The 56494-nt window shown below is 71.0% G+C and carries 54 protein-coding genes and 1 pseudogene (1 of these 55 running past the window's edge); 31 read left to right on the forward strand and 24 right to left on the reverse strand.

The features are described from left to right. The 4 genes and pseudogenes from ABEE00_RS23710 to ABEE00_RS23725 form a co-directional block, all read right to left on the reverse strand. Positions 1–411 (reverse strand): annotated as a pseudogene (locus ABEE00_RS23710) (CpaE/TadZ family protein); it reaches 1495 nt to the left of the window's first position. 132 nt (positions 412–543) lie between these two features. Then, complete coding sequence (cpaB, locus tag ABEE00_RS23715; RefSeq protein ID WP_345747648.1) at positions 544–1296, reverse strand: Flp pilus assembly protein CpaB; 753 nt, start codon at positions 1294–1296, stop codon at positions 544–546. 3 nt (positions 1297–1299) lie between these two features. Then, positions 1300–2346 (reverse strand): hypothetical protein, encoded by a 1047-nt coding sequence (locus tag ABEE00_RS23720; protein WP_345747649.1) that lies wholly within the window; start codon positions 2344–2346, stop codon positions 1300–1302. Positions 2347–2534: 188 nt separating this feature from the next. Further along, positions 2535–3839 carry an Nramp family divalent metal transporter gene (locus ABEE00_RS23725; RefSeq protein ID WP_345747650.1) on the reverse strand — a complete coding sequence of 435 codons (1305 nt, stop codon included), beginning with the start codon at positions 3837–3839 and terminating at the stop codon, positions 2535–2537. 275 nt (positions 3840–4114) lie between these two features. Between ABEE00_RS23725 and ABEE00_RS23730 the strand changes: the two genes are divergently transcribed. Together ABEE00_RS23730 and ABEE00_RS23735 are read left to right on the forward strand one after the other, a co-directional pair. Continuing rightward, positions 4115–5179, forward strand: coding sequence for a hypothetical protein (locus ABEE00_RS23730; protein ID WP_345747651.1), 1065 nt, complete (start codon positions 4115–4117; stop codon positions 5177–5179). A 157-nt stretch (positions 5180–5336) separates the two neighbouring features. Further along, positions 5337–6383, forward strand: a complete 1047-nt coding sequence (locus ABEE00_RS23735; RefSeq protein ID WP_345747652.1) for a chitinase — start codon at positions 5337–5339, stop codon at positions 6381–6383. A 93-nt stretch (positions 6384–6476) separates the two neighbouring features. Here ABEE00_RS23735 and ABEE00_RS23740 read toward each other — a convergent pair whose 3' ends face one another. The 5 genes from ABEE00_RS23740 to ABEE00_RS23760 form a co-directional block, all read right to left on the reverse strand. Further along, positions 6477–7343, reverse strand: a complete 867-nt coding sequence (locus ABEE00_RS23740; RefSeq protein ID WP_345747653.1) for a serine protease — start codon at positions 7341–7343, stop codon at positions 6477–6479. 140 nt (positions 7344–7483) lie between these two features. Beyond that, complete coding sequence (locus ABEE00_RS23745; protein WP_345747654.1) at positions 7484–8941, reverse strand: GntP family permease; 1458 nt, start codon at positions 8939–8941, stop codon at positions 7484–7486. A 219-nt stretch (positions 8942–9160) separates the two neighbouring features. Then, positions 9161–9574: a RidA family protein gene (locus ABEE00_RS23750; protein WP_345747655.1), complete on the reverse strand. Its 414-nt coding sequence runs from the start codon at positions 9572–9574 to the stop codon at positions 9161–9163. 17 nt (positions 9575–9591) lie between these two features. Next, positions 9592–10359 carry an IclR family transcriptional regulator gene (locus ABEE00_RS23755; RefSeq protein WP_345747656.1) on the reverse strand — a complete coding sequence of 256 codons (768 nt, stop codon included), beginning with the start codon at positions 10357–10359 and terminating at the stop codon, positions 9592–9594. Beyond that, positions 10356–11420 carry a sugar kinase gene (locus tag ABEE00_RS23760; RefSeq protein WP_451918658.1) on the reverse strand — a complete coding sequence of 355 codons (1065 nt, stop codon included), beginning with the start codon at positions 11418–11420 and terminating at the stop codon, positions 10356–10358. Before ABEE00_RS23760 ends, ABEE00_RS23755 begins: the two co-directional genes overlap by 4 nt. A gap of 217 nt (positions 11421–11637) precedes the next feature. Between ABEE00_RS23760 and ABEE00_RS23765 the strand changes: the two genes are divergently transcribed. Next, positions 11638–12924 (forward strand): amino acid deaminase, encoded by a 1287-nt coding sequence (locus tag ABEE00_RS23765; protein WP_345747658.1) that lies wholly within the window; start codon positions 11638–11640, stop codon positions 12922–12924. Positions 12925–13091: 167 nt separating this feature from the next. After that, the gene (locus ABEE00_RS23770) at positions 13092–14705 is read left to right on the forward strand and encodes an N-acyl-D-amino-acid deacylase family protein (protein WP_345747659.1); all 1614 of its coding nucleotides are present in this window, start codon (positions 13092–13094) and stop codon (positions 14703–14705) included. Between the two features lie 88 nt (positions 14706–14793). Here the strand turns inward: ABEE00_RS23770 and trhA are convergent, their stop codons facing one another. Then, a complete protein-coding gene (gene trhA, locus ABEE00_RS23775) occupies positions 14794–15471 on the reverse strand; it encodes a PAQR family membrane homeostasis protein TrhA (protein ID WP_345747727.1) in 678 nt (225 codons plus the stop codon). 449 nt (positions 15472–15920) lie between these two features. Here trhA and ABEE00_RS23780 point away from each other — a divergent pair, with 449 nt between their 5' ends. Then, on the forward strand, positions 15921–17753 hold the full coding sequence (locus ABEE00_RS23780; RefSeq protein ID WP_345747660.1) for a phosphoenolpyruvate carboxykinase (GTP): 1833 nt from the start codon (positions 15921–15923) through the stop codon (positions 17751–17753). A gap of 522 nt (positions 17754–18275) precedes the next feature. On the opposite strand, the gene ABEE00_RS23785 is transcribed toward ABEE00_RS23780, so the two are convergent. From ABEE00_RS23785 to ABEE00_RS23800, 4 genes are all read right to left on the reverse strand, one after another. Further along, positions 18276–18704 carry an SCO4983 family protein gene (locus ABEE00_RS23785; RefSeq protein WP_345747661.1) on the reverse strand — a complete coding sequence of 143 codons (429 nt, stop codon included), beginning with the start codon at positions 18702–18704 and terminating at the stop codon, positions 18276–18278. 102 nt (positions 18705–18806) lie between these two features. Next, positions 18807–20018 carry a pyridoxal phosphate-dependent aminotransferase gene (locus ABEE00_RS23790; protein ID WP_345747662.1) on the reverse strand — a complete coding sequence of 404 codons (1212 nt, stop codon included), beginning with the start codon at positions 20016–20018 and terminating at the stop codon, positions 18807–18809. A 144-nt stretch (positions 20019–20162) separates the two neighbouring features. After that, positions 20163–22202 carry a thioredoxin domain-containing protein gene (locus ABEE00_RS23795; RefSeq protein WP_345747663.1) on the reverse strand — a complete coding sequence of 680 codons (2040 nt, stop codon included), beginning with the start codon at positions 22200–22202 and terminating at the stop codon, positions 20163–20165. Between the two features lie 113 nt (positions 22203–22315). Beyond that, positions 22316–23509: a hypothetical protein gene (locus tag ABEE00_RS23800; protein WP_345747664.1), complete on the reverse strand. Its 1194-nt coding sequence runs from the start codon at positions 23507–23509 to the stop codon at positions 22316–22318. A 112-nt stretch (positions 23510–23621) separates the two neighbouring features. Between ABEE00_RS23800 and ABEE00_RS23805 the strand changes: the two genes are divergently transcribed. Beyond that, positions 23622–24803, forward strand: coding sequence for a cystathionine gamma-synthase (locus tag ABEE00_RS23805; protein ID WP_345747665.1), 1182 nt, complete (start codon positions 23622–23624; stop codon positions 24801–24803). A gap of 104 nt (positions 24804–24907) precedes the next feature. On the opposite strand, the gene ABEE00_RS23810 is transcribed toward ABEE00_RS23805, so the two are convergent. Genes ABEE00_RS23810 through ABEE00_RS23820 form a run of 3 tightly spaced genes read right to left on the reverse strand, consistent with a single transcriptional unit; the run spans position 24908 to position 26338 of the window. Beyond that, the gene (locus tag ABEE00_RS23810) at positions 24908–25159 is read right to left on the reverse strand and encodes a hypothetical protein (RefSeq protein WP_345747666.1); all 252 of its coding nucleotides are present in this window, start codon (positions 25157–25159) and stop codon (positions 24908–24910) included. After that, positions 25156–25647, reverse strand: a complete 492-nt coding sequence (locus ABEE00_RS23815; RefSeq protein WP_345747667.1) for a sigma factor-like helix-turn-helix DNA-binding protein — start codon at positions 25645–25647, stop codon at positions 25156–25158. Before ABEE00_RS23815 ends, ABEE00_RS23810 begins: the two co-directional genes overlap by 4 nt. Positions 25648–25693: 46 nt before the next feature. Beyond that, positions 25694–26338, reverse strand: a complete 645-nt coding sequence (locus ABEE00_RS23820) for a MarR family winged helix-turn-helix transcriptional regulator (RefSeq protein ID WP_451918655.1) — start codon at positions 26336–26338, stop codon at positions 25694–25696. Between the two features lie 194 nt (positions 26339–26532). Between ABEE00_RS23820 and ilvA the strand changes: the two genes are divergently transcribed. From ilvA to ABEE00_RS23835, 3 genes are all read left to right on the forward strand, one after another. Continuing rightward, a complete protein-coding gene (gene ilvA, locus ABEE00_RS23825; RefSeq protein WP_345747668.1) occupies positions 26533–27741 on the forward strand; it encodes a threonine ammonia-lyase in 1209 nt (402 codons plus the stop codon). Positions 27742–27961: 220 nt separating this feature from the next. Next, positions 27962–29089, forward strand: a complete 1128-nt coding sequence (locus ABEE00_RS23830) for an ATP-binding cassette domain-containing protein (RefSeq protein WP_345747669.1) — start codon at positions 27962–27964, stop codon at positions 29087–29089. Next, on the forward strand, positions 29086–29949 hold the full coding sequence (locus ABEE00_RS23835) for an ABC transporter permease (protein WP_345747670.1): 864 nt from the start codon (positions 29086–29088) through the stop codon (positions 29947–29949). The genes ABEE00_RS23830 and ABEE00_RS23835 overlap by 4 nt, the downstream gene beginning before the upstream one ends. A gap of 123 nt (positions 29950–30072) precedes the next feature. Here the strand turns inward: ABEE00_RS23835 and greA are convergent, their stop codons facing one another. Then, entirely contained in the window at positions 30073–30570 is a 498-nt protein-coding gene (greA, locus tag ABEE00_RS23840) for a transcription elongation factor GreA (RefSeq protein WP_345747671.1), read from the reverse strand. 296 nt (positions 30571–30866) lie between these two features. Next, positions 30867–31295, reverse strand: coding sequence for a DUF4307 domain-containing protein (locus ABEE00_RS23845; protein ID WP_345747672.1), 429 nt, complete (start codon positions 31293–31295; stop codon positions 30867–30869). A gap of 198 nt (positions 31296–31493) precedes the next feature. Between ABEE00_RS23845 and mca the strand changes: the two genes are divergently transcribed. The 13 genes from mca to ABEE00_RS23910 all read left to right on the forward strand — a co-directional run bounded on the left by mca (position 31494) and on the right by ABEE00_RS23910 (position 40653). Continuing rightward, a complete protein-coding gene (mca, locus tag ABEE00_RS23850; protein WP_345747673.1) occupies positions 31494–32372 on the forward strand; it encodes a mycothiol conjugate amidase Mca in 879 nt (292 codons plus the stop codon). A 4-nt stretch (positions 32373–32376) separates the two neighbouring features. Continuing rightward, complete coding sequence (locus ABEE00_RS23855; RefSeq protein WP_345747674.1) at positions 32377–32760, forward strand: hypothetical protein; 384 nt, start codon at positions 32377–32379, stop codon at positions 32758–32760. A gap of 40 nt (positions 32761–32800) precedes the next feature. Continuing rightward, a complete protein-coding gene (gene msrA, locus ABEE00_RS23860) occupies positions 32801–33466 on the forward strand; it encodes a peptide-methionine (S)-S-oxide reductase MsrA (RefSeq protein WP_345747675.1) in 666 nt (221 codons plus the stop codon). 397 nt (positions 33467–33863) lie between these two features. After that, positions 33864–34280 carry a WXG100 family type VII secretion target gene (locus ABEE00_RS23865; protein WP_345747676.1) on the forward strand — a complete coding sequence of 139 codons (417 nt, stop codon included), beginning with the start codon at positions 33864–33866 and terminating at the stop codon, positions 34278–34280. Between the two features lie 53 nt (positions 34281–34333). Continuing rightward, entirely contained in the window at positions 34334–34645 is a 312-nt protein-coding gene (locus ABEE00_RS23870) for a WXG100 family type VII secretion target (RefSeq protein WP_345747677.1), read from the forward strand. Between the two features lie 38 nt (positions 34646–34683). Beyond that, complete coding sequence (locus ABEE00_RS23875) at positions 34684–36324, forward strand: RNase A-like domain-containing protein (RefSeq protein WP_345747678.1); 1641 nt, start codon at positions 34684–34686, stop codon at positions 36322–36324. Between the two features lie 44 nt (positions 36325–36368). Further along, positions 36369–36923, forward strand: coding sequence for a hypothetical protein (locus ABEE00_RS23880; protein ID WP_345747679.1), 555 nt, complete (start codon positions 36369–36371; stop codon positions 36921–36923). A 13-nt stretch (positions 36924–36936) separates the two neighbouring features. Further along, positions 36937–37236 carry an RNase A-like domain-containing protein gene (locus tag ABEE00_RS23885; RefSeq protein WP_345747680.1) on the forward strand — a complete coding sequence of 100 codons (300 nt, stop codon included), beginning with the start codon at positions 36937–36939 and terminating at the stop codon, positions 37234–37236. A 21-nt stretch (positions 37237–37257) separates the two neighbouring features. Continuing rightward, positions 37258–37923 (forward strand): contact-dependent growth inhibition system immunity protein, encoded by a 666-nt coding sequence (locus ABEE00_RS23890; protein ID WP_345747681.1) that lies wholly within the window; start codon positions 37258–37260, stop codon positions 37921–37923. After that, positions 37920–38390, forward strand: coding sequence for a hypothetical protein (locus tag ABEE00_RS23895; protein WP_345747682.1), 471 nt, complete (start codon positions 37920–37922; stop codon positions 38388–38390). Before ABEE00_RS23890 ends, ABEE00_RS23895 begins: the two co-directional genes overlap by 4 nt. A gap of 136 nt (positions 38391–38526) precedes the next feature. Next, a complete protein-coding gene (locus tag ABEE00_RS23900; protein WP_345747683.1) occupies positions 38527–38880 on the forward strand; it encodes a hypothetical protein in 354 nt (117 codons plus the stop codon). A 648-nt stretch (positions 38881–39528) separates the two neighbouring features. Next, entirely contained in the window at positions 39529–39930 is a 402-nt protein-coding gene (locus tag ABEE00_RS23905; RefSeq protein WP_345747684.1) for a DUF4234 domain-containing protein, read from the forward strand. A gap of 189 nt (positions 39931–40119) precedes the next feature. Next, positions 40120–40653 carry a type 1 glutamine amidotransferase domain-containing protein gene (locus ABEE00_RS23910; RefSeq protein WP_345747685.1) on the forward strand — a complete coding sequence of 178 codons (534 nt, stop codon included), beginning with the start codon at positions 40120–40122 and terminating at the stop codon, positions 40651–40653. Positions 40654–40755: 102 nt separating this feature from the next. Here ABEE00_RS23910 and ABEE00_RS23915 read toward each other — a convergent pair whose 3' ends face one another. Continuing rightward, positions 40756–41979 (reverse strand): L,D-transpeptidase, encoded by a 1224-nt coding sequence (locus ABEE00_RS23915; protein ID WP_345747686.1) that lies wholly within the window; start codon positions 41977–41979, stop codon positions 40756–40758. Between the two features lie 494 nt (positions 41980–42473). Here ABEE00_RS23915 and ABEE00_RS23920 point away from each other — a divergent pair, with 494 nt between their 5' ends. The 3 genes from ABEE00_RS23920 to hutH all read left to right on the forward strand — a co-directional run bounded on the left by ABEE00_RS23920 (position 42474) and on the right by hutH (position 45951). Then, a complete protein-coding gene (locus tag ABEE00_RS23920) occupies positions 42474–42824 on the forward strand; it encodes a hypothetical protein (protein ID WP_345747687.1) in 351 nt (116 codons plus the stop codon). Positions 42825–42973: 149 nt separating this feature from the next. Then, positions 42974–44221, forward strand: coding sequence for a GGDEF domain-containing protein (locus ABEE00_RS23925; RefSeq protein WP_345747688.1), 1248 nt, complete (start codon positions 42974–42976; stop codon positions 44219–44221). Between the two features lie 179 nt (positions 44222–44400). Then, positions 44401–45951 carry a histidine ammonia-lyase gene (gene hutH / locus ABEE00_RS23930; protein ID WP_345747689.1) on the forward strand — a complete coding sequence of 517 codons (1551 nt, stop codon included), beginning with the start codon at positions 44401–44403 and terminating at the stop codon, positions 45949–45951. 370 nt (positions 45952–46321) lie between these two features. Here the strand turns inward: hutH and ABEE00_RS23935 are convergent, their stop codons facing one another. The 3 genes from ABEE00_RS23935 to ABEE00_RS23945 form a co-directional block, all read right to left on the reverse strand. Continuing rightward, positions 46322–47167 (reverse strand): enoyl-CoA hydratase/isomerase family protein, encoded by an 846-nt coding sequence (locus tag ABEE00_RS23935; RefSeq protein ID WP_345747690.1) that lies wholly within the window; start codon positions 47165–47167, stop codon positions 46322–46324. A gap of 60 nt (positions 47168–47227) precedes the next feature. Then, positions 47228–48385: an adenylate/guanylate cyclase domain-containing protein gene (locus tag ABEE00_RS23940; RefSeq protein WP_345747729.1), complete on the reverse strand. Its 1158-nt coding sequence runs from the start codon at positions 48383–48385 to the stop codon at positions 47228–47230. A 485-nt stretch (positions 48386–48870) separates the two neighbouring features. Further along, the gene (locus tag ABEE00_RS23945; RefSeq protein WP_345747691.1) at positions 48871–49791 is read right to left on the reverse strand and encodes a biotin--[acetyl-CoA-carboxylase] ligase; all 921 of its coding nucleotides are present in this window, start codon (positions 49789–49791) and stop codon (positions 48871–48873) included. 249 nt (positions 49792–50040) lie between these two features. Between ABEE00_RS23945 and ABEE00_RS23950 the strand changes: the two genes are divergently transcribed. The 6 genes from ABEE00_RS23950 (at position 50041) to ABEE00_RS23975 (ending at position 55556) form a co-directional block, all read left to right on the forward strand. Beyond that, positions 50041–51654 (forward strand): acyl-CoA carboxylase subunit beta, encoded by a 1614-nt coding sequence (locus ABEE00_RS23950; RefSeq protein WP_345747730.1) that lies wholly within the window; start codon positions 50041–50043, stop codon positions 51652–51654. A 14-nt stretch (positions 51655–51668) separates the two neighbouring features. Beyond that, positions 51669–51917, forward strand: coding sequence for an acyl-CoA carboxylase epsilon subunit (locus ABEE00_RS23955; protein WP_345747692.1), 249 nt, complete (start codon positions 51669–51671; stop codon positions 51915–51917). 275 nt (positions 51918–52192) lie between these two features. Next, positions 52193–52324, forward strand: coding sequence for a morphogenic membrane protein MmpB (mmpB, locus tag ABEE00_RS23960; protein WP_345747693.1), 132 nt, complete (start codon positions 52193–52195; stop codon positions 52322–52324). Positions 52325–52435: 111 nt separating this feature from the next. Then, a complete protein-coding gene (locus ABEE00_RS23965) occupies positions 52436–53068 on the forward strand; it encodes a nucleoside triphosphate pyrophosphatase (RefSeq protein WP_345747694.1) in 633 nt (210 codons plus the stop codon). Between the two features lie 155 nt (positions 53069–53223). Next, on the forward strand, positions 53224–55359 hold the full coding sequence (locus ABEE00_RS23970; RefSeq protein WP_345747695.1) for a carbon starvation CstA family protein: 2136 nt from the start codon (positions 53224–53226) through the stop codon (positions 55357–55359). Further along, a complete protein-coding gene (locus ABEE00_RS23975; protein WP_345747696.1) occupies positions 55356–55556 on the forward strand; it encodes a YbdD/YjiX family protein in 201 nt (66 codons plus the stop codon). The genes ABEE00_RS23970 and ABEE00_RS23975 overlap by 4 nt, the downstream gene beginning before the upstream one ends. 324 nt (positions 55557–55880) lie before the next feature. Here the strand turns inward: ABEE00_RS23975 and ABEE00_RS23980 are convergent, their stop codons facing one another. Beyond that, positions 55881–56324: a hypothetical protein gene (locus ABEE00_RS23980; RefSeq protein WP_345747697.1), complete on the reverse strand. Its 444-nt coding sequence runs from the start codon at positions 56322–56324 to the stop codon at positions 55881–55883. Positions 56325–56494 lie beyond the last annotated feature (170 nt).

A 56494-nucleotide genomic window follows, 5' to 3' on the forward strand; every position in this document is an offset into this window, starting at 1 on the left:
GAGGTGGCGGCGCACCCCGGTGGCCCAGGCCGCCGCGCCCTCCACCCGCGCCGCCAGCTCCTCCTGGGCGAGCGGGAGGCCGACGACGCCGCGGGCGCCGGAGTCCATGGCTGCCGAGTACAGCGAGGGGCTGGTGTCGTGGGTGACCAGCACGACGCCGACGGCCGGGAAGCGCAGCGCGATCTCGCGGATCAGCTCCAGCGCGGGCAGCGGGCCGATCAGCTCGTGGACCAGCACGACCTCGGGCAGCTCGGTCACCGAGGCGGCGGCGAGCCCGTCCAGGAGGTCGAGCAGCCGCGTGGAGTCGGCGGCGGGCGCCGCCGGTTCGCACTCGGGCAGCCGGCCGAGCAGCTGGACGACGGAACGCGCCGCGTCAGGGTCGCTGACGGCGGGCTGGATGCGAGTGACCATCGGAGGGCTCCTGCCTGTTCCTGCTGCATGAACCGGTGGTGCTGCATGAACCGGTGGTTCCGGATGAAGCGGCGGCGCCGGGCGAGCTGCTGCCGAGGGGTGCGTACGGGGCCGGCGCGCGCGTCACGGCGCTCACTTGTCCCCGGGCAGCGTGTAGCTGCGCTGGTTGTCCGGGATCTGCGTGTCGTCGCCCGGCGCGACGAGCGCGAGCCGCACGTGCTCGGCGAACGACTCGGCGTACGCGACCCGCTGCGCGTCCAGCGTGGAGAGCGCGAAGGTGATCGGCACGCCGTCCCGCTCGCGCTCCCTGCGCTGGGCCGCCCCCGCGTCCGTACCGCTCTTGTTGCCGCCGTCGTCCTTGAACGGGGTGAGCTTCCCGACGTCGATGACCTTGGCGCCGGTGACGATGACCTTAGACTGGGAGGGCGCGGCGTTCTTCGCGCCGGACTGCTGGTCGCCCTCGAAGGTGGCGTAGATGTTCACCCGGCTCCCCGGGGTGATCTTCCCGGCGACCCCGGTCTCCGCGTCGATCATGATGGCGATCTCCTGCTCGCCCGCCTCGAGTTCGGGCCGGTCGGCCATCATGTCGTCCTGCAGCAGCGAGCCGCTCTTCAGCCCGTTGGCGGCGATCTTGCCGCGTACGTCGGCGAGGTCTGTGACCGCGGTGTCCGGCAGCCACCGCTCCGGCATGCTCACCTTGCGGAACTGGCCCGCGTCCAGCCGCCGGTACGCGGGCACGTCCTGCTTCAGCTCGTACGCCGTCTTCTCCGGGCCGACCTTGGACTGCACGTCGCGCACCACCGCCAGCACCCCGGCGAAGGCGGCGAGCGCGCACAGCACGGAGACGGTGATGAGGATGACGCCGCGGCGCTGGCGTGAGTTCATGGACTAGAGCCCTCTGGGGTCGGCGACCACGGCGTTGCCGTAGTGGGTGGGCGGGGGTTCCTGGCGCGGGGGTTGCTCTCGCGGGAGTTCCTGGCGCGGGGGCACCTGGCGCGGGTCGCGGCGCGTGCTCCGGTGCGCGCCCCTTACGGGCTCGGCACCGCGGTGAGCTCCCGGCCCGGCACCGGCGCCGGCTCCCGCTCCCCCGTCCCGCTCGGGCAGCGCCGGCGCCGCGCAGAACACGCAGCGCTCCCCGATGAGTTCGAGCCCGCACCAGTGGCAGGTGTCGCGCCGCACCGAGGACACGAGCTGGTGCAGCACCCCGGGGTCGGGGATCGCCGCAGCGAACTCCACCAGCTTCCCCGTGCCCCACCAACGGGCGGCTTCGGCGCGCGCCGGCACCTCGTGCACCGCGCCGACCCGCCAGTGCGGGGCGAGGGTGCCGGTCACCCAGTCCGGCGCGAGCTGCCTGCCCGCGTACGTCATCGAGGTGGCGAACCGCGGCCCCACCAGCGCCTCTTCGCCCCCGGCCGACGCGCCGCGCCCGCCGAGCCTGAGGAGCTGCGGCGCGGGAGAGGCCAGCACCGCGAACTGCGCCCCGGGGAGCCAGGACTTGGCGTGCGCGCCGAGCGGCACCGGTACGTGGTCGAGGCGGGCGACGGAGTTCAGCACGGCGCCCGCGTAGATGTAGTGGGTGAGCAGCCGCGCTGCGGCGCCGAGGACGCCGGGGCCGAAGTCGTACGCCGCGAGCTGCCGGAGCTGCCGGACCAGCACCGCGGTGCCGAGCGGCGGGAGTGCGGTGGGGAGGAGGGCGATGCGGTCGCTCTCCAGGACCGAGCGGAGCGCGTGCAGCCGGTGCAGGTGCGGGAGGGGCAGCGTGTGCGGGTGGATCACGAGCAGATAGCCGTGCTGCTCCAGCAGTCTCCAGGTCTCCTCCAGCGCCGCGTCGAGCGGCTGCTCGTCGGGGGGCCTGAGCACGGGCGCCGGGGGTATGTGCGCGCCTTCGGCGGGCAGCACGTGGTCGCCGCCCGTCACCACCACCGCAGTGGACATCCCGCCCCCAGTAACGCCGCCCGTAACGCCGCCGCGCCCGCGCACGCGAAGTGCCCGAACTTGTCGATCTTGTCAGGGATCTGACGACATCACACCCTATAGCCGGGGCGTGCGCCAGAGAACAGATCTCAGCGCACAGCCCTACCCGCGAAGGGGCGGCGGCTATGCCGGACACCCGGAGGTCTCCGTCAGAGCGTCTCCCGTACCTGCTGCACGCACAGCACCAGGAACAGCAGGGCCGAGGCCGCGAGCAGGACGTTGCTGAGGACGCCGTTGCGCCACCGCGCCGGAGTGCGGCGGGAGTTGAGGAGCCAGATCAGGGTGACCGCGAGGAACGGCATGAAGAAGGCGCCGAGCACGCCGTAGCCCACGACCAGCGCGAACGGCTTGTCCAGGAAGAGCAGCGCGATGGGCGGGAAGGTGAGCCACAGCAGGTACGCGCGGAAGGCGGGCGACCGCTCGCGCCGCCCCTCGGGCGCCGCCTCCGCTCCCCCGCCCCTGGCCGCGCGCAGCCGCTCCACGAAGTCCGCGAACATCAGGCTCACCCCGTGCCACACGCCGATCAGCGAGGTGAAGGAGGTCGCGAAGAAGCCGACCAGGAAGAGCTTGGCGGTGAAGGCGCCGTACCGCTGCTCCAGGATCCCGCCCAGGTCGACAAGCCCCTTGCCGTTGTCGGCGTCGGAGAGCGCCGCATGCGAGGCGTGCAGCAGCTCGGCGCCGACGAAGAGCATGGCGACCACGAAGACGCCGGTGGTGACATAGGCGACCCGGTTGTCGAGCCGCATCATGCGCATCCACGAACTGTCGGTCCAGCCCTTGGAGTTCACCCAGTACCCGTACGCGGCCATGGTGATCGTCCCGCCGACGCCGCCGATCAGGCCGAGCGTGTAGAGCATCGAGCCCGCCGGGAGTACGGGGACGAGGCCCGCGACCGCGTCGCCGAGGTGCGGGGCGACCCGCACCGCGAGGTAGACGACGATCACGAACATGACGCCGATCAGCACCGTCATGACCTTCTCGAAGACGGCGTACCGGTTCGTCCACACGAAGGCGAGCCCTGCCAGCCCGGTGATCACCGCCCACGCCTTGAGGTCGAGCACGCCGGGGAAGAGCGCGTCCAGGGGCAGCGCTGAGGCGGACATCGCGGTGGCCCCGTACACGAAGCCCCAGACGACCACGTACACGGCGAAGTACACCGTCGTCCACGGGCCGAGCGAGCGCCAGCCGTCGAAGATCGTGCGGCCCGTGGCCAGGTGCCAGCGGCCCGTCGCCTCGGCCAGCGCGATCTTGACGACGCAGCCGAGCACCGCGGCCCACAGCAGCGTGTACCCGAACCTGCTCCCCGCGATCAGCGTCGCGACCAGGTCGCCGGCGCCCACGCCGGTGGCCGCGACCACGATGCCGGGCCCGATCATGCGCCAACTGGGCTTCCGCACGGGCGGGTCGCCGGTCCCCGCGGTGCCCGCCGCGGTGGTTCCCTCTTCCGTCGTCATGCCGCTGCCTCCGCCGTCGGTCCGCAGTCCTGCATTACCCGCCCTTTACTCAGGCGAATGAAACCGGCCCCCGGCCTGCCGCACAAGGGGTGTGCACACCGGTCACGCGCGGCTCACGGAGTGGTGCCGATCCGGTCGACGCCGTACGGGCCCGAGCACGCGGCAACTACCGTGCTCAGCACGCATATCGGGGTGTGGGGGCATACGTGAGCGGTGAAGGGGCGGACGGGCGGGGCGGACGGCTTCGGCGGATCCTCCGCACACGGCTGACGGCCGTGACCGCGGCAGCGGTCGCCGGAGTGCTGGTCGGCACCGGCGTGACCGCGTGGCAGACCGGCGCGGTGAGCCTGGGCGGACGTGAGGTGTGCTGGGGCGCGCTCAGCGAGGGAGAGGCCCGGCGGCTGCTGGACCGCCGGATCGACGCCGGTGAGGACCTGACGCACGCCGAGCTCCCGATCTCCGACACGGCGCCCGGCGACTACCGGATGGGCAGGGGCATGGACGGCACCTGCCAGTTCGGCCCGGCCTCGCAGGGCGCGGGCGACAGCGCCCAGGTGCGGCTGCATGAGCTGGACAGCCGGATCGGCTCCGACCCGACCTGGGCGAACGCGTTCCTGTCCGCGCGGCTGACCCCGCTGGGCAGCACGCTGCGCGGCATGGCCTCGGACGACCACGCGTGGCTGGCGCTCCCGGAGAGCTGCGTCCGGCCAGGGCTCGCGTCGGGGCCCACCGTGGTGGACATCGCGCTGGAGGGCGGCAACACGCCGGACGACCCGGACCCCGGGAAGCGGCAGGCGATGGCGCGCGCGGTGGTGCGGGTCGCCAACGCCGTACAGGCACGGCAGGGCTGCCGCCCCCTCCCCGAGCCGAAGCCCGCCGAGGCGCGGAAGCGGGTGGTGGCCGACAGGGACGACCCGGCGGCGGGCTGCGGGCTCGCGCCGGGCCGCGAGCCGCACAGGGCGAAGGGCGACGACAACGCGGCGTACTTCACCGTCCCGTCCGGCGGTCCGGTGCGCGGCTGCACGGCGATCCGCGACGGCCTCTGGAGCCCGCGGCTGACGACGGTCACGTACCCGCGGCTCGCGCTGCTCTTCGACCGCGCCTCGGGGAGCGAAGAAAAGCGTTTCACGCACAAGCGGGGCGAGGAGGAGGACAGGGGGTTCCTCCGGCGGGGCCGCGCCGTGTTCCACACCCAGTGCCACGGCCGCTCCGTGGCCTTCACGGCGGAGAACGGCGACGCCGGCCAATGGGACCTCCGGCGGATGTTCCACGACTACGTCGCCGCCGAGGCGCAGCGGCTGGGCTGCGGGGACATCGACCTGAGGCTCCCGCGCCCCTGAACGGCCGCCCGCCGCACGCACTTCGCGCGCGTCCGGACTCTTGACATCCGTATTGGTCTGGACCACGTTGTACGGCGAGAACAGCATCACGCGCAGGGGCCCCGCGCGCCGCACACGCACCACCCACCTCCCACGTACCCCCACACCGGAGGCAGTTGTGGCACGCAGTACATCTCAGCGGCACCGCCGCACCCGTACGAGCAGACGGCGCGGCCTCGTTGCCGGACTGGCAGCCGCGGCACTCGCGGCGGGCGGGCTCTTCGCCGCCGGGACCGCCAACGCGGGGCAGGAGAAGCCGGATCAGGGCGGCGTCGGCGCCTCGGCCGTACCGAAACACGCGGTGACCGGTTACTGGCAGAACTTCGACAACGGCGCAACCAAGCAGAAGCTCGCGGACGTCCCCAAGGACTATGACATCGTTGCCGTCGCCTTCGCGGACGCCACGGGCAAGCCGGGCGAGGTCGGCTTCAAGCTGGACCCGGCCACCGGCTACGGCTCGGCCGACGACTTCAAGGCGGACATCAAGAAGCTGCACGACCAGGGGCGTTCGGTGATCGTCTCGGTGGGCGGCGAGAAGGGCGCGGTCAGCGTCGGCGACGACGCCTCGGCGAAGACCTTCTCCGCGAGCATCGTGAAGCTGATGGACGAGTACGGCTTCGACGGCGTCGACATCGACCTGGAGAACGGGCTCAACTCCACGTACATGACGCAGGCGCTCAAGGACATCCACGCGAAGAAGAGCGACGTCGTGGTGACCATGGCGCCGCAGACCGTGGACATGCAGTCGCCGCAGAACGAGTACTTCAAGACCGCGCTGGCCGTGAAGGACTTCCTCACGGTGGTCAACATGCAGTACTACAACAGCGGTTCCATGAACGGCTGCGACGGCAAGACGTACGCGCAGGGCAGCGTCGACTTCCTGACCTCGCTGGCCTGCGTCCAGCTCAAGGGCGGCCTCGACCCCTCGCAGGTCGGCATCGGCACTCCCTCCTCGCCGAAGGCCGCAGGCTCCGGCTACGTCGAGCCGAAGGTGGTCACCGACGCGCTCGACTGCCTGGCGAAGGGCACGGGCTGCGGGAGCTTCAAGCCGGAGAAGAAGTACCCGGGCATCCGCGGCGCGATGGCCTGGTCGACCAACTGGGACGCGGCGAACGGCAACGCCTGGTCCAAGACCGTCGGGCCGCACGTGGACGGCCTCGGCTGAGCCGGCCCCGCAGGGGTTCCCTCAGACCCACGCACTGGTGCCCCGGACGCGTCGTCCGGGGGCACCAGTGCGTGGTCAACTCCTGGGTGGTGCTTACGACTTCGGGCGGGGCAGCACGCAGCCCGGCCGCTTCAGGTCGACCTTGTTCCCGTCGCCCACGCAGCGGGCCAGGATGTAGGTCTCCTGCCCGTAGCCGATCCCGTTGCGCACGGTCACCCGGCCCTGCTTGTCCACCTCGCAGGGGTTGTCGAGGGTGCAGCGCTCACCGCTCTCGTTGCGGGTGTTGTTCACCCCGACGACCGTCCCGGTGGCGTCGTCGATGACCGGGGAGCCGGAGGTGCCGCCCTTGGTCTTGCACGCGGACGTGTAGCGCAGCGAGTCCTTCCAGGTCCAGTGGTCCTCTTTCAGCCGGTACACGAAGTCGTCCAGGCCGCAGGAGTACTTCTCCTTCCAGTAGCCGGAGACCACGGTGATCGCCTTCTTCTTCACCGGGTGGGTGTCCGGCACGGACAGCGCGCGTATCCCGAACTTCTTCTCTATCTGCTGGTACGTGGAGTCGAGCTGGTACAGCGAGACGTCGGTGTCCGTCATCGTCGCGTAGCTGATCTTCGTCGCGGTGACCTTGCCCGCGTTGCTCCCGTCGTTCTTGAGCAGCGTGAACGAGCGGTTCGACGGCTTGTCCTGCACGACCTCGCCGGGGCCCGGCATGCCCTCCAGGAGGCAGTGCCCGTTGGACAGGATCAGCGCCGGGTCGCCCGGCTCCGACTCCGGCATCTTCACCAGCGAGCCGGAGCAGTTGCTGAGCGCCACGGTGCCCGCGAAGCCGGGGGTGGCCTGCTTGTGCGGGGCCTTCTGCTGCGCGGAGGCGGGCGCCGCCGAGGCGGGTGACACGGCAAGGCCCGCGAAGGCGACGGCCGCGGCGAACATCGCCGCGGCCGCGCCGGCGAGAGGTCTCTTCATGGGGGTTTTCCTCTCCGGTACCGAAGGATTCGGTGAGTGACCGGAGCATTCTTCGGTCGGTCACGCACGCCCCACAAGAGCCCTGCACAAAGCGGACGTTGCTGCTCCGTACCAGCACTCCGTACGGGGCAGCACACGCGCTACACGAAGAGGCTGACCACCGCCGCCACCACGAAGCCCGCCACCGACAGCACGGACTCCAGGACGGTCCAGGACTTGAGGGTGTCCCGTTCGGAGATGCCGAAGTACTTCGAGACCATCCAGAAGCCGCCGTCGTTGACGTGCGAGGCGAAGATGGAGCCCGCGGAGATCGCCATGATCACCAGCGCCACCGCGGGCTGCGAGAAGTCGCCCGCGTGCAGCAGCGGCGCGACGATCCCGGCGGTGGTCACGATCGCGACCGTCGCCGAGCCCTGCGCCACCCGCAGCACCACCGAGATCAGCCAGGCCAGCACGATGACCGGCAGGCCCAGGTCGCTGAAGGTCTTGGCCAGTGCCTCGGCGACGCCGCTGCCCTCCAGCACGGCGCCGAAGATCCCGCCGGCGCCGACGACCAGCAGGATGTTGCCGATCGGCTTCAGCGACGAGGTGGACACCGTCTCCAGGGACTTGCGCGACCAGCCGCGCCGGATGCCCAGCAGCCAGTACGCCAGCAGCAGCGCGATGGTCAGCGCCACGAAGGGGTGGCCGAAGAACTCGATGACCGAGCGCGGGGTGGAGGGGTCCAGCGCGATGGAGGAGAACGTGGCGAGCAGGATCAGCACCAGCGGGGTGCCGATGATGGTGAGCACGGTGCCGAGCTTCACCGGGTCCTCGGAGGGCGTGACGCCCGAGGCGCGCTGCTCGGCGGCGACGGCCTCCCGGGACTCCTCCATGGCCTCGACCATGTCCTGCGGCACGGGCACGAAGATCCGCTTGCCGATCCACGCCGCGTAGGCCCAGGCGGCGAGCACCGCGGGGATGCCGCAGACGATGCCCATCAGGATGATCCAGCCGAGGTCCACGTTCAGCAGTCCGGCCGCGGCGACAGGGCCCGGGTGCGGAGGCAGGAAGGCGTGCGTCATGGACAGGCCCGCGAGCAGGGGCATCGCGTACAGCAGCACGGACTTGCCGGAGCGCTTGGCGGCGGCGTACACGATCGGCGCCAGGACGAAGATGCCGACGTCGAAGAAGACCGGGATGCCGAAGATCAGGCCGGTGAGGCCCATGGCGAGCGGCGCGCGCTTCTCGCCGAAGAGGTTGAGCAGCCGCGAGGACAGTGCCTCGGCGCCGCCGCTGACCTCCAGGATCGCGCCGAGCATGGTGCCCAGGCCGATGATGATGGCGACATGCCCGAGGATGCCGCCCATGCCGTCCTCGATCATCGAGACGGCGTCCGACTTCTGCACGGTGCCGAAGAGTTCGGTCACCGAGAGTCCGGCGCCCAGGCCGACCGCGATGGACACGGTGAGCAGGGCGACGAAGGGCTGCAGCCGCGCCTTGATGATCAGGAAGAGCAGCAGCAGGATGCCCAGCGCGGCGACGGTCAGCAGACCGGCGGTGCCGGGTATGAGCGCGAGCAGACCACCCGTGTGTGGCGGTGATGCGGCAAGCAGCATGGGGAACCTCGTTGTTTCCGTGCGAACTTGGGCACCCCGGGGAAGGGTGCCGACTCATCCCCCCTTGTGCTGCCGCCGCATGGGCGGCGGCTTCCCCCTGGGGTGCCGCCGCTCAGGCGGCGACACCCCTTGTCCGCCGCAGCGGAAATGGAGCACAGCGGAAGTGGCCGGCGGTCGACGAGCGGAGATCGACCACATCCGCGATCAGGCGGGCTCGGCTCAGCCGAGCACCGCCAACGCGTCCACCTCGACGAGGAGACCGGCCGGCAGGCCCACGTACACCGTCGTACGCGCGGCCGGGGCCTCCTTCAGGTCCGCGAAGTACTCGTTGTAGATCTCGTTGAACTCCGCGAAGTGGTCGGTGTCCGTCAGGAACACGCGCACCATCATCACGTCGTCCCAGGAGGCGCCGCCCTCTTCGAGGATCGCCTTCACGTTGGCGAAGGTCTGGAGGGTCTGCTCGCGCAGGCCGGGGCCCACCGGGGTGGGGGCCTGGCCCTCGACGGCCGGGCCGAAGCCGACCTGGCCCGCGACCTGGAGGATGTTGCCCTTCTTCACGCCGTGCGAGAACTTCGCCGGGGGCGTGGTGTGCGTGGACGGCGTGAGGGCGGTCTTGGTCAGCTTGTCGCTCATGGGTGTACCTGTTTTCCCTAGTGTTCCTGCGGGGCGCGGGCAGGGGCCCGGCCCGCGTACTCGGCGCTGATCGCGTCAGCGGTGTGCCGCACCTGCGGTACGAGTTTGAGGAGGTCCTCCGCGCTGACCACGACGTTCGGCGCGGACACCGACATCGCGGCGACGGCGCGCCCGTCCGTGCCCCGGATGGGGGCCGCGACGCAGTTGATGGACTCCTCGTGGCCACCGAGGTCGGTGGCCCAGCCCTGTTCGCGCACCTTGGCCAGCTCCGTCAGGAAGGCGGCGGCGTTGGGGGTCGAACGGGCCGTGTAGAGGGGGTAGTCGAGCCGCTCGGCGACCGCGCGCCGCTCCGGCTCGGGGAGGTCGGCGAGCAGCAGCTTGGCCACGGCTGCGACGGTGATCGCGACGGGCTTGCCGATCCGCGAGTACATCCGCACCGGGTAGCGGCTCTCGACCTTGTCGATGTAGAGCACCTCGTTCTCCTCGTACACGGCGAGGTGCACGGTGTGCCCGGTCTTCTCGTTGAGCTCGGCGAGGTAGGGGTGGGCGATCTCCCGTACGTCGAGGTTCTCCACGGCCTCCTGGGCGAGCGCGAACAGCCGCGCGCCGAGCCGGTAGCGCTGGTCGGCCTGGCGGTAGACCATGCCGTGCTCGTGCAGCGTGCGCAGCAGCCGCAGCGCGGTGGACTTGTGCACGCCGAGCCGCTGGGCGACCTGTTCGAGGTTGGCCGGGCCCTCGGCGAGGAGGGGCAGGATACTCAGCGCCCTGTCGACGGTCTGGCTCATGGTGCGCTCGCCTTCTGTGCGTGGTCCGCGACGTGTTCCGCGCCGGCCGGGTCTTCCGCGCCGGCCTGCCCGGCGGTCCAGCCGGGGGCGAGTCGCAGTGTGCCCCACGCGTCCTCGTCCAGGTCCGCGAGCCGGTCGGCGAGCGCGCGCGGCGGCGGGTCGGCGAGGTCGCCGGGCACGGTGAGCGCGGCGGCAGCGGTGAGGTGCCCGTGCCGCAGCCGCTCGCGCAGCGGGAGCCCGCGCAGCGTGCCGGAGAGGAAGCCCGCGGCGAACGCGTCGCCCGCGCCGACCGGGGCGACGACCTCGACGCCCAGCGCGGGCGCGTACACCGCGTCGTCCACGCCGTCCGGCTGCCGCGCGAAGGCGGTGGCGCCGGTGCTGCCCTGCTTGACCACCAGCACCTCGGGCTCGGGCAGGGCCGCGCGCACGTCCTCGGGCCCGCCGGTGATGCCCCAGGCGGCCTCGGCCTCGTCCTCGCCGACGAAGACGAGGTCGGCGCCGCGCGCGAGGGCGAGCAGCACCTCGGGGCCCTCGGGCGCCGAACTCCACAGCCCCACGCGGTAGTTGACGTCGAACGACACGAGGGGCCGGCCCTCGCGGCGTACGGTCAGCTCGCGCAGCAGCGCCAGACAGCTCTCGGAGAGCGCGGCGGTGATCCCGGTCAGGTGCAGCACGCTTCCGCCCTCGACGGCGGCGCGGTCCAGGGTGCCGGGCGCCATGGCGGAGGCGGCGGATCCCGCGCGGTAGTAGGCGACCTCGGCGACGGGCTGGTCGCTGTCTCCGTCCTGCTCCCCGGTCGCCCGCTCGCCGTCCGTACGGAAGTAGATCCCGGTCGGGCGCGCGGCATCCCGTCCCACCGCCGAGACGTCCACGCCGCGCGCGGCGATCGCCTCGACCAGGTGGTCGCCGAAGCCGTCGGCGCCGACCCTGCTCACCCAGCGCGCGGCATGTCCGGCCCCGGCGAGGGTGCAGGCGACGTTGGACTCGGCGCCGCCGATGGCCCGCTGGAAGGAGGGCACGTCGGCGAGCCGCCCGGGCCGCGATGGCAGGAACGTGACCATGGACTCCCCGAGGCAGACGACGTCGGGTCCGGGCTGCTCGGGCCCGGCGTCGCGTTGCTGAGTGCGGGTGCTGGTCACGATCGGTACCGCTCCTTTTCCATTGACCGGCTGTTCGCCGGGATGCTAGACAGCAGTAAGCGTCATACGCAATGGGCGTTGCACATATTGCAATACAGCATTTGGCAGCGCATTGCACTGGATCTTCAACGGAGTCGCCATGACCGCCGCCCGTCTCGACCGTCTCGCCGACGAAACCGTCGACCACCGCTTCAAGGGCCTCCCGCCGGACGCGGACGGCACGACGCTGCGCGATCTCGCGGCCGAGGGGCGGAACCTGTTCTCCGGCGGCTTCACCACGCCGCTGCTGACGCTCTCCGCCGAGCGGCTTGAGCACAATCTCGCGCTCATGGAGACCTACACCGAGCGGCACGGCCTGGCCTTCGCGCCGCACGGCAAGACCTCGATGGCCCCGCAGCTCTTCGCGCGCCAGATGGAGCGCGGCGCCTGGGGCATCACCCTCGCCGTGCCCCACCAGGTGCGCGTGGCCCGCGCGTTCGGCGTTCCGCGGATCTTCCTGGCGAACGAGCTGGTCGACGAGGCCGCGCTGCGCTGGCTCGCCCGCGAGCTCGACGCCGACCCGGACTTCCGCTTCATCTGCTACGTGGACTCGGTACGCGGCGTCCAGCTCATGGACCGTGCGCTGCGGGACGCGGGCGCGGGCCGCCCGGTCGACGTGGTGGTCGAGCTCGGCGCGGGCGACGACGCGCGCACCGGCGTACGCAACGAGAAGGAGTGCCGCGCGCTGGCCGACGCGGTCGCCGGGACGGAAACGCTCCGACTGGTGGGCGTCGCCGGGTACGAGGGCGAGGTGCCGGATGCGGACCCCGAGCGTGTGCGCGCCTGGCTGCGCCGACTGACCGCGCTGGCGGTGGACTTCGACGGCGCCAAGCGCTTCTCCGCCCTCTCCGACGACGAGCCGATCGTGGTGACGGCCGGCGGCAGCGCGTGGTTCGACGCGGTGGCCGACGTGTTCGCCGAGCTCCCCGAACTCTCACGGCCCGCGCTGAAGTTGCTGCGTTCCGGCGCGTACGTCTCGCACGACGAGGGCCAGTACGAGAAGGTGACGCCCTTCAACCGGGTGCCGGACGAGGGCGCGCTCCGGTCCGCCTTCACCGTGTGGGCCCAGGTGGTCTCGCGGCCCAACGCCGGGCAGGCGTTCCTCAACGCCGGGAAGCGGGACGCCGCCTACGACCTGCACCTTCCGGTGGTCAACGCGGTCCGCTCGGCCCGCGACGGCTCCCTGCGCCCCGCCGACGGCATCCGGGTCACCGGCCTCTCCGACCAGCACGCCTGGGTACGCACGGACGAGAACGCCGACCTGGAGGTGGGCGACTGGGTGGCCCTGGGCATGTCCCACCCCTGCACGATCTTCGACAAGTGGCAGCTGATCCCGGTGGCAGAGAACGACGGCACGGTAACGGACTACATCCGCACGTTCTTCTAAAGGCCCGGCGATAGGCCGCATTCCTACGAGGTGTGGGCAGTCGTTCCGCAGGGGCGGAACGGGTGGGCACACCGGAACGCAAGCCCCCTCCCCCACGCAACCACGCACCCAAGGGGGCCCGGGGCGAAGCCCCGCAACGACGCGGCGGCAAGCGAAAGGCAAGACACATGGACCTGGTCATCAGGGGCGCCACCGTCGCAGACGGCACAGGCACCCCCACGTACCGAGCCGACGTAGCCGTGAACGGCGGCCGCATCACGGAGATCCACCGCGAGGGCGAGGGAAAGCGCCCGGTGAACGCCGCAAAGGTGATCGAGGCCGAAGGCCTCACCCTGGCCCCCGGCTTCATCGACATGCACGCCCACAGCGACCTGGCCCTCCTCCGCGACCCCGACCACTCCGCGAAGGCCGCCCAGGGCGTCACCCTCGAGGTCATCGGCCAGGACGGCCTCTCCTACGCCCCCACGGACGACCGCACCCTCGCCGAGATCCGCTCGGCCATCACCGGCTGGAACGGCAACGGCGACGACATCGACTTCGACTGGCGCTCGGTCGGCGGCTACCTCGACCGCCTCGACCAGGCACACGGCGGCCACGGCACCGCCGTGAACGCCGCGTACCTCATCCCCCAGGGCACCGTCCGCATGCTCGCCATGGGCTGGGACGACCGCGACGCCACCCCCGCCGAGATCGCGCGCATGAAGGAACTGGTCGCGCAGGGCCTGGAAGAGGGCGCCGTCGGCATGTCCTCGGGCCTGACGTACACCCCCGGCATGTACGCCTCCGACTCCGAACTCGCCGAGCTGTGCCGCACGGTCGCCGCGTACGACGGCTACTACTGCCCGCACCACCGCTCGTACGGCAAGAACGCGCTCCAGGCGTACGAGGAGATGATCGCGCTCACCCGCGAGGCCGGCTGCCCGCTCCATCTCGCGCACGCCACCATGAACTTCGGCGTGAACGAGGGCAAGGCGCCCGACCTGCTCGCGCTCATCGACAAGGCCCTCGCGGACGGCGCCGACATCACCCTCGACACCTATCCGTACACCCCGGGCTGCACGACGCTCGTCGCGATGCTGCCGAGCTGGGCGAGCGAGGGCGGGCCCGAGGCGATCCTCGGGCGCCTGGCCGACCCGGAGACCACGGCCCGCATCCGGCACGTGATGGAGGTCGAGGGCGCCGACGGCTGCCACGGCGTGCCCATCGAGTGGGACGCCATCGAGATCTCCGGCGTGAGCAGCCCGGAGCTCGCCTCGTACGTCGGCAAGACGGTCGCGCAGTCCGCCGCCGAACGCGGCGAGGAGCCCTTCGTCACCGCGCACCGCCTCCTCGTCGAGGACCGGCTCGGGCCGACGATCCTCCAGCACGTCGGGCACGAGGAGAACGTCCGGCAGATCATGCGCCACCCCGTGCACACCGGCGGCAGCGACGGCATCCTCCAGGGCGCCAAGCCGCACCCGAGAGCGTACGGCACCTTCCCCCACTACCTCGGCCACTACGTACGGGAGCTCGGCGTGCTCTCCCTGGAGGAGTGCGTCGCGCACCTCACCGGCCGCGCCGCGGCCCGTCTGCGGCTGCCCGACCGGGGCCTGGTCCGCGAGGGATACCGCGCCGACCTGGTGCTCTTCGACCCGGAGACGGTCGCCGCCGGCTCCACCTTCGAGGAGCCGCGCACTCTGCCGCGAGGCATCCCGCACGTGCTGATCGACGGCCGCCCGGTGATCCGGGAAGGCCGCCGCACCGACGTCCTCGCGGGCCGCTCCGTACGCCGCACGGCCTGATGCTTTCGCAGGGCGCCTGACGCTTACGCGGAGCACACAAAGAAGGGGCACCCCTGCCGGGGTGCCCCTTCCCGCATGCCCGTTCCGCTCAGTGGTGCTGGTACGCCACCAGCGAGATCGCCACGTAGTGCACCACGAAAGCGGCCAGCGTGAACGAGTGGAACACCTCGTGGAAGCCGAACCAGCGCGGCGACGGGTTCGGCCGCTTGATCCCGTAGATCACGCCGCCCGCGCTGTAGAGCAGCCCGCCGACGATCACGCAGACCAGCACGGCGATGCCGCCCTTCTGCATGAAGTCGGGCAGGAAGAAGACCGCGGCCCAGCCCATCGCGATGTAGCAGGGCGTGTAGAGCCAGCGCGGAGCGCCGACCCAGAACACCCTGAACGCGATGCCCAGCGCGGCCGCCGCCCAGATCCCCCACAGCAGCACATCGCCCTTGGCGCCGGGCAGCAGCAGGATCGTGAGCGGGGTGTACGTACCGGCGATGATCAAGAAGATGTTGGCGTGATCCAGCCGCCGGAAGACCGCGTTGACCTTCGGGCTCCAGTCGCCGCGGTGGTAGAGCGCGCTGATGCCGAACAGCAGGCACGCGCTGAGCGTGAAGACCGCGCAGGCCACCCGGCCGCGGGTGCTGCCGGCGAGGGCGGTCAGGAAGACCCCCGATATCAGCACGGCGGGGAACATCCCGGCGTGCAGCCAGCCGCGCAGCCGCGGCTTGATGAACTGCGGAAGCTGCTGCACCTGCGCGTGCACCTGCTGCGACATCTGCTTGGGCAGCGGCTGGTCCGATGCGTGCTGGCCCGGCGTCTGCGGGTCCGTTGCCTGCTGGCCCGGGACCTGCGGGACGGCCTGGCCGCCGCTCCCTTCCCGGGCCGGACCGGCAGCCCCGGCAGGGGAGTTGGAGACGTTCATGGACTGCTCCTGCTCAGCGGGGACGGCGGGCGTCATGGGCGCCATCGTACCTACGGTCCCGTAGGTTCCAAGACGCCCTTAACGCCCTGCACACATGGTCGCCGAGTGGCGATGACCACACCATTCCCATCTGGACACGAGTCGTCTAGGGTCGGATGATCAAATGAGCAAGGGCGGCACCGGATGAGCAAGCCACGAACGCATCCGGGTCGCGGCCCCCAAGGGGCGTGCTGAGTGACAGGAAAAGGAACCGGATACACGTGCATGTATCCGCCGAAAACCCTCAAACGTCTGGAGCGATCGTGGCGCGCAGTACTGCGGCTCGGACCACCACCACCCCTGCACCGACCAACCATCAGGAGCTGGTCTCCTGGGTCGACGAGATCGCCGCCCTCACTCAGCCGGACCGGGTGGTCTGGTGCGACGGCTCCGAGGCCGAGTACGAGCGGCTGTGCGAGGAGCTCGTCGCACAGGGCACGTTCAAGAAACTGGACCCGGTCAAGCGCCCGAACTCCTACTACGCGGCCTCCGACCCCTCGGACGTCGCGCGCGTCGAGGACCGCACCTTCATCTGTTCCGAGAAGGAGGAGGACGCGGGCCCGACCAACCACTGGAAGGACCCGGCGGAGATGAAACGCATCTTCGCCGGTGAGGACGGCATCTTCCGGGGTTCGATGCGCGGCAGGACCATGTACGTGGTCCCGTTCTGCATGGGCCCGCTCGGCTCCCCGCTCTCCGCGCTCGGCGTGGAGATCACCGACTCCGCGTACGTCGCCGTGGCGATGCGCACCATGACGCGCATGGGGCAGCCGGTGCTCGACCAGCTCGGCGAGGACGGCTTCTTCGTGAAGGCCGTGCACTCCGTGGGCGCCCCGCTGGCCGAGGGCGAGAAGGACGTGCCGTGGCCGTGCAACAGCACCAAGTACATCTCGCACTTCCCCGAGACCCGCGAGATCTGGTCCTTCGGCTCCGGGTACGGCGGCAACGCGCTGCTCGGCAAGAAGTGCTACGCGCTGCGCATCGCCTCCGTCATGGCGCGGGACGAGGGCTGGCTCGCCGAGCACATGCTCATCCTGAAGCTGACGCCGCCGCGCGGTGAGTCCAAGTACGTGGCCGCCGCCTTCCCCTCGGCCTGCGGCAAGACCAACCTCGCGATGCTGGAGCCGACCGTCGCGGGCTGGACCGTGGAGACCATCGGCGACGACATCGCGTGGATGCGCTTCGGCGAGGACGGGCGGCTGTACGCGATCAACCCGGAGGCCGGCTTCTTCGGCGTCGCGCCCGGCACCGGCGAGGACACCAACGCCAACGCGATGAAGACCCTGTGGGGCAACTCGGTCTTCACCAACGTCGCGCTCACCGACGACAACGACGTCTGGTGGGAGGGCATGACCGAGGAGAAGCCCGCGCACCTCACGGACTGGAAGGGCAACGACTGGACGCCGGACTCCGACGTTCCCGCCGCCCACCCCAACGCGCGCTTCACCGTGCCGGCCGGGCAGTGCCCGATCATCGCGCCGGAGTGGGAGGACCCGCGCGGCGTGCCGATCTCCGCGATCCTCTTCGGCGGGCGCCGCGCCTCCGCCGTCCCGCTGGTCACCGAGTCCTTCGACTGGCAGCACGGCGTCTTCCTGGGCGCCAACGTGGCCTCGGAGAAGACCGCGGCGGCCGAGGGCAAGGTCGGCGAGCTGCGCCGCGACCCGTTCGCGATGCTGCCGTTCTGCGGCTACAACATGGGCGACTACTTCGCGCACTGGGTCAACATCGGCAAGAACGCGGACGCCGCGAAGCTGCCGAAGATCTACTACGTGAACTGGTTCAAGAAGAACGAGGCCGGCAAGTTCGTGTGGCCCGGCTTCGGTGAGAACAGCCGCGTCCTGAAGTGGATCGTCGGCCGCCTGAACGGCGAGTCCGAGGGCGTCGAGACGCCGATCGGCATCGTGCCGACCAAGGAGTCCCTGGACACCTCGGGGCTCGACCTCACCGACTCCGAGCTCGACTTCATCCTCGAGGTCGACAAGGAGGTCTGGCGCGACGAGGCGTCGCTGGTCCCCGAGCACCTGAACACCTTCGGCGACCACACGCCGAAGGAGCTGTGGGACGAGTACAACGCGCTGGTCAAGCGCCTGGCCTGAGGCTCGTGTGTGGGGGCGCCCTGACCGGGGCGCCCCTTCGAGCCCCGTACGCCCCGCACGAGGTTGTGCCCTGCGGCCCGCCTGGGGCTTTGCCCCACCCCGCCCCGCACAAGGTTGTGGGCCACGGTCAAGCACGGGGCTTTGCCCACCCGCCGCTCCCTCTACGAGGTTGTGGGCTGCGGTCCCGCCTGGCTGCTTTCCCGCACCGTGAGGTTGCGGGCTGCGGCCCCGTCCGGGCGCTCCCCCCCCCACACAAGGTTGTGGGCATTCGTTCCGTCGGGGCGGAACGGGTGGGCACAACCGGACTCGCGCCCCCTGCTCCCGCGCAACCACGTTGCAAACGGGGGCTCGGGGCGCAGCCCCGTGAACGCCCGCGCCGAGCGCGTACGTCGGGTGCGTGGGGACGGGGCCTCGCGGCTGGCGGTTCCGGTGTGCCCGCCCGTTCCGCCCCAGCGGAACGACCGCCCACACCGGGGTGGGGGCAGCGCGGCGCGCAGCGCCGACACCTCGGCGCGGGGAGCGTTACTGGGTCACCGGCTCCAGGCCCAACGCCTCGGCGTGGGCCGACAAGCGGTCCGCGGCGAGTTCCGCCGCCTCTGTGTCCTCACGGGACGTCGCCAGCACCAGCGCGTGCCCCGCCAGCATGTGCGCCCGCTGATGCAGCCCGACGACATGATCCGGCGCCGCACTCCGTACGGACGGCTCGGCCCGCAGCGGCTCGCGCCCGCCCCGCAGCCGCGCCACGCACGCGACGAGCCGCGTCGCCGCCGCGTCGAGCGACGCCCCCGGCTCCAGCGCCCGCAGCTCATCGGTCACCGTCAGCAGCGCGGTGAGCTGCCCGGCGAGCCGGATGTCCAGCTCCTCCCCGCGGCTGCGCTGCGGCACGGCTGCGGTCTCCGGATCAGGGTCGGCCATGGTGTGGACCGACTTGGTGCGGATCGGTTCGTACATGAATGGCCTCCTGCTCTCCGTATGCAGGACCCCATCCTAACTTAGACTCAATCTAAAGTTGACCGTTTTCGACGGGCCGCAATGGGGACTCTCGAACCCCGCTCAGTGCTGGCTGTAGCCGTCCAGGAACTCGCCGATCCGCTTCACCGCATCGGCCAGCTCGTCGGCCGGCGGCAGATTCACGATGCGGAAGTGATCGGGCTCGGGCCAGTTGAACCCCGTGCCGTGCACGATCATGATCTTCTCCTCGCGGAGCAGATCCAGCACGAGCTGCCGGTCGTCCTTGACCTTGTAGACCTTGGGGTCGAGCCGCGGGAACGCGTAGATCGCACCCTTCGGCTTCACACACGTGACACCCGGGATCTGCGTGAGCAGGTCGTACGCCGTGTCCCGCTGCTCCAGCAGCCGCCCGCCCGGCAGCACCAGGTCCTGGATCGACTGCCGCCCGCCCAGCGCCGTGGCCACCGCGTGCTGCGCCGGCATGTTGGCGCACAGCCGCATGTTGGCCAGGATCGTGAGGCCCTCGATGTAGCTGGAGGCGTGCGCCTTGGGCCCGCACACGGCCATCCACCCGCTGCGGTAGCCGGCCACCCGGTAGGACTTGGAGAGCCCGTTGAAGGTGAGGGTCAGCAGGTCGGGGGCGATCGCGGCGGTGGGTGTGTGGGTCGCGCCGTCGTACAGGATCTTGTCGTAGATCTCGTCGGAGCAGACGATCAGGTTGTGCCGGCGGGCGATGTCGGTGAGCCCGCGCAGCATCTCCTCGTCGTAGACCGCGCCCGTGGGGTTGTTCGGGTTGATGATCACCAGCGCCTTGGTGCGGTCGGTGACCTTGCGCTCGATGTCGGCGAGGTCCGGCATCCAGTCGGCCTGCTCGTCGCAGCGGTAGTGCACGGCCGTGCCGCCGGACAGCGAGACCGAGGCCGTCCACAGCGGGTAGTCCGGCGCCGGGACCAGCACCTCGTCGCCGTCGTCGAGCAGCGCCTGCATCGACATCTGGATCAGCTCGGACGCGCCGTTGCCCAGGTACACGTCCTCGACCGACAGCTCGATGCCCATGGTCTGGTAGTGCTGCATCACCGCGCGGCGCGCGGCGAGGAGGCCCTTGGCGTCGCCGTACCCGTGGGCCGTGCCCACGTTCCGCAGCATGTCCTCCAGGATCTCGGGAGGGCACTCGAAGCCGAACGCGGCCGGATTGCCGGTGTTGAGCTTGAGAATGCGGTGACCCGCCGCCTCAAGACGCATCGCCTCCTCGAGGACCGGGCCACGGATCTCGTAGCAGACGTTGGCGAGCTTGGTCGATTGGATCACCTGCATGCCCGCCACTTTACGGGCGCGCTCCGGCCCGCGCCGCGTGTTATGTCTCACCCGGGGCCCGTACGCGGGACCACGCGCGACCGGCGCGGTGCCGTACGGAACCCGCTGCGGATTCCGTACGGCACCGCACGCTGCGGCCCTCCCTCAACTCCGCAGCGACTGCTGCAGGATCGCGGGGTCGGCCGTCGGCGCATCGCAGGTGAAGCCCCGGCAGACGTACGCGGCGGGGCGGCCGTCCAGCAGCGGCCGGTCCTCCAGCAGCGGCACCCCGCCGTCCTTGCCGGGCTCGCCGAGCGCGACCACGGCGCCCGGCGCGGTGGCCAGCAGCGCGGTGCGGTGCAGCTCACCGGTGGCCGGATCGCCGTACGGGCCGACCACGGCCACCTCGCGCGGCCCGTCCAGGGACGCCTCGGAAGCGGCCAGGCCCCAGCCGATGAAGCGCGGCGCGCGCCCCGCCAGCGCCCGCACGATGCCGAGCGCGCGCTCCGCCTCGTCCCTGTGCCGCCCGCTGCCGGTGTACGCGGCGTAGCTGAGCAGCGCGTGCGCGGCGGCCGTCCAGCCCGACGGCGTCGCGTTGTCGGTGGGGTCCTGCGGGCGGCGGATGAGCTGCTCGGCGTCGTCCGCTGTGTCGTACAGCGTGCCGTCGGCCGCCGTGAAGTGCCGCAGCACCGCCTCCAGCAGCGCGCCCGCGCGCTCCAGCCAACGGGCCTCGCCTGTCACCGCGTACAGCGACAGATAGCCCTCGGCCACATCGCCGTAGTCCTCCAGCACGCCCGCGCTCTGCCCGGCCTCGCCGTCCCGCGAGGTGCGCAGCAGCCGCCCTTCGGCGTCCGTGTGCAGCTCGTCCAGCAGCCGTGCCGCCGTGGACGCCGCCTCCACCAGGTCGGGCCGCTCGAAGTAGGCGCCGGTCTCGGCGAGCGCTGCGACGGCCAGGCCGTTCCAGGCCGCGACGACCTTGTCGTCGCGCTCGGGCCGCATGCGCTGCTCCCGCGCGGCCAGCAGCCTCTCCCGTACGGAGGCGACGCGCTCGGCGTCGGCGAGCCGCTCCGAGCCCTCCAGGTCCGGGAGTTGGAGTACGGAGGCGCCCTTCTCGAACGTCCCCTCCTCGGTCACCCCGAAGTACCCGGCGGCGAACTCTGCGTCCTCCTCCCCCAGTTCCGCGGCGAGCTGCTCCGGGGTCCACACGTAGTACGCGCCCTCGTGGTGCTCCCCCGTACCGTCGTCGCTGTCGGCGTCCAGCGCCGAGGCGAAGCCGCCCTGCGCCGTGCCCAGTTCGCGCACCATGAAGTCGGCGGTCTCCAGCGCGACGCGGCGCGCGAAGGCGGAGCCCGTGCTGCGCCACAGGTGCGCGTACAGGCGGCAGAGCAGCGCGTTGTCGTACAACATCTTCTCGAAGTGCGGCACCACCCAGCTCTCGTCCACCGAATAGCGCGCGAAACCGCCGCCGAGCTGGTCGTAGATGCCGCCGCGCGCCATCGCCTCGCAGGTGGACTGCACCATCTCCAGCGCGCCGTCCGAACCGGTGCGCGCGTGGTGCCGCAGCAGGAACTCCAGCGCCATGGCCGGCGGGAACTTCGGCGCTCCCCCGAACCCGCCGCGCACCGCGTCGAATTCACGGGTCAGCCCGAGCAGGGCCTCGCCCATGTCCTCGGCGCCTGGGGGCTGCGGGGCGTCGTACCTGATGGTGCGCCCGGCCAGGTCGCGGGTGATGCGCGAGGCCACGTCGGCCACCTCGTCGCGGCGGTCGGCCCAGGCGCTGGTCACCCCCTCCAGCACCTGCCGGAAGGAGGGCATGCCGTGCCGCGGGGCCGGCGGGAAGTAGGTGCCGAAGTAGAAGGGCTCACCGTCGGCGGTGAGGAAGACGGTCATGGGCCATCCGCCCTGCCCCGTGGCGGCCTGCACGGCCTCCATGTACACGGAGTCGACGTCGGGCCGCTCCTCCCGGTCCACCTTCACCGACACGAAGTGCTCGTTGAGATACGCGGCGGTCTCCGCGTCCTCGAAGCTCTCGTGCGCCATGACGTGGCACCAGTGGCAGCTCGCATACCCCACGCTCAGCAGCACCGGGACCCCGCGGCGGCGGGCCTCCTCGAAGGCGCCGGGCGACCAGGGCCACCAGTCCACCGGATTGTCCGCGTGCTGGAGGAGGTAGGGCGAGGTCTCGTCCGCGAGTCGGTTGGCCATGCGCCCATTGTGTCGGGGACGGGGCGCCGGGCCCTAAGCGGACGGGGCCCTCCGGGGACGCGAACGCTCTGGGGACGCGACACTCCGGGGGCGCGGCGCCCCGGGAGCCCCGCCTACATCCCCGAGCCCTCGGCCCGTTCCCGCGCGCCGCCCGTGGACTCCCAGCCCGCGACGGCCAGGGCGCGGTATGCCGCGTATTCGGCGACCGGGCTGGTCGCGTCCACCCAGGGGACCGCGCCCACGTAGCCGTCCACGACCTGGAGGGCCTCCATGGCCTCGGTGTAGCGCTCGGCGCGTACGAGGAAGCAGACCAGCAGGTGCAGTACGTGAGCCCGTACGGGGTGGTCGTCCTCGACCTGGTCGACGGCGAACTCGGCCGCCTCGATGGCCCGTTCCACGTCGTGGCTCTGGTAGAGGCCGCGGACCATGTTGACCTCGGGCAGGTGGTCGTACAGCGCGAACAGCGGCAGCGCGGGCAGCAGCGTGCCCTCCGGCGCGCTCGCAGCGGCGGCCTGCGCGAAGCCGTCGGCCTCCGTCTTGGAGCCGCTCCACTTCTGCGACCAGTACGGCAGCGCGGCCAGGTGCGCGCCCATGTGGTGCGGCGCCAGCCTGCGTACCGTGGACCACAGGGACTCGAAGTCGGCCCTGCGGTAGCTGAGATGACGGGCGATCACCAGCTCGGTGATGTGCGGGGTGGGGTCGTTCTCGGCCAGCCGCGCCGCCTCGTGCGCGACGTTCCGCGCCTCCTCCAGGATGATCCGGTGCTCGGCGGCCGCCGGGTCGGCCAGCGCCTGCCAGACCAGGAACTGCGCGTACACCTCGGCGCCGCCCGCGTCCCGCGGCTCCTGCGCGCGCCACTCGCGCAGCCAGCGCGCGTCCTGCACGGCGGGGGCCTTGCTGAAGGAGACGGCACCGGAGTCCGCGCCGGATTCGGACGAGGCCGGGGACGCGCCCTCCGCCACCGCGGCCCTGTGCCGCGTCAGCTCCATGTGCGCGGCCCCCGCCAGCGACTGCACCCGCTGCCAGCGCAGCTCCCACTCGTCGCTGGTCAGCGCCAGCATCCGGGCCACCGGACCCCAGTCCTGGGTGCGCTGGGTCTCCTCCAGCGCCTCGGTCAGCTCGCGGTCGGGCCCGGGCAGCCGCACGTCCAGCTCCTCGGCCGGCACGAATCCGTACCCCGCGACCGGGTCCTGGGCCGCGGCCATGCCGCGCTGCCCGTCCTTGCGCAGGCGCCTGCGGCGCAGCGCGGGGGCGATCAGAACGCCGGAGACGGCGACCAGGACGATCAGCAGGATGAGGGCTTCCATGACGGCGTTTCTCCCCGTGGGACCTCGGCGCGGGCGGGCTGACACCTTCTTCGGGGCGCGATCGGCCGGTACGCGCCCTTCCCCCACCGTACGGCGCATTAGTCTCGGGCCCATGAGCGACCACCAACGCAGCCACCAGGACGACGGCGCCCGCGCCGGCGGATTCGAGACCCTCGCGATCCACGCGGGCCAGACGGCCGACCCGGCCACCGGCGCCGTCGTACCCCCTATTCACCAGGTATCGACCTATAAGCAGGACGGCGTCGGCGGCCTGCGCAACGGATACGAGTACAGCCGCTCGGCGAATCCCACCCGCACCGCGCTGGAGGAGAACCTCGCCGCGCTGGAGGGCGGCCGCCGCGGCTTCGCCTTCGCCTCCGGCATGGCGGCCGAGGACTGCCTGCTGCGCACCCTCCTCACCCCGGGCGACCACGTCGTCATCCCCAACGACGCGTACGGCGGCACCTTCCGGCTCTTCGCCAAGGTCGCCGAGCGCTGGGGCATCGAGTGGTCCGTCGCGGACACCTCGGACGCCGCCGCCGTGCGCGCCGAGCTGCGCGAGCGCACCAAGGCGATCTGGGTGGAGACCCCCTCCAACCCGCTGCTCGGGATCACCGACATCGCGGCCGTCTCCGATGTCGCCCGCGGCGCGGGGGTACGCCTTGTCGTGGACAACACCTTCGCCAGCCCCTACCTGCAGCAGCCCCTCGCGCTGGGCGCCGACGTCGTGGTGCACTCCACCACCAAGTACATGGGCGGCCACTCCGACGTGGTCGGCGGCGCCCTGGTGGTGAAGGACGACGAGCTCGCCGAGCGCATCGGCTTCCACCAGAACGCGATGGGCGCGGTCGCCGGCCCCTTCGACTCCTGGCTGGTCCTGCGCGGCGCCAAGACCCTGGCCGTACGCATGGACCGGCACTGCGCCAACGCGGAGCGCATCATCGAGATGCTCACCGCGCACCCGCGCGTGACCCAGGTCTACTACCCGGGCCTGGAGTCGCACCCGGGCCACGAGACCGCTGCCAAGCAGATGCGCGGCTTCGGCGGGATGGTCTCCTTCCGCGTGGAGGGCGGCGAGGAGGCCGCGGTGAAGGTGTGCGAGCGGGCGCGCCTGTTCACCCTCGGTGAGTCCCTGGGCGGCGTGGAATCGCTGATCGAGCACCCCGGGCGCATGACGCACGCCTCGGCGGCCGGCTCCGCGCTGGAGGTGCCGGCCGACCTGGTGCGGCTGTCGGTCGGCCTGGAGTCCGCCGACGACCTGCTGGCCGACCTGCGCCAGGCCCTGGAGGGCTGACCTCGCGGGTCGCAGGCCCCGACTCCCGTGCCCAACTCCATTGCCGGGTACGGGGGTCGGGTACGGGGTCCAGGTGTGCGGTCCCGGCGTGGGCCTCGGGCCCCTCACCACCCCAACGGCGGCGTCGTGACCGCCGGCGGCTGCGCGAAGGGATCGGCCAGCGAGACCCACAGCACGAACACCGCGAACCCCACGAGCACCAGCGCCCACAGCGCGCCCCGCACCACCCGCCGCCGGTGCGCCAGCCGCGCCCCGCTGAGCAGCGCGCGCTCGGCGAGGTCGGCGGGGAGCGGCCGCCGCACGTCCGCGTCCAGCAGCCCGCGTACCTCGGTCTCCTTGCGGTCGGGCAGCCTCACAGCGCGCCCTCCAGCGGTTCGTGTGCGGCGGCCCCCGGCGCCGGGGGCGAGGACAGCAGCGTGGCCATCGCGCGCAGGCACAGCGCCCGCACGCGCTCCGGCGGCAGCCCGAGCTGCGCGGCGACCTGTTCCTCCGCGACGCCCTCGTACAGCCGCAGGACGATCACCAGCCGTTCGCGCGGCGGGAGTTCGCCGAGGAGGCCGCCGTGCGCGCGGCGGTAGCGCCAGGACGCGTGCGCGAAGCGGGCGGCGAGCTCGCCGCGTGTGTGCTCGTACGGATCGTCGCCGCGGGTGCCGCGCAGCCGGGGCCACTCCGCGTAACTGCGGGCCAGCGCGGCGATCAGCAGCCGCTCGGCCTCAGGGGCGCTGCCGGGGCGCTCGGCAGTCAGCAGGGTGGCCGCATGCAGCAGCCTGCCTGCCGCGCCCGCGACGAACGCCTCGAACTCCCGGGCGCGGCGGCGCTCCCCTCGTGCCCGCCGCTCTCGCACTGCGCGCCTCCCGTCGCTTCATGGGACGGCAGCCGCGCAGATCAAATCAAGAGGCGGGCTGCTCCTCGGGCCGCCGCTCCGGCGCGCGCTCGGCCGGGCCCTCGCCCTGCGGCTCGGGCTCGGCGCCCGCGGTGGGGTGGGTGCCGAGCAGCGCCGTGTTGAAGCGGGTGAGCAGCGAGCAGAAGGACTCCCGCTCCTCCTCGCTCCAGTCCTCGGTGAGCAGCTCCATCAGGTCGCGGCGCGAGGAGCGCACCTGCGCCAGCCGCGCGGAGCCGCGCGGCGAGAGCTGGAGCACGACGGCGCGGCCGTCCTCCGGGTGCGAAGTGCGCTTCACCAGGCCGGAGTCGACCAGCGGCGCGACCTGGCGGGTGACCGTCGAGGAGTCGATGCCCATGCCGGCCGCGAGCGCCTTGACGCCCATCGGGCCTTCCTGGTCGAGCCTGTTGAGCAGGAGGTAGGCGGCGCGGTCCATGGAGTTGCGCGCCTGTCCCACCCCGCCGAGGCGGGTCTGCTCGGCGCGCCGCGCGAAGACGGCGACCTGGTGCTGCATCGCGTCCAGCACGGCGGGGCCGACGACCTCGTCGCCGGGGGTGCCGGTGCTGCCGGGAGCGGAGCCGCCTGGAGTGCCGTGCGCGGCGTCGGCGCCGGGCGTGCCGTCGGCCCGGCTGTCCTGGGGGATGTCTTGCGTCATGTCCGTATGCGTGGGCATGGCCGAAGTGCTCGCTTCTTTGGCTTTGGGAAATTCCAAGATCACGTAAACAGATGGTTTAGCCGTGACGCACAGAGTACGCGGCCGCGCCCCTCCGCGTACCACCGCTGCACGAAGAGGTGGAGCCCGCCCGGGCGTGGGCCGCGTGCCCCCGCACGCCCTGCGAGACTGGCCGCATGGCCACCACCGTCTCCGTCGAGGACGTACGCACCGCACAGAAGACGCTCTCCGGCGTCGCGCGCTCGACCGCCATGGAGGGCAGCCGCCATCTGTCCTCGCTGGCAGGCGCCCCGGTCCACCTCAAGTGCGAGAACCTGCAGCGGACCGGCTCGTTCAAACTCCGCGGAGCCTACGTCCGGATCGCCGGGCTGGGCGCACGGGAGCGCGCACGGGGCGTGGTCGCGGCGAGCGCGGGCAACCACGCGCAGGGCGTCGCGCTGGCCGCCTCGCTGCTGGGCGTCGAGTCCACGGTCTTCATGCCGCAGGGCGCCCCGCTCCCGAAGGTCGCCGCCACCCGCGACTACGGCGCGCGCGTCGAGCTGCGCGGCACGGTGGTGGACGAGACGCTGCGCGCCGCGAAGGAGTACGCGGACCGTACGGGCGCCGTCTTCATCCACCCCTTCGACCACCCCGACGTGGTGGCGGGCCAGGGCACCATCGGCCTGGAGATCCTGGAGCAGTGCCCCGAGGTGCGCACCATCGTGGTCGGCATGGGCGGGGGCGGGCTCGCCGCCGGCATCGCGGTCGCGGTGAAGTCGCTGCGGCCCGACGTGCGGGTGGTCGGCGTGCAGGCGGGCGGCGCGGCCGCGTACCCGCCCTCGCTGGCCGCCGGGCACCCGGTGGCGCTGGACTCGGTGTCCACGATGGCCGACGGCATCAAGGTGGGCAGGCCGGGCGACGTGCCCTTCGAGATCGTCGGCGAGCTGGTCGACGAGGTCCGCACGGTGTCCGAAGACGCGCTCTCCCGGGCGCTGTTGCTCTGCCTGGAGCGCGCGAAGCTGGTCGTCGAGCCCGCGGGCGCGAGCCCTGTCGCCGCGCTGCTCGACAAGCCGGGGTCCATCGAGGGCCCGGTCGTCGCGGTGCTGTCCGGCGGCAATGTGGACCCGCTGGTGATGCAGCGCACCCTCCGGCACGGCATGGCGGCGGCCGGCCGCTATCTGTCGCTGCGGCTGCGGCTGAACGACCGCCCGGGCGCGCTGGCCGCGCTCCTCGGGGAGTTGTCAGTGGCGGACGCTAACGTCCTCGATGTGAGCCACGTACGAACCGATCCGCGGCTCGGGCTCGACGAGGCGGAGGTGGAGCTGCACTTGGAGACCAAGGGACCCGAGCACTGCGTGGAGGTCGCCTCCTCGCTGCGCGCCGCCGGATACACGGTGACGAGCTGAGCCCTCGGCCGACCGCGCGACGGGGAAGGCCGGGCGTCCGGGCGTAGGCGATCTCAGCCCCCTCGCGACTGTCGCGTTTCCCTTGATTTCCCTTGACGCGACATATCGCGTTCTCACATACTGCTGCGCATCGCCCGCACATGGGCCGTGCCACCTAGTGCCGGACATATCCGGCCAATCTAGACTCGATCACATCTCACCCCACACCCTGGGAGCCGATATGCCAGGTGCCATCTACGCCGAGGGTCTGGTGAAGACCTTCGGCGACGTCAGGGCACTGGACGGCGTCGATCTCGATGTCCCCGAGGGCACCGTGCTGGGCCTTCTCGGGCCGAACGGCGCGGGGAAGACCACCGCCGTGCGGGTGCTCACCACGCTGCTCCAGCCGGACTCGGGCAGGGCCGAAGTGGCCGGGCTCGACGTGCTCCAGCACCCAACGGAGGTGCGCCGCTCCATCGGCCTGTCCGGCCAATTCGCCGCCGTCGACGAGTATTTGACCGGCCGCGAGAATCTCCGGATGGTCGGGCAGCTCTATCAGATGTCCTCGCGCGACGCGAAGCGCAGGGCGGGCGAGCTGCTGGAGCGGTTCAATCTCGCGGACGCGGCCGACCGCACCGCCAAGACGTATTCGGGCGGCATGCGCCGGCGGCTCGACCTGGCCGCCGCGCTGGTCGTGAGCCCGCCCGTGATGTTCATGGACGAGCCCACCACCGGGCTCGACCCGCGCAACCGCCAGGCTCTGTGGGAGGTGATCGAGGAGCTGGTGTCGGGAGGCACCACGCTGCTGCTCACCACGCAGTATCTGGAGGAGGCCGACCGCCTCGCGCACGACATCGCGGTGGTCGACCACGGCAAGGTCATCGCGCGCGGCACCTCCGACCAGCTCAAGGCGCAGACCGGCGGCGAGCGCGTCGAGGTCGTCGCGCACCTCCCGGAGACCATCGAGCCGGCCCGCGAGATCCTCGACCGGCACAGCCTGAGCGGCCCCGGCCACGGCGAGGTCACCGTCGAGCGGCACACCCGCAGGCTGACCGTCCCGGTGACCGGCGGCGCCAAGCTCCTCGCCGAGGTCATCCGCGAGCTCGACGCGCAGGGCATCGAGATCGACGACATCGGCCTCCGCCGCCCCACCCTCGACGACGTGTTCATCTCGCTCACGGGCCACACGGCCGAGGCGGACGCAGGCAACGGCGAGAGCGGGGAGAGCGGCGCGTACGCGGAGGGCGCGGAGAGCGGGGCGAGCGTGAAGGACGCCCGGAGCGGCGGGAGCGGTGCACGCGGAGGAGGCACCGAAGACGGCCGCCGGGGCCACGGTTCCCGGCGGAAGCGGAAGGAGAGCGCCACATGACCGCCACCACGGCCGCGGCGGGCACAGGCCCCGCACCGGCGGCGCCCAGGGCGCGCGGCGGGATCCGCCAGTCCGTCTCCGACTCGCTGATCGTCGCCAAGCGGAATCTGATCAGGATGCTCCGCATCCCCGAGGTCGTGATCTTCGGCCTGATCCAGCCGATCATGTTCGTGGTGCTGTTCAGCTATGTCTTCGGCGGCTCCATGATGATCGGCGGCAGCACCTCCCCCGCCGCGTACAAGGAGTTCCTGATGGCGGGGATCTTCGCCCAGACCGTCACCTTCGCCACGGCGGGCGCGGGCGCGGGCATCGCCGAGGACATGCACAAGGGCCTCGTCGACCGCTTCCGCTCACTGCCGATGGCACGCGGCGCCGTGCTCACCGGGCGCACCCTCGCCGACCTCGTGCAGACCGCGCTGACCCTGGTGGTGCTCGCCGTGGTGGCGCTCCTGGTCGGCTGGCGCACCCATGAGAACGGCCTCAAAGTGCTCGGCGGCTTCGGCCTGTTGCTGCTCCTCGGTTACGCCTTCACCTGGATCGGCGCGCTGATCGGGCTCTCCGTGCGCACCCCCGAGGCGGCCACCTCGGGCGGGCTGGTGTGGCTGTTCCCCGTCACGTTCATCTCCAACGCCTTCGTGGACTCGGGGAACATGACGCCGTGGCTGCGGCACATCGCCGACTGGAATCCGTTCAGCGCCACGGTGCAGGCGTGCCGCGAGCTGTTCGGCAATCGCGGCGTCTCCCAGTCGACGGCCTGGCCGATGGAGCACCCCGTGCTGGCCTCGGTGATCTATTCGCTGATCATCATCGCGCTCTTCCGCACGCTGGCGGTGCGGAAGTACAAGTCGGCTGCGGTGTAGCCGCCTTCGGCGCCGGCGCCCCCGGCCCGGGAACGCTTGGGGCGCAAACGAAGGCCGGGCCCCACCAAAGGGGCCCGGCCTTCGCTGTGTGCTTCTGGGATGGCGGTGGGATCGGGACCGGCCTCAGCCCTGGTAGGGCTTGGCGTCCATGATCTTCACCATCGCCATCTTGCCGTTCGGAAGCTCGTACTCCGCCTCCGTGCCGACCTTCTTGCCGTTCACTCCCGTACCGAGCGGGGACTGCGGCGAGTACGTCTCGATGTCGGCGCTCGCGTACTCGCGCGAGGCGAGCAGGAAGGTCAGCGTGTCGTCCTCGTCACCGTCGAACGCGATGGTCACGACCATGCCGGGGGCCACCACGCCGGTGTCCGCCGGGGCCTCGCCGACCTTGGCCGTCTCCAGCAGCTGCTGGAGCTGCCGCACGCGCAGCTCCTGCTTACCCTGCTCCTCCTTGGCCGCGTGGTACCCGCCGTTCTCGCGGAGGTCACCCTCCTCGCGAGCCGCCTCGATCTTCTTGGAGATCTCGGTGCGTGCAGGACCCGACAGGTACTCCAGCTCGGCCTTGAGCTGGTCGTACGCCTCCTGGGTCAGCCAGGTGACGTTGTCGCTGGTCTGGGTCACAGGTGCTCCTCGTCGGTACTCGGGATATAAGTAACGCCCTGACCTCCAGGCTGCGCCTGGATGGGCGGGCGGAAACTACGAGCCTAACAATTCCGGGGGAAAAGGGAAGAAGGACGAGCGGAGAGTGGCTGGTCGGCGACGCGCAGCGAGCGACTGAGCGCCCCCGTACGGCAGTTGGAGCGACCGTACGCCGATCACCGTACGGGACCCGCGCGTTACGCAGGGTGCGTGCTGTCCGTGGGGCCGCCGGTCACTTCCGCAGACGCGGCAGGCCGGTCACTTCCCGCCGGTGCGGCTCACTTGCCGCTGGTGCAGCCGACCAGCTCGGTGCTGGTCGCCTTCGCCGTCGTACGCAGGTGCACGAGGGTGTCGATGCGCGTCTTGCCCTTGGGCACGTCCACGTTCTTGCGGCCGACCTCGGCGCCGCTCTCGGCCTGCGCCCGCAGCGTGCAGACGCCCTGCGCGCCCGCGTCCTTGCGGATCTCCAGGTGCGCGTCGACCCGCTTCGCCGACACCACGTCGAACTTGATCAGTTCGCCGCTGACGTCCTGCCCGGCGATGTACGAGACGCCGATCCAGGCGATCACCGCGGTCATCACCGCGCCCAGCACGGCGCCGACGATCTTGAGGCGGCGGTCGGTGCGCGCGTCCTCGGCCGAGCCGCCGGCCCGCGCACCGCGCCCGTAGCGCCCCTCGGGCACCTGGGGGCGTACGTCAGCAGCCATGGCCGGTCCTCTCGCGCGTGGCGTGGCCCCTGCGGGGCGGGGTGCGGCCCGCCCGGGGGCGGGGGTGCGGAGGCGGTACAGGAATACATCCGGGTACCGCTTCCGTCACTATAGAAGCCGCCCGTGTAGGCCACGCGTACCGGGGCGGACCATGCGCCGCGGCCGTGTCCCACCGACCGAACTGACGAGGACCGAGAGTTGACTGAGCAGCTGCGACTGATGGCCGTGCATGCGCATCCCGACGACGAGTCGAGCAAGGGCGCGGCGACCATGGCGAAGTACGTGTCGGAAGGAGTCGACGTACTGGTCGCCACCTGCACGGGAGGAGAGGCGGGCTCGATCCTCAACCCGAAGCTCCAGGGCGACCCCTACATCGAGGCAAACATCCACGAGGTCCGGCGCAAGGAGATGGACGAGGCCCGCGAGATCCTCGGGGTCAAGCAGTCCTGGCTGGGCTTCGTCGACTCCGGGCTGCCCGAGGGCGACCCGCTGCCGCCGCTGCCCGAGGGCTGCTTCGCGCTCCAGGACGTGGACGAGGCGGCGGGGCGACTGGTCCAGCTGATCCGCGAGTTCAGGCCGCAGGTGATCACCACCTACGACGAGAACGGCGGCTACCCGCACCCCGACCACATCATGACGTACAAGATCTCGGCGGTCGCCTTCGATCACGCGGCGGACACCGAGAAGTACCCGGAGGACGAGTTCGGGCCGGCCTGGACGCCGCAGAAGCTCTACTTCAACCAGGGCTTCAACCGCGCCCGCACCGAGGCGCTGCACAAGGCGCTCCTGGACCGCGGAATGGACTCCCCGTACGAGGAGTGGCTGGAGCGCTGGAAGACCTTCAAGCGGCCCGACCGGAACATCACCACCCACGTACCCTGCGGCGACTTCTTCGAGATCCGCGACAAGGCGCTGATCGCGCACGCGACGCAGATCGATCCGGACGGCGGCTGGTTCCGGGTGCCGCTGGACCTCCAGCGCGAGGTGTGGCCGACGGAGGAGTACGAGCTCGCGAAGTCGCTCGTGGACACCTCGCTCCCCGAGGACGACCTCTTCGCGGGCATCCGCGAGAATTGACGGCATGAGCGCGACGTACACGGTCTACTCGGCCACGTCCCAGCTCCTTCCGCTGGCTGCGAAGGACCTGGACGAGAACAAGGTGACGCCCGGCGTCCTCGGTTTCGTCGTCTTCGCGGCGCTGGGCCTCGCGGTCTGGATGCTGATGAAGTCGATGAACCGACGGATGCAGAAGGTCGACTTCGAGGAGGAGCCGGAGGAGACGGCGCCGGAGGAGACGGCGCCGGCTTCGGACCCGGGCCCGGCGGAGGGGTCGGCTGAGGGCTCGGCCGAGGGGTCGGCGGCCGAGCGGTCGGCCGGTGACGAGGCCGAGGCCACCGACGCCTCTTCGGGGGACAGTAAGCAGGACGGCGAGCAGGCACCGCCCTCGGCGGCGAAGAAGCCGTAGCGACCGACGCCGCTCTGCCCCGTACGGAAGGAGCCAGCCGATGCTGATCGGCCGCCACAGGAACAGCCTGCCCACGCCCGAGGAGGCGCTGAAGGGCCGCGCGGAGCCGGAGTTCACGCTGCCCGAGCGGCACACGGTCCTCGGCAACCCGCTGCAGGGCCCCTATCCGGAGGGCCTGGAAGTCGCCGACTTCGGCATGGGCTGCTTCTGGGGCGCCGAGCGGGTCTTCTGGCGGGCCGAGGGCGTGTGGACCACCCTGGTCGGCTACCAGGGTGGTTCCACCCCCAACCCGTCGTACGAGGAGACCTGTTCAGGGCTCACGGGGCACACCGAGGCCGTGCGCGTCGTCTTCGACCCGTCGAAGATCTCCTACGCGGAGCTGCTGCGCCTCTTCTGGGAGAACCACGACCCCACCCAGGGCTTCCGCCAGGGCAACGACGTGGGCACCCAGTACCGCTCCGCGATCTACACCCACTCCCCCGCCCAACAGGCCACGGCCGAGGCGTCCCGCGAGGCATACCAACAGCGCCTCACGGCCTCCGGCCACGGCACCATCACCACAGAACTCCTCCCCGCAGAAGACCGCCCCTTCTACCCGGCCGAGCCGTACCACCAGCAGTACCTCGACAAGAATCCGGCGGGGTATTGCGGGATCGGGGGGACGGGGGTGTCCTGCCCGGTGGGGATCGCGCCGGCCGGGGAGTGACTCCGGACGCTGTGTCCCGGCTGCGGCTGGGGCTGGACGCCGATGAGCTGGCGGCGGTCGAGGCACTCGACCGCCGCCAGTTCCCGTGCGGGTGGGGCTCAGCTACGAAGCCGTCTGCCTTCAGGTGTGGCGGCCCTTACTCGCAGGCATAGAGGACAAGCTGTCCGTGCCATACGCGACCGCTAACCGAGCAGTGACCGCAGGACGGCGCCGAACTCGCCCAACCCCGACGGCTCTTCGGCGAGGGGCCACCCAGCCGTAGCGCGCTCCCCGCCACCCCGAACAGCGAGGGCGCCCCAGCAGTTGCCCGTCTTCTTTTCACGCCCCACGGGCGGGGAGCTCTCCGTAAGATCTTCAAGTGCGTTGACTCGCGAAATGCTGACAGGGGGGATGGAACATGGGGGTACCTGGCACCAGCGGAGGCGAAGAAGGCGGAACCGACCTGCGCGCGTCGTCGACCGATCTGACAAAGCTCGCCGGCGACCTCGGCGACATGCAGGACCACCTCGACAGGCAGATCAAGCGCATGGACGAGCTCGTCGACCGCATCGAGGCCGGCTGGCGCGGCCCGGCAGCCACGGCGTACAGGAACTTTCACCGGGCTGCGGCCGAGGACGCCGTACGCATCCGAGAAGTGATGAAACGCCTGGCGCAGGCGGTGCGGATGAGTCGTGACGGCTTCAGCGTGAGCGACATGCACGTTCTTGAACAAATGCGCCGAGTTCACGTGGAGATCGACAGCGAAGTCGACAAGCTCTCCACGGCTTCCACCGACGCACCGAGTCGCCCACGCAGCAACCTTGACAAATTTTGACGCGTCCACGCCATGCAGCTTCGTCACCGAATTCCAGCAATGACAGGGGGATCATGTTGACTGGCACGACCGACGACCACATAGCCGTCTCCTTCGCGACGCTCCACGAGCTCGCCGGCGAACTGGAAGGCATCCTCAAGCACCTCAACCACAAGCTGGATGATCTGTATGACCGCGTCGAACCGGTCGTCCTGTCCTGGAAGGGCGAAGCGCGAGAGATGTTCGTCGACAAGCTCGACGAGTGGGACCGTTCTGCACAGGACTTGCAGGCAGCACAAAAGTGGCTGCACACCTACGTCACTACAGGTCACACCAACTACGCAGCAGCTCACAAAGCGACCCTGCGTGGTTGGGGAACCGCCTGATGTCCTCTCCGGCTGCCCCAGGGCAAGGGGCGATCGACGTGACACCGTCGGTCCTCTACCAAGTTTCATCGAACGTGGCAGGCCAACAGGAACCTCTCGACAAAGGAATCAAGGCATTCCTGGACGAGCTGGCCCGGTATCCGGACGGCGGCGGCAACGGGTCGGCCATGGAGGGCTTCACAAAGAAGTATGTGAAGGTCGCCAATCGGTTCCTCGACGTGTGGGCAAGGTCCGTGGTGAGCGTCGGTGGCGCCGCCGTCGGGTTCACCACCACGGCGAACAATTACGCCGCGGCCGACTCCGCCACGAACCCCTCACAGACAGGCCCTCCGACACATCGCCCTGCTCCACATGTGATCGAAACACCGCCCAAGTACGGTCCGGTCACCGACTTCAAGTGGGGGGACATCGACGCCGGCCAAGATCTCGTGCAGGAGGCCCTGGAAGGGCTGGAAGCCACGATCCTCGCCATCATGCGTCCCCTGTTGGAGCACGAGTGCCGCTGGGGTAATGCGGCAAAGACCCTCCCGCTGCCCAATCACCTGCGCCTGCAATCGATCTCCCAAGCATGGAGAATGCCGCAGACGACGCTCAGCACTGTGGACGGGATGCTGACAAATCTCGTCAACGGCATAACCGACCAGTCCAACCAGGAGTGGTACCAGGCGATGCGGCAGTTCTGCAGCACGCTGTGGGGAACTTCCGCCTGGGGAAAGAATCGAGAGGGGTACAACTGGGCGAATGACAACGCGCACAAGAGGGGGACCAGCCACCCTGTCTTTGCCGTCCTGTTCGACACCTGCGATGCCATGGTCGATGCCGTACACAACGTGGCCAAGGCGGCGGAAGACGTCCGCGACGATCTGAATCGGATCTATCGGGAAGCTGTTGAAGAGAGCATCCGACAGATCGACCCCCGAAACTTGGACGTGACGGACGCCAAGAGCCTGTTGAAGGGCCTGTGGCACATAGGAAAAGGTGTGGCAACGGATGTGTCCACCGGTATCGTCCTGAACATCGACGAAGGCGCCATGAACGACGCCGTCACCGCCTACAACAACCGGATCCACCGTCAAATTCGGCGCGTTGAGGAACTCATTCCAGCGTTGGATGAGGCGCACGCGAGCGCGCCGACCTTCAACGCAGAAACCGCACGGGCAGAGGCATTCGGCGCGCGAGCCTTGACGGACTTCAAGGGCGACCCGCTGTACACGGTGCCGGGAGACGATGAATCCCAACACCGGTTCCCCGTAGATCTCGCCAATCAGGAGGGCGTTTCAGGAGCACACGTCATAGACAAGCACGTAGGCAAGACAGACGAGCAACTGGAGCAGAGGCTTCGCGACCAAGCAAAGGTGCGTCCTGACGGTACGGTCGCCCCCATCGCCGCATCGACGTTCACGGATCTGAAGTCAGCCCAGCGTCACACTCAGGCCGTTCTGGACGATCCACGCAACCAGCAGAAGGTCGCCAACTGGTTGGCGGGAAACCCGGACCCGAGTCGGTCCACGCGAACAGTGGGTCTTTCTTTCAACGGCTCCGTTGGCAGAACCTACACACGGGGCGACTCTTCTGCTCACGACTCGCATATCGTGAATGTGACATTGCGACCCCGCCCTGGGGGCCACCCGCCGTATGTCGTCCTCACCTCCATGCCGAGCGACACGGCTCAACAGTGAGGCTGCTCTCCTCCACACGTACGACTTCCCGGGAAGGACGATGGATGGTCAATTCGACTTCATGGAGCACGGCTCTTCATGAGCTTCTCGGCGGGGCTTTCTCCTTCGCGGCTGCCGGCCCCCGAGAGCATGAGGACTGGCGTCGCGATGTGCACTCCGTCCTCGCGCTGAAGACTGCCGACCCACGGAACTGGAGCTCCCTCAACTGTTCGCCCCCGACATCACACGCGAGGTCGGAAGACAAACCCTTTGCCGACCTGCGCCTCGACGAGCTCGACTCGCTTCTCTACAGCGTGACGAGGCGATCTGCGACACAGCTACTCGTCGCCCTGCAAGGCATGCACTACCAGGCCGCCAATATTCCGGATTTCAAGAACCGCGAGGAGACGCTTTTCAGGAGCGCTGAAGAGGTCCTTGCTCGTTTCGAACCAGGCGCCACCTACTACACTAATGCCGGTGCGGCCCGGAACAACCCCGATGCGGACCTCCTAAACCCGGACACGGAATGGAACCGACTGTCCGACTTCACCACGGATTGCGGCCTGATCGTTGTTGCGAAATCGGAAGTAGGGGTCTTCTGGGCCTTCGACGAGGATTGAAAGAGACTCCCGTATGCGTACCCGTTCCGCCACTTACCCCGACCGCGAGACCGCCCAGTGGGCCACCCAGCAAGTCGTCACCGCCAATGAACAGATCATCCATCGCTGGCTGGCCCAGTCGACGCGCTCGCGCCTGACGATCGAGGCGTCCTGGCCATCCCGATCCGAGCCGGTCGGACGCGTACTTCTGCAGGCGATGATGTTGGCCGGGCACGGTCCGATCGAGGCGCACGCTGCCCGTGTCGTCCTCAAGCGGGACGCCTCTCGCCCCCAGGGTTTCGCCGTCCACGCCACCTTCCCCATCTATCTGTAGCGATCACAGAGGCTGACTATCGTGCCCCTGAGCCCCCTCGAACACGACCGCCGATACGGCGAGCTGGACCAGGTGCTTCGTTCCTACGCCGGGCAACCGGCCGACGACACCCCGGACGTGCCCAGCCAGGCACTGACCGCCTACCTGCGGCAGACCTGGCACAGTCGGCCCTGGGCTCTTGCCATCGCCGAGCGACAGCTGCGGGAGTACGCCGAGAATCCACCGGGGCGACTGCGGCTGCGGCTCGGGGAGTTGTACGCGGTCCCTGACATCGGCTTGGCCGCTGGCGAGATCCAGCAATGGCTCCGCTGCGTCGCCGACCACATCAAACACAGCGTGGAAGAGGGCGAGGTTCCGCCCCCGGCTGTTCCCGCCACGCGCTGGGAGTGGCATGCCTGTTTCCCCGAGCTGGGACAGTTCCTCGGAGGCTGGTTTTCGCAGGACATGCCGGATGAGTTCGATACGCACGCGTCAGCCGTCGACGACTACCGGGAATCGACCGACCCACAGCTCATCGCTCGCCTCATCGGGGAACTTCACCAGTTTCTGGCGCTCGATCTCGGCGAGTCCGACTACGCACTCGCTGCCGCCGAACTGGGCATGGAGGTCGACCCGCCCGAGCCGTACTCACCCAGCGGCTGGCTCGCTCTCGTCGCCGATCAACTCACCGCGGCTGCCGGGAAGTGACTCCGGACGTGGTGTCCCGGCTGCGGTCGGGGCTGAACGCCGATGAGCTGGCGGCGGTCGAGACACTCGACCGCCGTCGGCTAGAGCTCGAGCGTTCCCGGGTCCCGGCGAAGACCGCCGCGCACATCACGGAACCCCTCTACGGGGTCTTCGCCTGCCTGAAGATGTGGCAGCGCCTGGTCAGGGACATGGAGGAGGAGTGGTCACGCACCTCCTCGTACATGGTCTACGAGTACCTGAACGACCTGACGGTGCGGGACTCCATCGACGAGTACCTCGCCGCGATGCCGCCCTCCCTGCAGGAGAAGGTGGAACACATCGTCAGCGACCTGGACGGCCGCTACCAAGCGGTGACGGTTGAAGACGGCGGCGCCGAACTGGCCCTCTACCGAAGTCGCTTGGCCGGGGGCCGCGAAATCTGCTGGTGGTGGGCCCGCAAATCACGCGTCTTTCCGCCTGGGTGGTGAACCACCCGCAGCCCCCGTCAGATGACTGACCCCCATCCAGCCGCTGTTGCCTCGGACCTGGTCATCACGGGCAGCCGCCGCGCCCGATTTCGCGTGGGATGACGACCCGCTCTGGGGCCACCGCGGGAGGCGTCGTATGGCGAAGCAGGAAGCAGTGATCTTGACCAAGTCCGCTCCGGCCGTCTCTCTGCACAAGCAGGGCGTGACCTCCGGTCTGATCCGGGGCAATCTGAACTGGACCTCACCGCGTGCGCTCGCCGAACGCGACGTGCAGGAGGCTCGGGGGCCGCTCCGGCGGATGCGGGCCTCGGCGCGGGCGGCGACGGCCGGCGAGGCGGCTCTCGACCTCGGGTGCATGATCCGGCGCACCGACGGCACCAAGACCGTGGTCCAGGCTCTGGGGAACGCCTTCGGCGCGGAAGCTTCCCCTACGTCGCACTGGACGCGGACGACCGGACCGGCGCGCGGGCGGCGGGAGAGAACCTGGTGATCAACCTGGACCACCAGGAGGAGTTCGCCAAGCTGCTGATGAGTGCCCGCCCCATGCGCACGCCTGCGCCATCGCCCTGATCAGGCGGCAGAAGGGCGAACTCCTCGTGGAGCGCGAGGTCAGGTGGTTCACGCCGCAGGACGGGCCCGGGGTTCAGGATGTGATCTCCCGGGCGTATCGGCTCGGGATGAAGTGGACTCCCGGCTCGAAATAACTCGCCGCGCCTCTCGCCCGGTCACACCCAGGAGAATTCTTTCTTCATGTCGGGAACGCCGCCCCCCGAGCGCATTTCAGGGAACGGATGCGGCGGCGGGCCGAACTCAAGCCCGCGGGTGCTGCTCACCGTACGACTGGGGCACGGTTTCCGGAATGTGCGGTACCTGACGGAAAGTGTCGGCGGAGCGGCATGGCGACGGGGCGGAACCGCCGGGATCAGTGGTGCGGCCGTCACGTTGGAAGAAATGTGTGCCGATTCGTTTTCCCCGCACGTGACCCAGAAGTGACAACTTCGGACAGTACGGGGCTCAAAGGAAATGCGATTGGGGTGAGGCCCCGTCGTTGTGGTGAACTGTGGCCGGTCTCGGGGGAGTTCGTGTGCCGTGTTGCCCCGGGGCGGCAAGTGACGTAACGACAGAACGGTGACGGGGCATGAACGGAACGGCTGGGAAGCAGCGGAACATCGTGCTGGTCTGGCTGGTATGGCCGCTGATCACGCTCGGCATCTACCACCTGGTCTGGTACTACAAGATCAACCGTGAGGCCAGGGACTTCGACAGCCGCATCGAGGCCAGCCCGGGCGTCTCGGTCATCGCCATCACGCTGGGCGGCTTCATCCTGGTACCGCCCTTCGTCTCGGTGTGGAAGACCGCGGGCCGCATCGCGCAGATGCAGCGCGGCGCCGGGCTCCAGCCCTCCTGCAGCTCGGGCGTGGCCTTCATCCTGATGTTCGTGGCGGGCCTGCACTCGCTGTACCTCCAGCACGAGCTGAACCGGGTGTGGGAGCAGTACCAGAACCCGGCCGAGGGCACCCAGGTCCCGCTGGCCGCCTGAGGCAGCGAAAACAGGAACACAGCGGGCGCCGCAGACCACGCGCCCAGGGCCGCGCCTCGGCCCCCGTACAGACGCATAGAGATTTCCGCAGGTCATGCCATTCCGGCATGACCTGCGGTGCTATGGGGACCCGGGAGGAGACGCACGGACCGCGAGGGTCCTGACAGGGCCCGGAAGGAGGCGGCGGACATGCGGATCGCGTTTCTGGTGGCGCCCGCGGGGGCCGAGCAGATCGAACTGACCGAGCCGTGGCAGGCGGTCACCGAGGCTGGCGGGATGCCGCAGCTCGTGTCGACGGTCCCGGGGCGGGTGCAGGCCTTCCACCACCTCGACAAGGGCGACAGCTTCGACGTCGACGAGACCGTGGACGAGGCGACGGTGGAGGAGTACGACGGGCTGGTGCTGCCAGGCGGGGTGGCCAACCCGGACGCGCTGCGCACCGACGACGGCGCGGTAGCCCTGGTCAAGGGCTTCTTCGACGCGGGCAAGCCGGTGGCGGCCATCTGCCACGCGCCCTGGGTGCTGGTGGAGGCCGACGTCGTACGGGGGCGCACGCTCACCTCGTACCCGAGCCTGCGCACGGACCTCGTGAACGCGGGCGGCAACTGGGTCGACGAGCAGGTCGTCGTCTGCACGGGCGGCCCGAACACGCTGATCACCAGCCGCCGCCCGGACGATCTGAAGGCGTTCAACGGCGCGCTGCTGACCGAGTTCGGCGCCTGAGCGAGCACGACAGCTTCACCCGCGCACGGAAGCCTCACCGCACGCAAAAGGGCGGGGTACGGAATCCCGTACCCCGCCCCGCGCGCATCAGGGAGCTCGGGCTCAGATCGCCGAGCCCGCCTTCCACTGCTGCCAGTCCATGTTCCAGCCGTTCAGGCCGTTGTTGGGCTGGACGGTCTTGTCGGGCGAGCCCTCGACGTCGACGATGTCGCCGACCAGCGAGTTCTCGTAGAACCAGCCGCCGTCGGTGGACGTCGAGCCGGCGCCGCGGTCGTCCTTCAGGCCCACGCAGCCGTGGCTGGTGTTGCCCGAGCCGAAGGGCGCGCCCCAGTAGTTGCCGTGGATGAAGGTGCCCGAGGTGGACAGCCGCATCGCGTGCGGGACGTCCGGGATGTCGTAGCCCTCACCCTTGCGCCCGAAGCCCACGGTCTGGCCGTCCATGCGGGTCTCCTTGTGCTTCTCGGAGATCACCATCTTGCCGTTGTACGTGGGGTTCTTGGCGCTGCCCGCGGAGATCGGGATGGTCTTGAGCGTCTTGCCGTCCCGCTCCACGGTCATCTTCGAGTTCTTCACGTCGACCTTGCTGATCTGCTTGCGGCCGATGTTGAAGGTGACCTTCTTGTCCTGGACGCCGGTGAGGTTCTTGCCGCCCTTCACCCCGTCCAGCTTGAGGTCGAGAGTGACCTTGGAGCCCGGCTTCCAGTAGTCCTTCGGCCGGAAGTCGAGGCGCTGGCCGTCGAACCAGTGGCCCACGACCTCCTGGCCGCTGGTCGAGCTGACCTTGATCGCCTGCTGGACGGCCTTCTTGTCCTCGATCGCCTTGTCGAAGGTGATCGACACCGGCATGCCCACGCCGACGGTCTGGCCGTCCTCCCCCGCGTACGTGCCGATGAAGCTGTTGGACGGGGAGACGGTGGTGAACGTGGAGTTCTCCACCGCCTTGCGGCCCTCGCCGTCCTTGGCGGTGGCCGTGATCTTGTACTGGGTGGCGCGCTCGAGCTGCTCCTTGGGCTTCCAGCTCTTGCCGTCGCCTGCGAGCTCGCCCTCCACCTTGTCGCCGCCCTTGGCGGTCTCCATGGTGACGCCGGTGAGCTTGCCCTTGCTGACGGTGACCTGGCCACCGTTGTTGATGCTGGCGCCGTCGGAGCCGTCCTTGGAGGCGATCTTTATTCGGGCCTCCGACTCCTTCTTGCCGCCCATCTCCGACTTCGACGAGTCGCTCCCGCCGCCGCCACAGGCGCTCAGCGTCAGGACACCGCCGAGCAGAACTGCGGTCGCCGCCATGGTCCTGCGGTGCCTACCCGGCGTCGTCACTGGCTTCTCCATTGGTTACCGATCCCCACATCTCCCCGATTTGCTACGTCCGCCCCCTACCGGTGGATACCGGACATGCGTAGCCCAGCTCTACGGAAGAGAACGTAAAGCGGGGCATGACCGGTTCCACCCTCCGTAAAACTGTGGGCTAGAACACCGAGTCCGTCCATGAGCGCTGCGTAGGCAGAAGACGGCTCGGTGTAGTGCGCGCACGGGCGGCGCGAAACCGCCCAGCCCGCCCCCGACGCGCTCTCCGGGACGCCCCGGCGCACCCCGGGGACAGTGCCCCGTAAAGCTCCGGCAACACCTCCGTAAGCACCTCCTCGAACCGTCCTCCCGGGCCGCCCGAGCACCCCCTCGCCGACCTGCCCCGCAGCCCTCCGCCGGGCCGGTGACCTGCGCGGGGGCGCAGCTTCCGTTGCGGGCTCGTCAGTCAGTAACATCGGTGGCCACGCCGCCAGTTCACCGTACGTTCGCGAGAACAACCCACTCGGAAGGGGCACTTCGTGGCCGCAGCCGCGCAGTCAGCCATGTCCGCACACCGACGAGCTCTGGCAACGGCCGCCGCTGCGGGGTCGGTGCTGCTCGCGCTCTGTTTCGTGCCCTCGGCGAAGGCCACGCCGGAGACGGGCGGCGCGCGGACGAACGGCGCGGGCACGGTGACGATGGAACACGGCGCGCACCACCCCGGCGCGAGCCCCGCGAGCGCCACCTCCGCGGCGCCGGCGGACCCCGGGACCGGCAGGGCGGGCCTCGCGGAGACCGGGGGCTTCGACTCCGCCCCGTACGTGGTCGGCGGGCTGGGCTTCCTCGGCGCCGGCGGCGTCCTGGTGGCGCGGTCGCTGCGCTCCGCGTGACACCCCGCGCGGCACCTCGTACGTGACGCAACACACATCCCCGTACCCCCTCAGCAGTCGCTACGCCTCGTAACCCCGAAGCGCCCGCCGCGCACGGAGCGTGAGCATCTCGCGGGGCGCATCCGGGCGCGCGCTCCTAGCCTGGGCTGATGGCAGAGGACGCGCGGCTGCGGGCCGTTGTCACGCTGGCGCAGGCGATGGCCGCTGCGCAGAGCGGCGGGGCGCAGGGGCCGCCGCCCGCGCCGCCGCACCGCGAGACCGCGCCGCTCGCGCACCGGGCTGTGGCGCACGCCGCGGCGCAGGGGGCGCGCGAGGCGCTGGACGCCTCCTTCGCGGCCGTCTCGGTGTGGGAGCGGGCCCGGGGGCGGCTGCGCGTGCTGGTGAACGTGGGCGAGCTGGTCGGCGACGAGGCGGAGTTCCCCGAGGACGAGTCGTACCCGGTGCACGACTTCCCGGAGATCACCGAGTTCCTGCACGAGCGCTGGGCCGGGGGCGGCGACGAGCCCCGCGCGTGGGTGGAGGTCAGGGGCGAGGAGGAGGAAGGCGGCGGCGCGCCCGGCTCGTACTGCCATCAGCGGGTGGCCGCGCTGCGGCGGCGCGGGCGCGGCTCCTGCGTGGTCGCGCCGATCGTGCTGCACGGGCGGGCCTGGGGCGAGCTGTACGCGGCGCGCGGCGCGGGCGAGCCGGTGTTCGGGCGCGCTGACGCGGACTTCGCGACCGTGCTGGCGTCGATCATCGCGGCGGGCATCGCGCAGGACGAGCGGCTGGCCGAGGTGCGCAGACTCGCCTTCACCGACCCGCTGACCGGGCTCGCGAACCGCCGCGCCGTCGACATGCGCCTGGACGAGGCGCTGGAGCCGCGGCGTACGGAGACCGGCGAGGAGCCCGAGGAGGCGACCCCTGTCGTGAGCCTCGCCGTGTGTGACGTGAATGGACTCAAGCGGGTCAATGACGAGCACGGGCACGAGGCCGGCGACCGGCTGCTGGAACGCTTCGCCGCGCTGCTCTCGCTGTGCGGGGCGCGGCTGCCGGGCGCGCTGGCTGCGCGGCTGGGCGGGGACGAGTTCTGCCTGCTCGCGGTGGGCCCGCCGGCCGACGAGGTGGTGCGGGTCGCGGGCGAACTGTGCCGCAGGGCGGCCGAGTTGGACCTCGGCGACGGCGTGGCCTGCGGCATCGCCTCGACCGGCGATCCGATCGGGCCCGAGGTCTCGGCGCGGCGGCTGTTCCGGCTCGCGGACGCGGCGCAGTACCGCGCGAAGGCGTCACGCGCCGCGCTGCCGGTCGTCGCGGGCCGGGACGGCGGCACGGACGATCTCGTGGTGCGGCTCGCCGACGCGGCGGCCGGCACGGAGCGAGGCGAGGGCGACGACCGGCGGCGCTTCCGGGGGCGGCACTGAGATCCCGTACGGGGTCCCGCACCCGAACCCGTACGGGGCCCGCCCTGGAGCCCGTCCCGGAACCCGTACGGGAATCCGCGCCGGAACCCGTACGGGGCGGGGCTCGGGGAGTGCGTGCGGAGTGGCGTTCCACACCCTGATCGTGACAGGCAGAGTTTCAGTATCTAGGGTGCGTGAATATGGATATGCAGACTGTGCAGTTGGGGCCCTCGGACGTCACCCCCGAGGACGTGCTCGCCGTCGCCCGCCACGGCGCCCGCATCGAGCTGACCGGCGCCGCGGTGGACGCCATGGCCGCGGCCCGCGGCCACATCGACGAGCTGGCCGCCAAGCCCGACCCGGTGTACGGGGTCTCCACCGGCTTCGGCGCCCTCGCGGTGCGCCACATCTCGCCCGAGCTCCGCGCCCGGCTGCAGCGCAACATCGTGCGCTCGCACGCGGCGGGCATGGGCCCGCGGGTGGAGCGCGAGGTGGTGCGCGCGCTGATGTTCCTGCGCCTGAAGACGGTCGCCTCCGGGCACACCGGCGTACGGCCCGAGGTGGCCCAGGCCATGGCGGACCTGCTCAACGCGGGCATCACGCCGGTGGTGCACGAGTACGGCTCGCTGGGCTGCTCCGGCGACCTGGCGCCGCTCTCGCACTGCGCGCTGGCGCTGATGGGCGAGGGCGACGTGGAGGGCCCCGACGGCACGGTGCGTCCGGCCGCCGAACTCCTCGCCGAGCACGGCCTTGAGCCGGTCGAGCTGCGCGAGAAGGAGGGCCTTGCGCTGCTCAACGGCACCGACGGGATGCTCGGCATGCTGCTGATGGCCTGCGCCGACCTGGCCCGCCTCTACACCTCGGCCGACATCGCGGCGGCCCTTTCCCTCGAGGCCCTGCTCGGTACGGACAAGGTGCTCGCCGAGGAGCTGCACAGCATCAGGCCGCACCCGGGGCAGGCCGCCTCGGCGGCCAACATGCGGGCCGTGCTGGCCGGTTCGGGCCTGACCGGGCACCACCAGGACGACGCGCCGCGGGTGCAGGACGCGTACTCGGTACGGTGCGCGCCGCAGGTCGCCGGTGCCGGGCGGGACACCCTGGAGCACGCGCGCACCGTCGCCGGGCGTGAGCTCGCGGCCTCGGTGGACAACCCCGTGGTGCTGCCCGACGGGCGGGTGGAGTCGAACGGCAACTTCCACGGTGCGCCGGTGGGTTACGTGCTGGACTTCCTCGCGATCGCGGCCGCCGATCTGGCCTCGGTCGCCGAGCGGCGTACGGACCGGCTGCTGGACAAGAACCGCTCGCACGGGCTGCCGCCCTTCCTGGCGCAGGACGCGGGCGTGGACTCGGGGCTGATGATCGCCCAGTACACGCAGGCCGCGCTGGTCAGCGAGCTCAAGCGGCTGGCGGCTCCGGCCTCGGCGGACTCCATTCCGTCCTCCGCGATGCAGGAGGACCACGTGTCGATGGGGTGGTCGGCTGCGCGGAAGCTGCGTACGGCTGTCGCGAACCTCAACCGGGTCGTGGCTGTCGAGCTGTACGCGGCCACGCGGGCGTTGGAGCTGCGCGAGCGGTCCGGCCTTCGGCCGGGGGCGGCCGCGCGTTCGGTGATCGCCGCGCTGCGCGAGGCGGGCGTGGAGGGGCCGGGTGACGACCGCTTCCTCTCCCCGGACCTGGAGGCGACCGACGCGTTCGTCCGCAGCGGCGCACTCCTCCGCGCAACGGAGTCAACGACGGGTCCGCTGGCCTGACGGCCGGCCCCAGCCGGGCGTGTGCGCCACTTCGTGCGCTGCGCGCCCGGCTGAGCCCCGCACAAGGTTGTGGACCGCGGTCCCGCCTGGGCACCCTCCCCCCCCACGAGGTTGTGGGCAGTCGTTCCGCAGGGGCGGAACGGGTGGGCACAACCGGACCGCAGCCCCCGCACCCACGCAACCACGCACCCAACGGGGCCCGGGGCGCAGCCCCGTGAGCGCCCGCGCCGAGCGCGGGACTTGGGTGCGGGGTGGGGACGGCCTCGCGGCTGGCGGTCCCGGTGTGCCCGCCCGTCCCGCCCCGACGGGACGAACGCCCACACCTCAGTGGGGGACGCGAGAGCCCACGCCTAAGTGGGATGGCAGGGCGTTACTCGCCCGGCCACTGCGGCTTGCGCTTTTCGTTGAAAGCCGCCACCCCCTCCGCACGGTCGCCCGAGAAGGCGACCGCGCGCCATGCCGCGTCCTCTATCTCCAGGCCCGCGTGGAGCTCCATCCCCCACCCCTTGCGCAGCGCGCGCTTGGCGGCCCGCAGCCCCACCGGGGAGTTCGCGGCGATGCGCGAGGCCAGCCCCAGCGCCTCGGCGCGGTCCGAGCCCTCCTCCACGAGCTGGTCCACCAGCCCGAGCGAGGCCGCCTCGGCCGCCTCCACCCGCCGCGCCGTGAACACCAGCTCAGCGGCCCGAGCAGCGCCCACCCTGCGCGGCAGCAACTGCGTACCGCCGCCCCCGGGGATCACACCCACCGACACCTCGGGCAGTCCGACCACCGCGGTCGGGTCGGCGACGATCACGTCGCAGGAGAGGGCGAGTTCGAAGCCGCCGCCCAGCGCATAGCCGTGCACCGCCGCGATCGTCGGCACGGGGAGGTCCAGCACGCCCCCGTACGCGGCCCTGGAGTACGGCCGCTGGCGGCTCAGCTCCTGGTCGGTGAAGGAGTTGCGCTCCTTGAGGTCGGCGCCGACGCAGAAGGCGCGCGGGTGCGTCGAGGTGAGGACCACGGCGCGCACCCGGGAGTCGGCGGCCAGCGCCGCGCACGCCTCGCCGATGCAGTAGGCGAGCTCGGTGGAGACCGCGTTCATCGCCTTGGGCCGGTCCAGGACCAGCTCGGCGACGTGCGTCTCCGGGTCGTACGCGACCCGCACCCACTCCCCGTACTCGCCCTGCGCCCCACCGGTGCCGGTGCCGGTTCCGTTGCCGGTGCCGGTCTCAGCCATGCGGACCTCCTCGTCGCTCGCTCCACCGCCGGACGGCGGTGCCTCGGCGACGATTCAACATCAGCGGCGGTTCAGCATCCACGGCTCCACGACGCCCAGGCCCCGCACCGGGCGCTGATACAGCGGCTGGAGCGCGAAGCGGTAGTCGGAGAGGTCCTCGGTCTCCTTCTCGGACTCCGGCGCGTCACCGGCCGCGACCAGCTCGGAGCGGCAGGCGCCGTCGATCAGCACGGTGTCCTTCGGCGCTATCGAGGTGAGCCGCGAGGCGAGATTCACGGTGTTGCCGAACACGTCGCCCATGCGCGTCGTCATCGTCCCGAAGGCGATGCCCACGCGCAGCTCGGGCATGGTCTCGTCGTGCGCGAGGGTCTCGATCAGGCGCAGCCCGATCTCGCCCGCGGTGCCCGCGTCCTCGGCGACGTACAGCACCTCGTCGCCCAGCGCCTTGATCAGCCGGCCGCCGTTGGCCGCGACCAGGTCGGCGGCCGTGGTCTCGAACGCCTCGACCAGCTCGCCGAGTTCGTCGTCCTCCAGCCTGCGGGTCAGCCGCGTGAAGCCGACCAGGTCGGCGAAGCCGATGGCCTGCCGCCGGTCGGCGGTGTCCTCGTCGTCGGACGCCTGGACGACCCGGCCCGTCGCGGCGGCGAGCTGTCTGCGCCACACGTAGACCAGGAACTCCTCCAGCTCCGGAAGCAGGAGCTGCACCAGCGGGTACGTGACCTCGTTGCGGGTCATGCCCGGCTCGGGCGGCTCGGTGAGCCCCATCAGGAAGGAGTCGATCTGCCAGTCGGCGAGCCGCGCGGTGGTCTGCCCCGTGGAGCGCGCCACCTGCACCGCCATCGTCTCGCTGAGCAGCCCCGCCTCGACAAGGCCCGAGAGGCGCCGCAGCGCGAGCACGTCGGCCTCGGTCAGCGCCCGCGCCTGGCCGACGTCGGCGAAGCCCATGGCGCGCCAGAAGCGGGAGGCCAGCTCCATGGAGACGCCGGCGGCGCGGGCCGCCTGGAACGGGGTGTACTGCCGCTCGGACCCGAGGATCAGCTCCTCGATGTGCAGGGCGCTCGGGTCGGGCTCCTCGTCCTCGCCCGTGTGCCCGCCCTTCTCGAACGGGCCCCGCATCACCGGTTCCCGCGCGGGCCCCGCCGCACGTCCCGAGCCGTCCGCCTCGTCCGCCGGCTCGGGGTGCTGGGCCTCGCCCGAGCGCTCAGCGCGCCGCTCCAGGCCCTCGTCACCGCCGTGCTGGTCCTCGTCGTACGCGCCGTCGCCATGCGAGCCGTCGTCGTACGAGCCATCGGCATACGAGCCGTCGCCGCGCGAACCCTCGCCGTACGGACCGTCGTACGCGCCGTCGCCGTGCGAACCGTCGCCGTACGCCTCGTCCCCGTACTGGTCGCCGTACTCACCGTCGTAGGAGCCGTCGCCGTACTCGTCGTCGTACGTGCCGTCGTACCGGCCCGGGCCGCGCCCGTCCTCGTCGACGCCCTCGTGCGCGGCGTCCTCCGGTGCGGCATCGCCCGACGCGGCGTCAGATCCTGTCGTCCGTGCGGAAGTGCCCGATTCGTCCACGGTCACTGCCCGCCCCTCGCCAGGTCCTGTCGTCCCCTGCGCACTGCCCTTCCGTTCTCTTGCGAGTCGTCCCGGTGGGCGCACCGCGTACACCGCGTCACGCCCGCCGGGTGCCAACAATACGGCCTCTGTGCGCTAGCTCACTCTTCCCCCGCGCCCCCGGCCTGTGACCCGGCGTCCGGGGAGGCGCGCAGATGCACGATGTCGGCGGCCGACACCGGCCTCTGCACCCCCTCTGCCGTCGCGAGCACCAGGCGCCCGTCGCCGTCCACCGCGACGGCCTCGCCCACCAGCTCGTCGCCGCCGGGAAGTTCGGCCCGCACGGTGCGCCCGAGGGTGGCGCAGCCCGCCGCGTACGCCTCCAGCAGCCGGCAGGAGACGGGGTCGCCGTCGGCCGCGCTCCAGCGTCCGTACCAGTCCTCAAGCGAGCGCAGCACCGCGCGCAGCAGCGGATCGCGGTCGGTGCCCCGGGCGGCGGCGAGGGCGAGGGAGCCTGCGGTGGGCACGGGGAGCTCGTCCTCGCGCAGCGTGACGTTGATGCCGAAGCCGACGACCACGCCGTCCTCCACCCGCTCGGCGAGGATGCCGCCGAGCTTGCGCTCCTCGCCGTTCACGTCGATGAGCAGGTCGTTGGGCCATTTGAGCTTGGTGTCCACGCCCGCGGCGCGGGCCAGCGCGGTGGCCGCCGCGACCCCGGTGAGCAGCGGCAGCCAGCCCCAGCGCTCCTGCGGCACGTCGGGGCGCAGCAGTACGGAGACGAAGAGCCCGGAGCGGGGCGGGGCCGACCAGCCGCGGTCCAGGCGTCCGCGGCCCGCTGTCTGCTCCTCGGCGATCAGGACGGCGCCCTCGGGGAGCTTCTCCTCGCGGGCGCGGGCCGCGAGGTCGGTGTTGGTCGAGCCGGTGCGCTCCACCACGTCCAGCGAGGTCCACAGGCGCTCGCCGCCCTCGTCCGCGCCGCTCTCGTCCGGCGCGTCCGCTCCGTGCGCGCGCACCAGGGCGCGGCGCAGCGCGGTGGCGTCGAGCGGGGGCCTCTCCAGGTCGGACCAGCGATTCGGGGTCATGCGCCCAACCCTACGGAGAACATCCCGCCGTGCCCCCTCACGGGTGCTCGCGCGTACTCATCCGGTGCCTGTCGGTGCGGCGTTGGTCACCTTGGCCTCCCCGGGAAGGGGATCGCGCCGATAACCTACGAACCGGTAGCCCTCAGGCCGCGGAAACGCCCGTGACCTGAGTGACCAGCCGCCGGCCGACCAGCCAGCCCGCTGATGAGTAGGAGCCGCACGCCGATGTCCGAGCCGAACTCCGAGCCGATGTCCGACGCGCAGCGACCGGATACCGCCCCCGGGAATCATGCGAGCCACACGACCGCGGGCAAGATCGCGGACCTTGAGCGCCGCACGGCCGAGGCGACCCACGCGGGCTCGGAGCGCGCCGTGGAGAAGCAGCACGCCAAGGGCAAGCTCACCGCGCGGGAGCGGATCGAGCTCCTGCTGGACGAGGGGTCGTTCACCGAGCTGGACGAGTTCGCGCGGCACCGCTCGGTGAACTTCGGCATGGAGCAGAACCGCCCGTACGGCGACGGCGTGGTGACCGGCTACGGCACCGTCGACGGCCGCCCGGTCTGCGTCTTCTCGCAGGACTTCACCGTCTTCGGCGGAGCGCTGGGCGAGGTGCTCGGCGAGAAGATCGTCAAGGTCATGGACTTCGCGCTGAAGACCGGCTGTCCGGTCATCGGCATCAACGACTCCGGCGGCGCGCGCATCCAGGAGGGCGTGACCGCGCTCGGCATGTACGGCGAGATCTTCCGCCGCAACGTGCACGCGTCCGGGGTGATCCCGCAGATCAGCCTCGTCGTGGGCCCCTGCGCGGGCGGCGCCGTCTACTCCCCCGCGATCACCGACTTCACGGTGATGGTGGACAAGACCTCGCACATGTTCATCACCGGGCCCGACGTCATCAAGACGGTCACCGGTGAGGACGTGGGCTTCGAGGAGCTGGGCGGCGCGCGTACGCACAACACGACGTCCGGTGTCGCGCACCAGATGGCGGGCGACGAGAAGGACGCCATCGAGTACGTGAAGGCGCTCCTGTCCTACCTGCCCTCCAACAACCTCTCCGACCCGCCGGTCTTCGAGGAGGAGGCCGACCTGGAGACCTCGGACGAGGACCGCGAGCTGGACACCCTGGTCCCGGACTCCGCGAACCAGCCCTACGACGTGCGCACCGCGATCGAGGGCGTGCTGGACGACGGGGAGTTCCTGGAGACCCAGCCGATGTTCGCGCCGAACATCGTCACCGGCTTCGGCCGCGTCGAGGGCCACTCGGTGGGCGTGGTCGCCAACCAGCCGATGCAGTTCGCCGGGTGCCTGAACATCGACGCGAGCGAGAAGGCCGCGCGCTTCGTGCGGACCTGCGACGCGTACAACATCCCGGTGATCACCTTCGTGGACGTGCCGGGCTTCCTGCCGGGCACGGACCAGGAGTACGACGGCATCATCCGCCGCGGCGCCAAGCTGATCTACGCCTACGCCGAGGCCACGGTCCCGCTGATCACCGTGATCACCCGCAAGGCCTTCGGCGGCGCGTACGACGTCATGGGCTCCAAGCACCTCGGCGCCGACCTCAACTTCGCCTGGCCCACCGCGCAGATCGCGGTCATGGGCGCGCAGGGCGCGGTGAACATCCTCCACCGCAAGACCCTCGCGGCCGAGGAGGACGAGGCCAAGCGCGAGGAGCTGCGCGCCGAGCTGACCCAGGAGTACGAGGACACGCTGCTCAACCCGTATACGGCGGCCGAGCGCGGGTATGTGGACGCCGTCATCATGCCGTCCGAGACCCGCCGTCACATCACCCGCGGCCTGCGCACGCTGCGCTCCAAGCGCGAGCAGCTCCCGCCGCGCAAGCACGGCAACATCCCGCTGTAAGGGAGGAGTCCACGATGTCGCTGCTCGAGAGCCCGGCGGGCGAACACCCGCCGTTCCCGCCGGTGAAGGTCGTACGGGGCAACCCCACGCCCGAGGAGCTGGCCGCCGCACTGGCGGTGGTCCGCGCGCGGGCCGCCGCGGCCCTGTCCGCGGGGCCCGCAGGCACGCCCCGCACGGAGTGGTCCGACCCGGCCCGCACGGTCCCGCGCCGGATTCCGGCGCCCGGGCCGAGGGCCTGGCGCACGGCGTATTGGCCGGTCTAGCCGGCCGCCCGGCAGAAACCTCTTCCCGCCGCAGCGGGACGTGAGTCGAGCGTTACGTCCCGGCGGTCACAGCGCGGCTTGCGCTGCGACCGCCGGCGGCCGCCTCCGTGGCCCGGCGGCTACGGCGGGTGCCGGCTCTGCGCCCTGACCCTGCCGTTCGTACGGGCGCTCCGGTTCCAACCGGAGCGCCCGTTGTGCTGTGCGCAACGGGCGGTGCGCGCAGGTGAGTACGCGTACTCAGGCGCCGGGGCACCCTCGCGGCGGAGGATCGGAGGATGCTCTGGTCCGACCCCCGCAACGAGCCGCCGGAGGAGCTGCGTGCCGCGCAGGCGAAGCTGCGGCGCCTGGCCTGGCTGCTGCCCGTCGCGGCCGTCCTCGGTCTGCTGCTCACCGCCGTCGGGCGCTGAGCCGCCCCGCGGCCGCGGTCCCGCGCCGTGCCCCTGTCGCCCGCCGCTGCGCCGGTCGGCCGCGCCCTTGCCGCACCCCGGTGCTCCCCCGGTGATCCCTACGATGGGCGCATGACGTCTTCGCTTCCCGCACCGCCCGAGTCCGCCCCCGCCCGGCGCCTGGTCCTCGGCTCCGCCTCGCCCGCGCGCCTCGGCCTGCTCAAGCAGGCGGGGCTGGCCCCCGAGGTGCTGGTCAGCGGCGTCGACGAGGAGGCCATCACGGCGCCCACGCCGGGCGAGCTCGCGCGCGTGCTGGCCGAGGCCAAGGCCGAAGCGGTGGCCGCGCGCGACGAGGCGGCCGGCGCCCTGGTCATCGGCTGCGACTCGGTGCTGGAGCTGGACGGCAGGGCGCTCGGCAAGCCCGCCGACGCCGAGGAGGCCACGGCCCGCTGGAAGGACATGCGCGGCCGTGCGGGCGTGCTCCAGACCGGGCACTGCGTGATCGACACCCTCAACGGCGCCCGCACCTCGGCCACCGCGTCCACCACGGTGCGCTTCGGCGAGCCCACGGACGCGGAGATCGCGGCGTACGTCGCCTCGGGCGAACCGCTGCACGTGGCGGGCGCGTTCACGCTGGACGGGCGCTCGGCCCCGTTCATCGACGGCATCGAGGGCGATCACGGCAATGTCGTCGGCCTCTCGCTGCCGCTGCTGCGCCGCCTCCTGGACGGGGTCGGCGTGCGGATCACCGACCTGTGGAGCTGACGGCACCCCCCGTACCTGCGGCAACGCCCCCGTACCCGCCGTAACACCGTCATCGAATCGAGATCTTCTACAAGGCCGTCGCTGGTTAGCATCGTCGCTGCACCGTGCAACATCAACACTTTGTTGCAGCGCCACCGCCTGAAAGGCACGACGAAGTGTCCCAGCTCCTCTCCGGGCGCGGCACCGCCGCGCGACGACCGCTCCGCATCGCCGTCTGGCTGCTCGTCGCCCTTCTCGGCGCGTCGGGCTGGGCGGCGCTCGCGCTCTCCCGGGGCGAGAAGATCTCCGCGGTCTGGATCGTCGCCGCCGCGGTCGGCTCGTACCTGATCGCCCAACGCTTCTACGCCCGCTTCATCGCCCGCAGGGTGCTGAAGGTCGACGACACCCGGGCCACGCCCGCCGAGCGGCACAACGACGGGGTGGACTTCCACCCGACCGACAAGCGCGTGCTGTTCGGGCACCACTTCGCCGCCATCGCGGGCGCGGGACCGCTGGTCGGGCCCGTACTCGCCGCGCAGATGGGATATCTGCCCGGCACCATCTGGATCGTCGTGGGCGTGATCCTGGCGGGCGCGGTGCAGGACATGGTCGTGCTGTTCTTCTCGATGCGGCGGAACGGCACCTCGCTGGGGCAGATGGCGCGCGACGAGATCGGCAGGATCGGCGGCATCGCGGCGATGATCGCGGTCTTCGCGATCATGATCATCATCCTCGCGGTGCTCGCGCTGATCGTGGTGCAGTCGCTCGCCGAGTCCGCGTGGGGCACCTTCTCGATCGCGATGACCATCCCGATCGCCCTCTTCATGGGCGCCTACCTGCGCTGGCTGCGCCCAGGACGGATCACCGAGATCTCGCTGATCGGCGTCGCCCTGCTGCTGCTCTCCATCGTGGGCGGCCGCTGGATCGCCGAGTCCCCCGTCGGCCACTTCTTCGTGCTGTCGCCGAAGACGCTGGTGGTCTGCCTGGTGGTGTACGGGTTCGTGGCCTCGGTCCTCCCGGTGTGGATGCTGCTCGCGCCGCGCGACTACCTGTCCACCTTCATGAAGGTCGGCACGATCGTGCTGCTCGCCGTCGGCGTGCTGCTGGCCAACCCCGACCTCCAGGCGGCGCCCGTCACGCACTTCGCGGAGACCGGCACGGGGCCGGTGTTCGCGGGCGCGCTCTTCCCGTTCGCGTTCATCACGATCGCGTGCGGCGCGCTCTCCGGCTTCCACGCGCTGATCTCCTCGGGCACCACCCCGAAGATGATCGAGAAGGAGAGCCAGGTCCCGCTGATCGGGTACGGCTCGATGCTGATGGAGTCCTTCGTCGCCGTCATGGCGCTGGTCGCCGCGTGCGTGATCGACCCGGGCCTGTACTACGCGATGAACGCGCCGGCCGGTGTGCTCGGCGACAGCCTCCAGTCCGCCTCGCAGGCCGTGCAGGGCTTCGGCTTCCACATCTCACCGGACCAACTCCAGTCGATGGCGCACTCGGTGGGCGAGGAGAGCCTGGTCGCGCGCACCGGCGGGGCGCCGACGCTGGCCGTGGGCATGGCCGTGATCCTGGCGAAGGCGTTCGGCAGCGAGGGCATGATGTCCTTCTGGTACCACTTCGCCATCATGTTCGAGGCGCTGTTCATCCTCACCGCCGTCGACGCGGCGACCCGGGTGGGCCGCTTCATGCTCCAGGACACCCTCGGCAACGCGATCCCCCGCTTCCGCGACAAGGACTGGAAGCCCGGCGTGTGGATCTGCTCCGCCGTGGTCGTGCTGGCCTGGGGCTACTTCCTGTGGGTCGGCGTCACCGACCCGCTGGGCGGCATCAACCAGCTCTTCCCGCTCTTCGGCACCGCGAACCAACTCCTCGCCGCCATCGCGCTCACCCTCTGCACCACGCTGCTGATCAAGTCCGGGCGGCTCAAGTGGGCCTGGGTGACCGGGGTTCCGCTGGTGTGGACGCTCGCGGTGACCATGACCGCGAGCTGGCAGAAGATCTTCTCCGGCGACCCGAAGGTGGGCTTCTTCGCGCAGCGTTCGCAGTTCAGCGACGCGCTGGCGGACGGCAAGGTCCTGCCGCCCGCCAAGAACGCCGCCGACATGGCCACGGTCGTCCACAACTCCACGGTCACCGGCACACTCTCCGCCGTCTTCGCCGCCCTCACCCTTGTGGTCGTGGCCGCCTGTGCGGTGGTCTGTGTGAAGGCGCTGCGGAACGGAGGGTCCCTGCCGATGTCCGAGGACGCGTACGTACGGTCCGGGCTGACGCCCGGGGAGGAGCGTGAACCGGTGGGCGCGGGGAGCCCGTCATGACCGCGCCTCCCGCTGAGCTGCGCGGCCTGCGCCGCGTGTGGTGGTACGTGAAGGAGCTCAACGGCGAGCACGCGTACGACCGTTACGCGGAGCGGGCGCGGGCGGCGGGAGAGCCGGTCGTCTCCCGCGCGGAGTTCGAGCGGGCGCGGGTGGACCGCCGGGACCTCGACCCCCGCGAGGGCGGCCACTGCTGCTGAGGCTCCGCCGCAGGGGCGTGTCCCGGCCCCGCTGAGACCGCCGATACACCGCGCTGTGCGCACTTTCCGCTGCGGCGGGGTTGGGAAGGTGGGCGCTTTCCGCCGCCCCCTTCCGCTCCGGCTCCAGCGCTCCGCGCCTCCGCCGGAGCTGCGGAACGCCCACAGGACCCCCTGCAAGGCTGTGGGCAGTCTGCGACGCCACCCCCGCCACAGGCTGTGGGCAGTCTGCGGCCAGGGGCCGCAGGGTGGGCACGGCCGCACCGCACCCGCGCAGGGAACGCCACCCCGCACGGAACGCGCGCGCACGCCGCGAGAGTTCAGCCCTTACGACGCCGAGGGCTGCGGGTCGGCGGGGGTCTCCGCCTTGGCGGCGGGCTCGTCCGCGTACCCGATCAGCGCCCACACGACGAGGGCGAGCGAGACGATCATGAAGACGAACGCGCCCACCCCGGACAGGCTCAACGACGCCGCGGCCAGCACCCCCTGCACCACGGCGCAACTGATCAGCAGGATCCGGGCCAGCCCGCGCGCCCCCGCGTTCCGCACCGCGACCCGCACCAACAGCAGCGCGCAGAGCAGCAGATAGGCACCGAAGAGCACGCCGGCGACCCACGCGCCCACGCTCATCACCTTGGGATCGGCCCCGGCCATGGACATGCTCTGGTCGTCGACCATCAGGCCGAGCAGCAGGTTGAGGAACACCACCCCGACCGCCTCGACGATCAGAACCACCGCCGCGGCCACGGCCGCCGGCCGTCTCAGCGCCACCCCACCCACCTGCTTCCGCTTCGATCCCGCCCGCTGGCGCGGGCGTTACTGCGAGTACGTCGTGTCGTGCGGGGCACGCTACTCACGGGTATGAGGACCGGCAAGAGATTCCACAAGGCCCGCACCAATGCCGGCCCGCGACGCCCGCCGACCGCCCGCGAACCCCGCAC

This window comes from Streptomyces odontomachicola (assembly GCF_039605595.1).
In the GTDB taxonomy this organism is placed as follows: Bacteria; Actinomycetota; Actinomycetes; order Streptomycetales; family Streptomycetaceae; genus Streptomyces.

Excerpts from the sequence above, each read along its gene's own strand:
- ABEE00_RS23720 (WP_345747649.1), bottom strand. The coding sequence starts at position 2,346 with ATGTCCACTGCGGTGGTGGTGACGGGCGGCGACCACGTGCTGCCCGCC.
- ABEE00_RS23845 (WP_345747672.1), bottom strand. The coding sequence starts at position 31,295 with ATGGCTGCTGACGTACGCCCCCAGGTGCCCGAGGGGCGCTACGGGCGC.
- ABEE00_RS23910 (WP_345747685.1), top strand. The coding sequence starts at position 40,120 with ATGCGGATCGCGTTTCTGGTGGCGCCCGCGGGGGCCGAGCAGATCGAA.
- ABEE00_RS23750 (WP_345747655.1), bottom strand. The coding sequence starts at position 9,574 with ATGAGCGACAAGCTGACCAAGACCGCCCTCACGCCGTCCACGCACACC.
- ABEE00_RS23880 (WP_345747679.1), top strand. The coding sequence starts at position 36,369 with ATGGTCAATTCGACTTCATGGAGCACGGCTCTTCATGAGCTTCTCGGC.
- ABEE00_RS23740 (WP_345747653.1), bottom strand. The coding sequence starts at position 7,343 with ATGAAGAGACCTCTCGCCGGCGCGGCCGCGGCGATGTTCGCCGCGGCC.
- ABEE00_RS23790 (WP_345747662.1), bottom strand. The coding sequence starts at position 20,018 with ATGCAGGTGATCCAATCGACCAAGCTCGCCAACGTCTGCTACGAGATC.
- ABEE00_RS23855 (WP_345747674.1), top strand. The coding sequence starts at position 32,377 with ATGAGCGCGACGTACACGGTCTACTCGGCCACGTCCCAGCTCCTTCCG.
- ABEE00_RS23935 (WP_345747690.1), bottom strand. The coding sequence starts at position 47,167 with ATGGCTGAGACCGGCACCGGCAACGGAACCGGCACCGGCACCGGTGGG.
- ABEE00_RS23800 (WP_345747664.1), bottom strand. The coding sequence starts at position 23,509 with ATGGAAGCCCTCATCCTGCTGATCGTCCTGGTCGCCGTCTCCGGCGTT.
- msrA (WP_345747675.1), top strand. The coding sequence starts at position 32,801 with ATGCTGATCGGCCGCCACAGGAACAGCCTGCCCACGCCCGAGGAGGCG.
- ABEE00_RS23770 (WP_345747659.1), top strand. The coding sequence starts at position 13,092 with ATGGACCTGGTCATCAGGGGCGCCACCGTCGCAGACGGCACAGGCACC.
- trhA (WP_345747727.1), bottom strand. The coding sequence starts at position 15,471 with ATGTCGCAGCAGGTGCACGCGCAGGTGCAGCAGCTTCCGCAGTTCATC.
- ABEE00_RS23975 (WP_345747696.1), top strand. The coding sequence starts at position 55,356 with ATGACCGCGCCTCCCGCTGAGCTGCGCGGCCTGCGCCGCGTGTGGTGG.
- ABEE00_RS23905 (WP_345747684.1), top strand. The coding sequence starts at position 39,529 with ATGAACGGAACGGCTGGGAAGCAGCGGAACATCGTGCTGGTCTGGCTG.
- ABEE00_RS23805 (WP_345747665.1), top strand. The coding sequence starts at position 23,622 with ATGAGCGACCACCAACGCAGCCACCAGGACGACGGCGCCCGCGCCGGC.
- ABEE00_RS23760 (WP_451918658.1), bottom strand. The coding sequence starts at position 11,420 with ATGGTCACGTTCCTGCCATCGCGGCCCGGGCGGCTCGCCGACGTGCCC.
- ABEE00_RS23865 (WP_345747676.1), top strand. The coding sequence starts at position 33,864 with ATGGGGGTACCTGGCACCAGCGGAGGCGAAGAAGGCGGAACCGACCTG.
- ABEE00_RS23915 (WP_345747686.1), bottom strand. The coding sequence starts at position 41,979 with ATGGAGAAGCCAGTGACGACGCCGGGTAGGCACCGCAGGACCATGGCG.
- ABEE00_RS23830 (WP_345747669.1), top strand. The coding sequence starts at position 27,962 with ATGCCAGGTGCCATCTACGCCGAGGGTCTGGTGAAGACCTTCGGCGAC.
- hutH (WP_345747689.1), top strand. The coding sequence starts at position 44,401 with ATGGATATGCAGACTGTGCAGTTGGGGCCCTCGGACGTCACCCCCGAG.
- ilvA (WP_345747668.1), top strand. The coding sequence starts at position 26,533 with ATGGCCACCACCGTCTCCGTCGAGGACGTACGCACCGCACAGAAGACG.
- ABEE00_RS23945 (WP_345747691.1), bottom strand. The coding sequence starts at position 49,791 with ATGACCCCGAATCGCTGGTCCGACCTGGAGAGGCCCCCGCTCGACGCC.
- cpaB (WP_345747648.1), bottom strand. The coding sequence starts at position 1,296 with ATGAACTCACGCCAGCGCCGCGGCGTCATCCTCATCACCGTCTCCGTG.
- ABEE00_RS23785 (WP_345747661.1), bottom strand. The coding sequence starts at position 18,704 with ATGTACGAACCGATCCGCACCAAGTCGGTCCACACCATGGCCGACCCT.
- ABEE00_RS23900 (WP_345747683.1), top strand. The coding sequence starts at position 38,527 with ATGGCGAAGCAGGAAGCAGTGATCTTGACCAAGTCCGCTCCGGCCGTC.
- mmpB (WP_345747693.1), top strand. The coding sequence starts at position 52,193 with ATGCTCTGGTCCGACCCCCGCAACGAGCCGCCGGAGGAGCTGCGTGCC.
- ABEE00_RS23820 (WP_451918655.1), bottom strand. The coding sequence starts at position 26,338 with ATGACGCAAGACATCCCCCAGGACAGCCGGGCCGACGGCACGCCCGGC.
- ABEE00_RS23755 (WP_345747656.1), bottom strand. The coding sequence starts at position 10,359 with ATGAGCCAGACCGTCGACAGGGCGCTGAGTATCCTGCCCCTCCTCGCC.
- ABEE00_RS23950 (WP_345747730.1), top strand. The coding sequence starts at position 50,041 with ATGTCCGACGCGCAGCGACCGGATACCGCCCCCGGGAATCATGCGAGC.
- ABEE00_RS23965 (WP_345747694.1), top strand. The coding sequence starts at position 52,436 with ATGACGTCTTCGCTTCCCGCACCGCCCGAGTCCGCCCCCGCCCGGCGC.
- ABEE00_RS23745 (WP_345747654.1), bottom strand. The coding sequence starts at position 8,941 with ATGCTGCTTGCCGCATCACCGCCACACACGGGTGGTCTGCTCGCGCTC.
- ABEE00_RS23885 (WP_345747680.1), top strand. The coding sequence starts at position 36,937 with ATGCGTACCCGTTCCGCCACTTACCCCGACCGCGAGACCGCCCAGTGG.
- ABEE00_RS23925 (WP_345747688.1), top strand. The coding sequence starts at position 42,974 with ATGGCAGAGGACGCGCGGCTGCGGGCCGTTGTCACGCTGGCGCAGGCG.
- ABEE00_RS23725 (WP_345747650.1), bottom strand. The coding sequence starts at position 3,839 with ATGACGACGGAAGAGGGAACCACCGCGGCGGGCACCGCGGGGACCGGC.
- ABEE00_RS23765 (WP_345747658.1), top strand. The coding sequence starts at position 11,638 with ATGACCGCCGCCCGTCTCGACCGTCTCGCCGACGAAACCGTCGACCAC.
- ABEE00_RS23955 (WP_345747692.1), top strand. The coding sequence starts at position 51,669 with ATGTCGCTGCTCGAGAGCCCGGCGGGCGAACACCCGCCGTTCCCGCCG.
- ABEE00_RS23795 (WP_345747663.1), bottom strand. The coding sequence starts at position 22,202 with ATGGCCAACCGACTCGCGGACGAGACCTCGCCCTACCTCCTCCAGCAC.
- ABEE00_RS23870 (WP_345747677.1), top strand. The coding sequence starts at position 34,334 with ATGTTGACTGGCACGACCGACGACCACATAGCCGTCTCCTTCGCGACG.
- ABEE00_RS23835 (WP_345747670.1), top strand. The coding sequence starts at position 29,086 with ATGACCGCCACCACGGCCGCGGCGGGCACAGGCCCCGCACCGGCGGCG.